This window comes from Peribacillus acanthi, assembly GCF_003073175.1.
GTDB lineage: Bacteria > Bacillota > Bacilli > Bacillales > DSM-1321 > Bacillus_BN > Bacillus_BN acanthi.
The window spans coordinates 115,343-173,013 of the sequence record NZ_QBBX01000007.1 but is presented as its reverse complement, the minus strand read 5'-3'; the positions used below and the strand labels follow the sequence as shown (position 1 = coordinate 173,013).

Below are 57,671 nucleotides of genomic sequence, written 5' to 3'. Positions count from 1 at the left end.
AAAGGCTGGAATTGAAGTGGTTTTCGGGGTTTGTGAAGCTGAAGCCAAAGAATTGAATAGAGGTTTTTTTACTTCCATTACAAAACAAAGACCCTATATTACCCTGAAAGCCGCATTAAGCTTAGATGGAAAAATGTCTACCGCTTTAGGTGATAGTAAATGGATTACTGGTGAAGACGCTAGAAGAAAGGTACATGAAGAACGATCACAACACGATGCTATTCTAGTAGGCATAGGAACGATTTTACAGGATGATCCTTCCTTAACTGTTCGATTGTCCCATGTAGCTAAGCAGCCTATACCAGTAATCTTAGATTCTAAGTTACGTACTCCTATTGAAGCGAATGTCATTAAAAAACATAAAGGAAAAGTGATCATTTTTGTAGGAAGCGAATGTCAAGAAAGTGAATGGGCTCCTTATATTGAAAAAGGCATACAGATTATTCCTACTGGGACTGCCAAAGTTTCCGTGAATGAAGTAGTAAAAATCCTCGGTTCTAGAGGCATTCAATCGTTATACGTAGAAGGTGGAAGTACGGTCCACTCTTCATTTATTGAACAAAACTTATTTGATGAAATGATTTTATACTATGCTCCTAAATTAATCGGTGGAGCACATAATGGCGTATTTTTAAATGGATATACGATAAGTAAAATGAATGAAGCTCGGACTCTACAATTGAAGTCATTAGAACAAATCGGTAATGATTTCCGTGTTGTCATTAGAAATGAGGTAGTCACATGTTCACTGGAATCGTAGAGGAACTAGGAACAACAAGAAGTATCGTTTCAAACGGCAGAAGCTTAGTTCTGACAATTGGCGCATCCCATATACTCGAAGATGTAACACTAGGTGATAGCATTGCAGTTAATGGGGTCTGTCTAACAGTAACAAAATTTACAAGTGACTTTTTCACTGCTGATGTGATGCCAGAAACTTTTAATGCTACTAATCTAAGATTCTTAAAATCTGGTTCAACTGTCAATCTTGAAAGAGCGATGAAGGCTAATAATCGTTTTGGTGGCCATTTTGTCTCTGGCCATGTAGATGGAATTGGCGAAATTATCCGTGTCACTCCTAGTGAAAATGCAAAGTTATATCATATAAAAATCCCAGCTGATGGTCGTAAATATTGTTATGTGAAAGGAAGTATCACCATTGATGGTACGAGTTTAACGATATTTCAGGTTCAGAATGATATCGTGACCCTATCGCTGATTCCACATACTCGGACTAATACAGTGTTAGGCAATAAAAGTATAGGTGATAAGGTCAATGTCGAATTTGATTTACTTGGAAAGCATGTGGAGCGACTACTAAATTTTCAAAGGACTGATCAAAAGGTAACATCACAATTTTTAGCCGACAACGGTTTTCTATAAGGGAGGTAAAATAAATGTTTTCAACCATAGAGGATGCCTTACAAGATTTAGTCCAAGGTAAGATCATTATTATTTGTGATGATGAAGATCGTGAAAATGAAGGTGACTTCTTTGTTTTAGGTGAACATGCGACACCTGAAAACATTAACTTCATGGCAACCTGGGGACGTGGATTAATATGCGTTCCGGTTTCTGAAAAGATTGCTAGAAAATTAGACTTACCTCTTATGGTTACTGATAATACGGATAAACACGGAACTGCCTTCACAGTTAGTATCGACCACCAAGATTCAACAACTGGGATTTCTGCTTATGAACGTTCTCATACCATCCTTCAAATGTTGAATCCTGATAGCGATGGCTCACATTTCCGTAGACCTGGACATATTTTTCCTTTAGTCGCGAAGAATGGCGGGGTTCTACAACGGGCTGGTCATACAGAAGCAGCGCTTGATTTCTCCCGACTAACGAAAAGCGAAGAAATTGGTGTCATCTGTGAAATTATGAATGAGGACGGCACGATGGCTCGTGTGCCCCATTTAGTTGAAATCGCTAAGCAACATCAGTTAAAGATGGTTACGATTCAAGATTTAATCTCGTACCGTCGTAAAGTGGAAAAATTAGTTCAACGAGAGGTGTCCATCAAGCTTCCTTCTGATTTTGGAGAGTTTCAAATGGTTGGATATACAAGCACGGTAGATGGAAAAGAGCATGTAGCTTTTGTGAAAGGTAAAGTAAATACTGAAGAACCTGTACTCGTACGTGTCCATTCGGAGTGTTTAACTGGAGATGTATTCGGGTCTTCAAGGTGTGATTGTGGGCCACAGCTTCATGCAGCTTTAACTCAAATCGAACAGGAAGGCCGTGGTGTACTTATTTACATGAGGCAAGAAGGACGCGGTATTGGATTAATTAATAAGCTAAAGGCGTATAAGCTTCAAGAACAAGGCTTTGATACTGTTGAAGCCAATCATCACCTCGGATTTGGAGCTGATTTACGTGAATACGGCATTGGCGCTCAAATGCTACAAGATTTAGGTGTTAAAAAGATGCGTCTATTAACCAATAATCCAAGAAAAATTGCCGCTTTGAACGGATATGATTTAGAAGTTATAGAACGAGTACCTTTACAGCTTGAAACAAGAAAAGAAAACGAGAACTATTTAAAAACGAAAAAAGCTAAACTAGGTCATTTACTACAATTTTAGGGGGAACTCATCATGAAATTTGAAGGAAAATTAGTTGGAACAGGATTACGCGTTGGAATCGTTGTAGGAAGATTTAATGAGTTCATTACGAGTAAATTATTGGGCGGAGCAATGGATGCATTGGTCCGTCATGGAGTGGACGAATCCGATATCGATGTGGCTTGGGTACCAGGTGCATTTGAAATTCCTTTAGTAGCAAAGAAAATGGCTACGGGTAAATACGATGCTATCATCACTCTCGGTACAGTAATTCGTGGTGCTACTACACATTATGATTACGTATGTAACGAAGTAGCCAAAGGTGTTGCTTCTGTTTCACTCCAAAGTAACATACCGGTGATTTTCGGTGTACTTACAACAGAAACTATTGAACAGGCTATTGAACGTGCAGGAACAAAGGCCGGCAACAAAGGCTGGGAGTCTGCGGTTGCCGCAATAGAAATGGCGAACTTATTACGAGAGTTTAAATAAAATATTCGATAATGAGGGTGGCCCAAGCTAATGGAGCCCCCTCATTTTTTAAGAAATTGAATTGTCTTGATTTTTCTTTTCATATATCTCTAGCAGAGCATCAACCATTTCAATCTGTATCTCATATTGCTTAAAAATATTCTGGAAGGTTACTTCGGTAATCTCATCAATCTTCATGACCGATCTTTTTACTTCAATCCCACTTTTATGTGCAGCTAGTTCTGTTTCTAACATGATTCTCTGAGCTTGTAAGCCAGCCACTACTTTTTCGGATTCCAATTGTTGAATAAAGCTTAAGGCTGTGTATAAATTACTCGGAAGAGAAACAGAATTTACTTTTAAAGATTCTTCTAATAATATTAGAAACTCCTGCTCTCCTTTTTCGGTAATTTTATAGATAGCTTTGATTCGATGACCTGTTTGTTCGACTGTTTCAACCTCAACTAGCTCTTCTTTCTCCATCTTCTTCAACGCATGATAGATTGAGCCAGGCAGAATCCCTGCCCAGCGATCGGCTTGAGTCACTTGGAGAATTTGCTGTATTTCATATCCTGACATAGGCTTCATCTTTAATAATCCTAGTACCATTAATCTTGTCATATCCACTCTCCTCAACACGAAATAGTCAATGTTGAATATGATTGTATCATACCCTACAATGATTGAGAATATTAGGAAGCATACTTTCTTGTTTTCTTTTCAAATGTGTTCTGTTTGGCTTCCCATTTAAAAGTCGGCACTGACAGGATTAGTGATCCAATCATATATGCAAGCGACACCAGTATACCCATTATCAATGACCGTTCATCACCCATGATACTTCCACTTAAGCCTTTTACATAATGTTCAAACGGCAATAGCTTCCCTATCATTTGGACCCATTGAGGTGCGTTTGTTAGTGGATAGAAAGCTTCACTCATAAAGATCATTGGCAATTGTAGTAAGTTTGATAACATGTTAATTTGAGCTTCATTGTTAGCAAAGTTTGCAATCAAAAATCCAATGCTTGTAAAACAAAGTGTTCCAATCAACACCAGTAACAGAGTGGAGATACTAGACATCATCGAAATGTCAATTTTCAGGAACAATACACCAATAAACCAAACTGTCATATTCAAGACTACTCCAATAACCGTTCTTGCTAAAGTCATAATGAAAACGAAGGAGAAAATGGGCATCGGTGTTAACTTCAACAGTTTATATACACCTTTGTTTCGTTGATAATGAACTTGAAACGCTATCCCTTGCATACCCCAAAAAATGGTACTGATAGCAGTCACCCCCGTAAGGATTCTGACATGCATTAATCCTTCATCAAAATATAAACCTAATCCAACCAGTAATACAATGGGAAACACCAACGCATATCCGACACTAATTCTATCTCTTAAAGATGTTACAATCATGGAACGGAAAATTACATTTAACATTATAATTCCTCCTTTGTAGTCAAATTCAAATATAGTTGTTCAAGGTCTGTCACATTGTGTTCCAAACATAATTGCATTGGTTCACCTTCTGCAATAATTCGTCCCTGGTCAATCATGATAACCCTTTGTGCTAACTTAAGAACTTCATCCATATCATGGGATGTAAAAACCACTGTCTTTCCTTCTGTGAAAAGTTGTTTTATAAGCTGGTGGATTTCTTGTCTGGCTCGCGGATCTAATGCTGCTGTAGGTTCATCTAAGAAAACTAATTCAGGATCATGAACGAGCGCTGCTGCAATAGCCAACCTCTTCTGTTGACCACCAGAAAGCTTTGAAGCCTCCGTGTCCTTACTATCAATTAGCCCCCATTTCTTTAATATCTGCTCCAAATAGCCATTTGAAAAAACCTGTTTATAAAACGCTGCAAACAATTTCAAATTCTCTAAAGCTGATAAGCCTGGAAAGAAAGGCACTGATTGCAATTGAACACCAATATTAGCCTTATACTTTTCTAACCAGTAATGGATCTTCCCTTGGTCTGCATTCCGGAGACCAACCAGCATTTCCAAAGTAGTTGATTTTCCTGCTCCATTGGGTCCAATCACTGCTAAAATTTCATTCTGGTGAATATCTATATCCACTTCTCTTACAATTTTTCGTGTTCCATAAATCTTTTGCAGTCCAGTTGCTTGGATATAATTCATCTTTCATCCTCCTAATAATTTAATATTGTTTACTCAACGTTGAGTATTTATATTTAACCATAATATATTACGTCGCCATTAAAAAGTAAACATTTTCCTTTAAAGAAATTTCGACAAACACTGCATTTGTAACCTAAAGGAATCCAGCTTCATATAGATAAGTATCATGAATTTCCTAATGATCCTGTGCAAAGGAGGTCTATTTCATGGAAAATTCTAGTCCTTCCCAGTATGACCGGTATAGTGAAGTGATGCTTAAACAAAAAATCATTCACCTTAGCTCTGAGCTGTCCAAATATAAATCGCAAGTGAAGGATTTCCGAGAAAGTTACCAATTCAGTAGAGTCGAGAAATTGATTGAAGAAAATAAAAAACTATCTGAAATGGTCCACAAATATGAACATCAAGCTGCGGCAGTGGTAACCGAAAACGTGATTGCACAACACGTAGAGATTGAGAAAATCCCAGTCTATGAAGAGATAGAAGAAATCCAAGAGGAAGAAAATCACTCGTTACTTACACATTATCAAGAAAAAATTGCCCAATACGAAAAGAAAGAAAAACAATGGAAGAAAGCCTTAAAAAAGTTTAAATCGCTTCAAGAAGAAAATGACCGATTAAATCGCTTAAAGGAAGAGTTAGAAGATAAATTAGCTAATGAAGAAGAGTATTATCATAATCTGTTAGTGCGAGTTAGCAGATTGAACTCAGACTTATATAATGCTAATCAACGCGAACAACAACTGCAGAACCAGTTAAGTACACTTCAAGATCAACTCGAATATTTGCAAGCTAATTCGACTAAAAATGAATAAAAAAAAGGGAGCATCCTATTGTATTACTAACTGGATGCTCCTATTTTCTTATTCATTTCATTTTATCCAGGCTAACATCAAAAATAACTGATAAAAAGCCGATAAATATCGTTGAAAGTAATAATGCTAATACCGGTTTTTTATAATGGATTCTAATAATTGTAAACATGACTACATTAAACCACGCTGACCAAACTAGACTCCACCCGTTATGATAGGTAATCGAGCCTAATAGAACAGACACATGCTCAAGAACTACAAAAATACAGACAAACAAGAGAATATATAACGCCTGCCTTAATTTGGTATGGGTGTCAGGATAATGGGATAAAAAAACAAACACTGATAGTGGCATACCAACGAGCGAAAGTAGGAGGATCGGGATAGTTTGATTGGGCAGTCCATTGGGTTCCATAGCCCACATTGGATAGTTAAAGCAAATGACTTCATATAACAAATTACCAACAATAGCAAAAAGCATAGTCGGATAATATTCCTTCCAATTTTCCAAGTCGCCCCACTTCCATACTGCTAATAACCAAAGAATTGAGTATGCCACTGCAACCATTTAGTAACGTCCCCTTTTTTACTGTCTTAAAATAGGATTCGTTATTATTGATTTTGTAATACATATAAACACAAGAAGAAAAAAATTATTCTTCAATAACTTAGATGATATATTAGGAATCGTTCATTAGGATTGTTTGCGTATTTTCCTGGAAGTTTGACCTCCAATTTTAATTCAAAAAGAGTTTGGTTCTCCAAATAGAAAATATAATCTTCTGATGGATAATACAAAACTATTTCAACATCTCTCTTTTCTTCCTCTATCGATAATAAGATTTTGTTAATTATATTCATAAACACTTGAATAGAAAAAGGATTAAAAAAATAAAATCGATTGTCTGACGGATTAATTTCATACTCTTCTGCATAGCACAAAAGAAAATGGACTTTATCTAAATTCTTTTTTGTTTTCTTTAAGTAATTCATTCTATTTTCCATCGCTTGCTGATATAATGGCTCATTCATTTCAATCCCAACTACTGAGGCATTAAAATGATGATTGATATAAAAAACTAAACGTCCTTTTCCACAACCAAAATCGACTACGAAATCATGATTTTTCAGTTCATAGTGCTGGAATAATAAGTCTAGGGCTTGGTATGGAGTAGGTTCATAACGATGATAATGTAAGGACGTATTAAAACCCTTTTGGTTCTCCGCTGTTCTTATGTTCAATAATGTATCATAATACTCTTCGTTCATTTTCTCTCTCCTAAACTTTAATCCTCTGGTTGACACTTATTCACCTTACTTCGTTCTTTAAGAAAAAGCAAAAAGCAGAAGAAGGGGATTTACCCTTACTTCCGCTTTCAATTCATAAATAATATTAAGACAACTACTACCTTAAAATCATATTCTAAAAAATAGGTATTACTTTATATTAGCTTTTGCTTCTATTTCATTTAAAGCTAATTCCTGATAGGCCTTAAATAATGCACTACAAAAAGTATCCCATTCTGTTGCAGCTTCCATAGAAGCTTCATTTACTATTCCAAGGACTGGTTTTTGTAATAGATTTTCAAGTTGTAAAGAGAACTCATGGATTGTTTCTATTGCTGCACCGTGAAGAACACCACCTACGAATTCTGATGGAGATAACCATTCTGTTACTCTTTGAATATCCCTATAGATTTGTGTAAGCAATAAATTACGCGGCCCCTCCCACTGTTCATTGACCACTACATCACGGAATATTCGAGGAAGGGAAGAAAATTCCTCCATTACTCCATGTCCTGCAAAGATTGACATCGCTTCATTAAGGACTTTTACGCCCTCATTAGTCGTACTAATTTTTTGAAGAAGTACTAATTCGCGGAAGATGAAGAGTTGCTTTCTTACTTCCATAGGTAAATCAGAGTCTAACCCTGGATTCAACGGTCTTTCTAAACGTAAGAATGTATCATATATTTTAAATGCTCCTGCAGTCGTTCTTTGAGCAGCATTTTCAATGTATTTTAACTTACAGGCTGCAAGCGGATAATCCTTTACCTTTTTGCCGAAAACTGTACGGAAATCACTGTATAGATTCGCTTCACGAGATGCACGGAGCATAAATGCCGCACAAGCAATCCCAATCTCCAAACGAGATAATGTTAGTACAATTCCAGCTGCAACAGCAATCCCTTTATCCTTTGGACCTACTGGGTATGCAAGTGCTCCTTTATAATTTATTTCTCCTGTCGGTAGCTCGGCTGTTCCAAGCTTCCATTTAATCCGATTTATTTCATACCCATTTCTTTTTTCCTTCATTTTATCCCCTGGAAGCCATGATGGGACGATAAAAGTAGAAACCTTATTCGAACCTGATATTTTTGCGGTTACTACTGAATAATCTGCATGTGCTACAGAGCAGAAAAACTTGTTACCATATAAACGATAATTCCCCCCATCCGGAACTGCCTCAAGCAAATTAGCAGGTAAATCAGAACCTCCTTGGATTTCCGTCATGAACTGTGCTCCAATTGCAAATTCTCCATTCAAACCTTCTTTAGTGTGTTTTAATATCTCTTCTAGTTCGGGAATATTTTCGTTTGGAAATTGTTCAATAATTCCAATAAGCCCATGTGTACAAGTTAAAGGACACGCTACCCCTGCTTCACCTAATTGATGAATCAACAACCGTTTTACAAAGCTTTCCCAAGGTGCCATTTTATTAGAAAATAATCCTTCTCCGAATATTTCCTTCTCTAATTGATGAGCTTCCATAGGACGGACAATTCGATCAATCCGATGATTAAAAGCGTCATAGTGAAGCATAAACGGACGTACTTCTGGCCTAGCCATTCTTTCTGCAAGTTGGTTCCATTTTAAAGAAACAGTCGGTGAAAAAGTAAGGATTCTTTCGTTGATTTTTCCATAGTCTAAACCGATAAAATGTTCTGCTGACTTTTGTAAGAAAAGATCATCACGATACCAATCTAGACTTTCGCGCTTACTACAAAATTCATCGAACGAATATACATTCTCCCCTCTAATTTCACTATCGTTGGAAACTAGGTTCATTGAAGGACCCCCTTAATCTTTTTGTTCGTTAAATTTTTCATGGTGATTTACTCTCCAAAATCAGTTCTTTATATTTCAAAAATATTCTAAATTATCTAATATAAAGTATAAAGTATGATATATTTCCTGTCACTCTTTGAAACCTACTATTTCCATTACCTAACGAAAAAGCCCATTTCCAATAGGAAATGGGCTTTTTCGTTATTTTAGCATTAGTTTCACAACTGCTTCCACGTGGCTCGTCTGAGGGAACATGTCAACAGGCTGAATGTATTGTATTTTGTATAGCTTACTTAATCGTTGATAATCCTTTGCCAATGTGGATGGATTACAGGATACATACACTACGGTCTTTGGTTTTGCTTTCACAATAGTAGCTAGAAGTTGCTCATCACAGCCGCTTCTTGGTGGATCTACAACCAAAACATCTGGTTTCCATCCTTTATTAATCCAGGTTGGCAAAACGTTCTCTGCTTTTCCTGTTTCAAAATGGGTATTTGTTTTGCCGTGACGTTTCGCGTTCATCCTTGCGTCTTTGATAGACTCTTTAATAACGTCCATTCCACGTACTTCTTTTGCTTCGTCGGATAACCATAACCCAATCGTACCTACACCACAATAGGCATCCACTACATTTTCCTTGCCCGTTAAACTAGCAGCTTTTTTAGCTTCGTCATATAATTTTACCGTTTGAATCGGATTTAACTGAAAGAATGTACGTGCAGATAGCTCATAAGAAAGATCTCCTAGAGTCTCTTTTATTACATTTTCTCCGGAAAGATGAATGGATTTTTCTCCAAAAACTAGGGAGGTTTCTTGATCATTGACGTTTTGAACTACCGACTTTACCTGTGGGAGTTTTTGTTGGATAAGATCAATTAGCTGGTCCTTTTTAGGCAATTCCCTAGTGGCCGTGACAATAACCACCTGTACTTCACCAGACTGGAATCCAACACGAACCATAATCGTACGTACTGATCCTCTTCGTTTCTTCTCATCGTATATAGAAATGTTCAACTCATCCAACATTTTTTTTATTTCATCTGTCACTTTGTTACATTCAGGATGTTGGACAATACAGACAGGTATGTCAATTAGATTGTGAGAGTTCAATCCATATAATCCTGCAATCACTTTACCATTGCGAATGCCTGTTTGGAATTGGCTTTTATTTCGGTAACTCCAAGGGTCTTCCATACCTATCGTTTCTCGGATATCTAGTTTTACCGTTTCATTACCAAGATATCTTTCAAAGGCCTGTCTTACGATGTCACGCTTTTCCTTTAATTGTCCCTCGTAGGAAAGGTGCTGAAGCTGGCATCCTCCACATTGATCATATACCGGACAAGGTGGGTTTACTCTATCTCCAGACTTTTTGCGAATTTTTTTCACTTTCGCTTCTGCAAATTTCGGATGGACCTTTGTCGCTTCAGCTACCACTTCTTCGCCTGGTAATGCTCCTTGTACGAAAACAACGCCTCTTTTAAAATAACCAACACCTTCTCCGTTGATTCCAAGCCTCTTAATCGTCAGGGGAAAAGTTTGTCCCACTTGAAGAGCCATTGCTGTTTGTGTTCTATTACTTTCATGTTGCTTTTTCATGATTTTACACTCCGCTTTTCAATGCTGCGCCACAGATAAAGGGATGCATAGCTTAAATATGGTGACCATTCTGTTGATAAGTCGTCCATAACCTCTATGGATGGCTTTTCTGGTAGCTGCAGTAATTTTTTTAACGCATTTTGTATGCCAATATCTGCTTTAGGAAATAGATTCGGTCTACCAAGACCAAAAAGCAGGAAATTTTCTGCTGTCCAATTGCCGATACCTCTTAACTTGACCAGTGTATTTATTACATCTAAGTCTGATTTTTCTTTTAAGGCAGCCAGGTCTAGGTTACCTTCTGAAATTTCTTTACCTAATCCGATCACATATTCCGCTTTTCTTGTACTGAATTGAAGCTCTCTCAATTCTTCTACCGTAATGGCAGCTACACGATCCGGTGACGGATAAAACCAGGTTCCATCTTTCTCAAAACCATAAGTATGGACGAATCTTTCTGTTAAGGTATGGGCAAATGAAAGATTTAGTTGTTGATGGATAATACATTTTACAAGACAACTGAAATAATCAAAATCTAATATCAGTGCAGTACCCTTATGTTCCTCAAAGATATCACTAAGTTTTGTCTCAGCAAAATGTTGATGTATGCTTTCTAATGGTAGGTGCCAGTGAAAAATTTCTTTAATTCGAGAAAAAGCCTTTTCCTTGGTAGAAACATCTTCCCCAGAAACAAAGAATTCTGGATAGTCCGTTGTTCCAACTGCCTGAATCGTTACTACCTCAGGGATTCCTTCAATATATAGTGGAACCTTAACCCTTCTACTATCCGTTTCCACACACTGCAAAGGATCTAGGGCTAAACGTTCTAATACTAGCTCAAAATTATATGGTCCTTGGATTGAAATAGTTTCATTCCACACAGTCTTTCCCCCATTGTACATTTTCCGTATTATATCATTTTAGGGATGACTTTGTTAGCTTTGAAATATTAAAGAAAACCCCCCGTTATTACGGAAGGCTTTCTAAGTATTACCTTTTTAATATTTTTTCTCCCATTTCTTTCTTCATATACAGGTCATCAAGGCTTTTGAATGTATATCCTTGTCTCTTCAACTCCAAGATAATTCTCTCAAGTGCTTCTGCATTATCCTTTGAAATGGTATGCAATAGAATGATGGCTCCAGGATGTATTTGAGCCATCACCTGCTGATATGCATATTCAGGACCTTGCTGGGCATTCACATTCCAATCTTTAAAAGCTAATGACCAAAATACATGAACATATCCAGCCTCTTTTGCTGCAGCCATAGTACGCTCACTAAATATCCCTCGTGGTGGACGTAAATATTGCATACCTTTTTTCCCTGTAATTTCTTCGGTCTTCTTTTTGACTTGATATAACTCTTTAAACAGCCTTTCATTTGTAACCTGAGTCATATCTGGATGGTGCCAGGAATGGTTCCCAATAATATGACCTTCTTTTGACATTCGTTTTACCAAGTCCTCAGCAGATAGTAAATAATGTCCTGTAACAAAAAAAGCGGCAGGTACATGGTGTTTCTTTAGCACATCTAAAATTTCATCGGTATAACCATTTTCATAGCCATTATCAAAAGTTAGATATATCGTTTTCTTTTTCGAATCATCCTTATAGACAGCATCGTATTTTGCAATCATTTCTTCATACTTCGCTCCAGCATCCGCAGGTACTCCATTTTTACTTTTATTAAATCCCCAGTGATATGGAGAATTTGGTATATACGCGATAGTACTATATGTAACAAATACAAATAATAATGAAGTAATAAATGTTACTTTTTTAATCAAACGTCTTCCCTCCTGTATTCCTGTACATTTTTCTTATTTTTCCAGAAAGTATCGGAAACATTACAGGGAAAATATTGCAAAAGAAGGTTAATGTTATAAGATATAAGATCTTATTTTTATCTATAAATAATAAATCCGTCCGAAAAACCCGGACGGACAGCACTAGTAGGAGAAAACTTTCAATTATCTATCGATTTAATAATTGTCTTAATGCTTTATAAACAAGAGCAAGTGAAAAAACACCGACAGTGAAATATCCTACAGTTGTAAGGATTGGAGCAAGTGATGAAACAAACGTTAATGATTCAGTAAGAGTAGGAAGATAAATTAAAGCAAAACCAGCTAAAACCGTTAAGAATAATGATTTTAAGTCCATTATAAATCCCTCCTTTCCATAACAATGTATGTCCGATTTTCATCACGGTGTGGGCATTTGAGAGCGTTTTCATAAATATAGTAATAAAGTCCTTTTACAGTTGTGAATGAGGGAAAGGTATACTTCATAAAACCTTCCAAAAAAATCAAAAGAAGCTTGGATTCCCAAGCTTCTTTGTTTGTCTTATTTAAAGACAGTTTCTTTAAACTGTGCTAATTTTTCAAGTGAGCTCATTGCTACATCTTTATGAAGGCTATTTCCGTGTGAATCCATCGTGACTACTGCTTTAAATCCTTCTACTTTTAAATGCCACATTGCTTCAGGTATACCAAACTGCATTAAGTCTACGCCTTCAACCGATTTGATGCAATCAGCATAATACTGAGCTGCTCCCCCAATTGCATTCAAGTAAACTCCTCCATGCTCTTGTAGGGCAGCTAACGTTTTAGGTCCCATTCCACCTTTTCCGATAACAGCACGAATACCGAAGCGTTTCATAATATCACCTTGGTATGGCTCCTCACGAATACTTGTAGTTGGACCTGCAGCTTTTACATGCCACTTTCCTTCTTCATCCTTTAACATAACTGGACCACAGTGATAAATTACCTGACCATTTAAATCAACTGGTGAATCATTGTCAGATAAGTATTTATGGATTGCATCACGGCCTGTGTACATCATACCGTAGATTTTCACAACATCTCCAACCTTAAGCTTACGAATTTGTTCTTCTGTAATTGGAGCTTGAAGGATGATTTCACTGCTTTCTGTTTCTACAGCAGCTGCAGTTTCCAGTTCTGCTTCTTGAGAGAAATCAATCTTATCTCCCTCTTGATACATCCACTCTGAGATTTCTCCTGTTTCAGGGTTCACTTGAATACCTAAACGACGGAATGCCCAACAATTATATGCTACTGAAACGAAGAAACTTGCTGGGATTCTGTCCATAACTCCGATTTTGCAACCTAACAAAGTCGTTTCGCCACCAAAGCCCATTGTACCGATACCAAGCTTGTTGGCATTTTCCATCACATACTCTTCTAGCTTACGAAGGTCTTCATGTGGATTAACATCATCGTTGCTTCTAAATAACTGCTCTTTTGCAAGATCATATCCAGAAGAACGATCACCTCCAATACCTACTCCAATAAAGCCAGCACTACAACCTTGACCCTGTGCTTGGTAAACGGAATGCATGATACATTTACGGATTCCATCTAAATCACGTCCAGCTTTTCCAAGTCCCTCAAGTTCGCAAGGCAGACTATATTGGATGTTTTTATTTTCACATCCTCCACCTTTAAGGATAAGACGAACATCGATATAATCTTTTTCCCATTGGTCGAATTTCATGACTGGAACACCTTGACCAAGATTGTCACCACTATTATCACCTGTTAAGGAATCTACGGAGTTTGGACGTAGCTTTCCGTTCTTTGTAGCTAAAGCAATTGCCGCTTTTATCGCTTCTTTAATTTGGATTTGATTTACTCCAACAGGTGTTTTAATTTTAAAAGTTGGTAAGCCTGTATCTTGGCAAATTGGAGAAATATTTTCATCTGCCATCGTAATGTTTTGTGTGATTGTTGCCAAGCTCATTGCGGAACGAGTGCCTTCACTCTCTTTTAACTTAGCTGCTTTAATCGCTCTACGAACATCCTTTGGAAGATTAGTAGATGTTTCTACAATTAACTGGTACATGCTTTCTTGGAATTTTTCCATGTTCATGCTTATTTCTCCCCCTCTATATACTCCCTTTGTCATTCCATTTTTATATAAATAAATTATTCTTTTAAAAATTACGTTTCCTATTATACTCCTATCTCATACGTTCGAAAAGACTCAGGTGCAAACGATTACATGTAAAAATTATGTAATCTACAAAAATAGGTACCAAGAAGCCAAGTATTTTTATAAAAGGAAAGGTCGTAAACTTGGCTTTTTTTCGGTAAAAGCCAGATTTACGACCCTTTAATTTATCTAGTCTTGAATTGATCAATTTTTGTCTCTAGTTCATCAATGATTCCGATCAATCGATCGATATCTTCTAATTCAGTATGTTCAGGATCAATGTTTTCCAACACCTCTAAGAACATAGAGAGCCTTTGTTTTAAGTAATTCATTTGGTCGTCTTTGTTTGTAATCGCTTTTCCCATGTTATGTCCCTCCCTTTTCGCTTAATTAATCCTACATAATAATGAATAAAAGTTCAATTGATGTCATTGACTTTATTAAGTCATTTTTTCATAATGATACAGTGCCATTACATTCCTTGTAAGGAGCTTAAATGAATATGATAACTACAACTACTTCGCGTCTACAACCTATTACCCCACAGTATGATCCGTGGGAAGCATATATGGACATAGAACAATACGGCAAGATGACATTGACGAATATTGAATTCACTACAACAACACTGTGCAACATGCGCTGCGAGCATTGCGCTGTCGGATATACATTGCAACCAAAGGACCCTAATGCCCTGCCAATAGAACTTTTACTACAAAGATTGGATGAAGTAAAAGAGCTAAGATCATTGAGCATTACAGGTGGCGAACCAATGCTGTCTAAAAAATCCGTAAAAAATTATGTAGTCCCGCTTTTAAAGTATGCCCATGAAAGAGGCGTACGTACACAAATTAATTCTAATTTAACGCTTGATCTTGAACGTTATGAGGATATCATTCCTTATCTTGATGTACTCCATATTTCTCATAATTGGGGAACCATTGATCATTTTATTGATCATGGTTTTGCCATGATGGAGCGAAAACCTACAAGAGAACAAAGAGCTGTGCTTTTCCAAAAAATGATTGACAACAGTCAAGCTTTGACAAAAGCAGGAGTCATTGTTTCAGCAGAAACCATGCTGAACAATCGAACGCTTCCGTACTTAGAAAGCATTCATAAACAGATAACAGAGGAAATGGGTTGCCAACGCCATGAAGTCCATCCAATGTATCCAAGTGACTTCGCTTCCACTCTAGAGGCTATTTCTTTAGATGAAATGCGCCAAGCTATTTCACATTTATTAGACATTCGTAATCAGGATGTTTGGATGTTATTCGGAACTCTGCCATTCTATCCATGTAGCTCTAGTCAAGAGGATTTAAATCTCCTGCAAAAACTATATAGCGCTAAAAATGTTACTGTACGTAATGATCCAGATGGACGCTCTCGTTTAAATGCAAATATCTTTACCGGTGACGTAATCGTAACAGATTTTGGTGATGCCCCATCTCTTGGAAATATCCAAACACACAGCTTTCATGAATCCTATCAAAAATGGATGGATTCTAAGCTAGCTAAATCATTAAATTGCCATTGTCCAGCCGTCCAATGTCTTGGACCAAACGTTTTAGTGAAAAACGCTTACTACCCAACAGAAGATTTCACACTGAAAAAATCTAACATCTCTAGATGATTACTCAATTCACTATCATAATTAACCACAAAAAAAGAGTGCGTAAGTCGCACTCTTTCAGACTGTAGACAAACTCTAAGAATTAAGAGTTTGTCTACAGTCTTTTTCAATTAAAATAATTTATATACTAGATAATCCGTTGATTTCCGTTCCTGGCGAACGCTTTCCGCGGGGTGTGACTTGAGCCTCCTCAGTCGCTATGCTCCTTGCGGGGTCTCAAGCTTCACACTCCTCCCGCAGGAGCGTTAGCGACGAGGAAGCTCACCGCCTACCCCCCGGAAAGCAAGTGCCTGGAGCGGAAATCAACGTATTTTAACCGCAATCCTATCCAAAAATGACAAAAGACATCGAGAGGGAGGCCTCTCGATGTCTTTTGTCGACAATCTGAAAGAGTGCGTAAGTCGCACTTTTTTTCTATCTTGGTCTTTCTGTAGCTAGGAAACCAAACGCTAAATGATCTTGAACTGGAATCCAAGCCCCAATTCCTTGTTGGGTTACGTTTTTAACTACAATTGATTTTTTATTGCCCTTTAGAACAAGAAACACTTCACCGTAAGTTACTTTTCCTTTTTCATTTACAGCGGAAGCATAAGCATATAAATATCCAAGTCTTTTCGGAGGGATATTGTATACTTGGTCTTTTTTCGTTCCTCCACCAACAACAGTATCGAATGAAAGTGGAAGATTTGTTTTCTTTGCAGCTTTGATAATCATCATCTTTTGTACGTCATCTGCTGCAGGAATTTTGGCTGTTAGTCCACCTTTTACAATCTTCTGTGCTTCTTGGACATAATGGATTTGGTAGTTTTTTGTACCGCCTCTATTATCAAAATAATTTGTATTAATTTTTTGGTATTCCCAATTCGGTGCAGTTTCCGTCGACTCGTAATTAAGAGCCCAATGTCCTAAATAAATGGTAGCTCTATAGCCAAATGCCAACGGTGCTTTCGAGACTGTAGATTCGTTTAACATATGAATCAGTTCTGGGTTTTCGATTTTCACTTTTGAAGAATCGATTAATTTTTGAGTGAGTTCACTAGGCTGAAGATACGGTAAATCCTGTGTTGAGTTTGGATAAGTATTCTCCTTAGCGATATTCAAAACCGAAGACGGGATAGGTATAGGACCTGATGGCTTACCACCCACCTCAATGGAAGTGGCAAAAACATTAGCCCCGATAAAAAGCTGTAAAGATAGTACAAATCCAACTGTTAAAAATGCTAATCGTTTCATATGTGCACTCCTTCTGAGCAAAAAATCATTTGCTTCTATTGTTAGCTCAAAAAGAATTTACTATGCACATACTTCTAGGAAGTTGGTTCACCCAACCACCTTTCAACCACAGGGAAAAACAACTGTACCAGTGGCCCAATTAAGAAAGTAATGATTAATGTTCCAACACCAATAGGACCCCCAATTAGAAATGCAAGTATGAGTCCAAATAATTCCCCAATGGTCTTCGCAGCCATCAAGTTGACCTTGAAGCGTTGGTGGATAGCCAACATAAGTATATCCATCGGTCCAGGTGGAAACTTCGGTAATAAATAAATGGCTACACCAATTGAAATTACTGCAATACCGCTTAACAATGTTGTTAGTTTCCAGATAGGAGTAACAGGTGCCCAATCTTTTAAAACAATGATCATCCAAAAATCAACAAACATCCCGATTACAAATATCGTTCCTAGTGAAAGAACACGAGGCTTCTCTCTTAACAGATACGCATTAACAAACATTAAAAACACACCACTTAAGAAAACCCAATTCCCAATCGTCAATCCTACTTTTTTAGAAAGACCTACGTTCAAAGCGTCCCAGGCACCAGTCCCGATATTAGCCTTAATTGTCATACTTATTCCTAGTGTGAGGATTAAGATTCCTCCCACAAATAATGCTATTCTCTTCGACAGCTTCAATATGAATCCCCTTTTCTTTTAAAACTTAAATTGTAATGTTTTTGTAAAATTTAGAATATTTACTTTTCTCTAAATGAACGATATAATAACCTTACCCTTTAAAAAGGAGGCGATTTTTACATCTTAGTCCACAAATAAAGGGAGGTTGTCTATCGAGAATATATTCAACAAAAAAGATTTTCAGTCTAAAAATAAACAATAAGGTTGGTGAGCATCCGAGAAAGTTATCTACGATCGTTCGACATGAATACCCCTGCTTGTTGTGTAGGAAGTTGCATTCTTTCGAAGAATCAAGATAGTCTGGATTGTATTATGTACTTAACAGAAATTATGACCATATAAAAAGGACTCTGCAAATTGTATCATACATGCAGAGTCTTTTTTATTCTTATTTTTTTATAGTAAGAAAAATCCAATTCCCATGATTAAATAGGCTGCTAATAGCGTTACTCCCTCAAACCAGTTTGTTTCTCCGTCATTGGAAATCACAATCATCAAGAATACTGATGTTACCATTGCGATCAATTCCGGCATGGAGAATACTAACGGCATCGCTGTTGGGAACATTAATGATATTAATACAAGTACTGGTGCAACGAACATCGCAATTTGTAATGTCGATCCGACTGCAATTTCTACTGCAATATCCATCTTATTCTTATAGGCAAAGATGATAGCGGATGCATGCTCTGCCGCATTACCGACAATCGCAACGATGATAACCCCAATGAATAGTTCTGTCCAACCAAATGATTCAGCCACCACTTCAAATGTATGAACAAGATTTTCAGAGACATAAGCAACAGCCACAGTAGCTAAAAGTAAAATAAGCATTGCCTTTCCCTTACTCCATTCAGGTGTTTCTTCCTCATGATGACTACCATTTTCCCCATGCTGGTATACCCCACGATGAGTAACAAGCTTGAAGAAAAGAGCAGCTAAATATAAAAGAATCAAGATTATGGAAATACCTACGCTTAATGAAATAGTTTTTGTCTCATTCATTGTTTGCGCGAACACTTCAGGAATTACAAACGCAACCACTACGGCAAAAACCAATAAGCCCGCATTGTGTCTAGCATCAAAAACATTGAAGGTTTGTCTTTTAAACTTTAATCCCCCCACAAAGAATGAAAGCCCCGCTACTAGTAGTAAGTTACCAAGAACTGAACCTGTTAAGGATGCTAGTACCACACCAACTAATCCGGCTTTTAAAGCAAAAATTGAAATGATTAACTCGACCGCATTACCAAAAGTGGCATTTAACAATCCACCTATTCTAGGCCCCATTACAACCGCTAAACTTTCGGTTGCTCTCCCCATAAAACTTGCCAATGCAATAATTGTTAAACAGTACACGCCAAACATGATAACACTTGGCCAATGCATGAGTGAGCCAGCTACGGATAACGGTACACCAGCAAGTACAAGAATTAAAAATATTTTATTCGCCATATAGTTTCCTCGCTATCTGAAATATACATCAAATAAGTTCAAAGCTTTCATTAATATCAATACTTCCCTTAACCGATTGAACCATTGGGCAATTTTTATTGGCTAAATGAACTGCCTTCTCAATCTTATTTAGGTCTGCATTTGGTACGCGTAGTACAAAGTGAAGGTGAATTTTCTCAACTCGATTAGCTTCCTCAGCGTTCCGTTCAACCTCTGTTTTGACTGAGATATCCTCGACTTCCATTCTCATTTTTTCCAATATGGACTTTAGGACTCCCCCACTACATACAGCAATCGAAGAAACTAGAAGTTGGTATGGGCGAAACCCATATTCCTCATTCCCTGAAACATGAAGGTCTCCGTATGGTAACTCTGTTATGAAGCCTTTCTCTTTCATTTTGAACTCCAATCAAAATCCCCCTCCCATAAATTTGCTAATAAATAAGGAATATTATACCTTTTTAAATAAACTTTCTAAAGACTTTCTCCGATTCATTACCTCAAATTAGTATTGCCTAATCCACTATTACTAAGTAACATGAAATTTGTTATGAAAGGAGCCATTATGGATACATCTATGAAGCGATTGTGGATTTTAGTTACCATTGTTGGTATATCTGGTTTTTCTCAAGGTATGTTATTGCCTTTAATTGCCATTATTTTCGAAAACGATGGGGTAAGTTCTTCAATGAACGGTTTTCATGCTACAGGCTTATATTTAGGAATCCTCTTAGTTTCCCCATTAATGGAGGGTCCTTTAAGAAGATTTGGGTATAAACCGATTATTATTGTTGGAGGAGCAGCGGTATTTCTTGCATTGGCGCTTTTTCCTTTATGGAAATCTTTCTGGTTCTGGTTCTTTCTTCGATTAATGATTGGGATTGGAGACCATATGCTGCACTTTTCCACTCAGACGTGGATCACAGCCTCTTCCCCTGAAAATCGAAGAGGTAGAAATATATCGATTTACGGAATCTTCTTTGGACTTGGTTTTGCTATTGGGCCATTGATGACACGTTTAATTGAAATCAGTGAGGCTTTACCTTTTATCATATCTTCACTAATCAGTCTAATTGCTTGGACTACAGTCTTTTTCTTACAAAATGAAAAGCCAGATCAAGGGGTAGAAACGTCTAATTTTCTTGGAACGCTACAAAGATTTGGGAAGGTTTGCAAATATGCTTGGGTGGCATTTTTACCTCCGTTCGGTTATGGATTTCTCGAATCAACCATGAATGGGAATTTTCCAGTATACGCTCTTCGTATAGGTATGGATATTAAGGATGTATCCATTTTATTGCCTGCTTTTGCTGTAGGAGCAATCCTGTTTCAATTCCCATTGGGCTATGTGAGTGATAAGTACGGAAGAAAGAATGTTTTATTAATTGTTATGATGTCTGGATTTCTGTGCTTTACTGTAGCTGGTCTATTTCAACATTCAGGGGTCATTCTTTTTATTTGTTTCCTGCTTGCTGGTATGATGACAGGCTCGACTTTTTCATTAGGGATTACGTACATGGCAGATTTACTCCCTAAAAATCTTCTGCCGGCCGGTAATCTAATGTGTGGGATTCTCTTTAGCGTTGGTAGTATTTCAGGTCCTTTTTTAGGAGGAATTGTCATTCAATACTTTAATAATGCCTTTTTCTTCGTCATTAGTGTTATGTTGTTCACTATTTTTATTGCATTATTACTGTTCAGACCAAAGGAAATAGAAACTACAGTACATTCTGTTACGTAAAAGATAAAAGCACTGGCCACTATTATGGCAAGTGCTTTTATCTTCTTTGAATTTAGAAGTCAACTTCTTCTGGTTTATTTGATTTTTCTCCACGATTAACTATCACAATTCCTGCTGTAACTAATAATAAACCGAGAAATACAAATGAACTTAACGATTCGTTCAAGATTACTGATGAAAGAAACACTCCAAAGACAGGCATTAAGAATAGGTAAACCGAGATTTTCCCCACTTGATTATATTTCATCACATTATTCCATAATATATATCCTGCCGCTGACAAGAATGATAGATATAGTAACAATCCTGCCGCTTCCCATGTAAATGAAAATGGAAATAGTCCCACTCCTGGTATTGCAAGCATGATAAGACCTAGAGCACCAAAAATCATTTCATAACTTGTGATGTAACCCACTTCCATATGTTTGCTGGCATTTCGGGCTAAGATATTCCCGTATCCACCAGAAGCCATTGCGATTAATAATAGAACCTCTCCTAAGCCAAAATCCATCGTTAGATCACCTTTACTGATATTGACGGCAATGACCCCACCAAACCCTAGTAAAAGTCCCCACCCCTTTCTCATACTTAATTTGTCATTATGATATAAAAAATGGGCAAATAAAATTTGGAAGAATGTCGTTGTTCCCGCAATGATCGATCCTTGGACACCACTTGAATAACTTAAACCAATATAAAAGAGAACATATTGAATGAAAGTCTGAAATACACCAATTTTAACTAGTGGCTTGATATGAGTTTTTTGAAGTAGAATTTGTTGCTTTGTAATTACTAAAAAAATAAAAATCAAAAATGCAGCCAAGATAAATCGATAGCCTGCAAATAATAGCATTTCACTACTCTCATGTGGCTGGATATCTAACAGCCCATAGCTTAGTTTTATAGCCGGAAATGCACTTCCCCATAGAAAAGCCGCGCTTCCTGCTGAGAGAATGATTCCAACTGGATGTGTAAAAAAACGTTCCGCCTTAAACATGTGTTACCTGCCTCTAAATTTAATAATTAGAATAAGTACAAATTAATTTCTTTTTGCATATCCTTTATGGTAGGATAAATGTAACCAAATATCTATTTATTTTTTCATTTTGTGCTGTCATCTCTTCAGATGACAGCTTTCGTGTTTTTTAAGGGTATTGACGATGAATATCTTTCTCATTCAATCAAATGATTAAGTTAAGGAGGAGAAAAAGATGGGCTCAAATGCAAATGCTTTAAATCATACCACTGAACAAAATGATTCAAAAGAATCCGTATGGAAAAAGATTCTTCCCCATATTGAATTAGTTGCTGCTGGAGTATGCGGGCTATTAATTGCTTTAGGATGGTTTTTTTCAAATGAGGGGCAAGAAACAGCTTCCATAGTTGCTTATGTCCTCGCATTCATAATCGGTGGGTTTGCAAAAGCGAAAGAAGGAATCGAAGAAACTATTGAGAACAAAGAGCTTAATGTTGAGATGTTGATGATTTTCGCAGCCATTGGTTCTGCTATCATTGGTTATTGGACAGAAGGGGCCATATTAATTTTCATATTTGCAGTTAGTGGGGCGCTAGAAACCTACACTATGAACAAAAGCCATAAAGAAATTTCATCATTAATGGAGCTTCAACCTGAAGAGGCACTTAGAATCTCTCCTACTGGGAAGGAAGAAAAAGTTCACGTTTCCCAACTGATTATCGGAGATAAAATTCTTGTGAAAGCTGGAGAACGTGTTCCATCCGACGGAGTCATCTCAGAAGGGCAAACACATATTGATGAAGCTGCTATTACTGGAGAGTCATTACCCGTCAACAAGAAAGTCGATGATGAGGTCTTTGCGGGAACTGTAAACCTACGTGGAACCATTACGGTAACGATTACAAAATTGAACCAAGATACATTATTTCAAAAAATCATTCAACTCGTTCAATCTGCTCAAAGTGAAAAATCACCTTCCCAACTTTTCATCGAGAAGTTTGAAGGGACTTATGTGAAGGTTGTTTTAGCTACGGTACTTGTCATGATGGTTCTCCCCCATTTCCTATTAGGATGGAGTTGGACTGAAACTTTTTATCGATCTATGATTTTGTTAGTTGTTGCTTCTCCTTGTGCGTTAGTGGCTTCCATTATGCCTGCTACCCTTTCCGCTATCTCTAATGGCGCCAAAAAAGGAATTCTTTTTAAAGGAGGCATCCACTTAGAGAATTTAGGGAACTTGAGAGCTATTGCCTTTGATAAAACTGGGACATTAACAAAAGGAAGACCAGAAGTTACGGATGTGTTGTTTCGCGAAGACTATACAAGAGAATCATTCCTATACAATGTTGGCTCGATAGAACAATACTCTAATCATCCACTGGCACAATCAATAACTAAATATGTAAAACAAATTAATTCTCAACCATTAAATAAGCCTGATCAAATGGAAGATATAAGTGGATGGGGCGTACAAGCAAATCTAGAAGGCGTTAAATGGAAAATCGGTAAAGTGGATTTCATTGGAAAAGAAGCAGCAGAAGCTTTTCAGGATGGAATTTATCAGAAACTAGCTGCAGAAGGTAAGACGATTGTTTTTGCAAGTGATGGGCAAGGAATTGCAGGACTTTTAGCATTGAAGGATGTCGTTAGGGAAGAAACGAGTAAAGCAATTGAAACGTTGCGTTCTCAAGGAATCCATACTGTCATGTTGACGGGGGACAGTGAAAAAACTGCCCAAGTTATCGCTTCAGAAAGCCATATTGATGCGTTTGTGGCGGAATGCCTACCAGAAACAAAAGTTGATGAAGTTAAGCTTTTAAAAGAAAAATACCATACTGTTGCCATGGTTGGAGATGGAATCAATGACGCACCCGCATTGGCAAGCGCATCCGTGGGAATAGCAATGGGAGAAGGAACGGACGTAGCATTAGAAACAGCCGATATTGTATTAATGAAAAACGACTTACCTAAAATTGCTGAAGCGATTGCTCTTTCAAGAAAGATGAACCGAATCATCAAACAAAACGTTATTTTCTCTATTACGGTCATCATGTTCTTAATTTCTTCGAATTTTCTTCAGGTTCTCGATCTCCCATATGGTGTGATTGGACATGAAGGAAGTACAATTTTAGTAATTTTAAATAGCCTAAGACTTTTACGATCATAAAGATACCGGCTAATTTATAGATCTTCAATTATTGCCATAAGCTTAAGTTATTTGTTAATTCCATCGAGTTAATTATGTAAGGCTTGCCCACTTATGGGCAAGCCTTTTTACTTAGTGATAGCCGTTTTGACCGTTGGCAGAACCAGACGTTTTGCCTTTAGGTTTTTGTGTTTTGTTTTGCTTTGTGCCACCGTCTTTTTTCGTCTTCTTAGTCATCCTTGTTCTCTCCTTCAAAAAAGAAAAATGGACACCTTTTTGGTATCCATTGTAGTTTGTGTAGTGAACAAAGTTTTATGAAGGGTAATATTGTCATCCGCAGGTTGGGTCTTTCTTTTCACTCACCATCGCATTAATTTCTCCACCTAAAATGATGATGTGAGCCGTTAAATAAAACCAAATCATGAGGACGATAATTCCCCCTATACTCCCGTATGTAGATGTGTAGTTACCGAAATTCGATACATAATAAGAAAATGCATAAGATACCAGAATCCACCCTATTGTAGCAAATAAAGTTCCTGGAACGACACTCAAACATTTTAATTTTATATTTGGTGCAATCCAATATAGGACTAAAAATACGATAAATAATATGATAGAGCTTAATAGCCATCTAATGGTTCCCCATATTTGAAGAAATTCATCTGAAAATCCAAATTGAGCAAAAATTAAACTACCGATTTGTTTTCCAAACACCGGTAGTAGTAATGCGATAACAAAAACGAAAATCATACCAATTGTCAAAACAATACTTAACCCTCTTGAGACAATAAAGGAACGATTTTCTTTCACATCATAGGCTCTGTTAAATGCTTTAATGATGGAGTTAATTCCATTCGAAGCTGTCCACAATGTTGCAATAACCCCAAAAGAAAGAAGCCTTCCATTTTGTTTCATAATTTCAGCAACGTTCGTTTCAATAAGTTTCATCGATTCTTCTGGGGCATAGTCTCTAATAAAAGAAAGTATATCCTCTTGGTGGATAGGTAAATAGGGCAATAAAGTTACTAAAAAGATAAGAAGTGGAAATATGGATAATAGAAAGAAAAAGGCTAGTTGGGCCGCCCAGCCTGAAACATCATCACCTTTAATCCTTTCATACAGTTCAAAAACAAAGGATTTGGTCATCCATTCTTTCTTTACACCCATACTGCCACCTCGAAACAATTAAATAGATTTATGATTTTAAGACTGTATTTCTATAATGGTGTGCTTGATTTTGTCTTGTTTCAATCCTGTCCAAGTCATTGTCATCATGTGATGTAAAAGCTTCTTTGGTTTCTTTTACCATACTCGCTACTTGAGGAGGAACATCTTTCATTTCTTCTACTTTTTGAGAAATAAAAGCTACATCATCCGAAATTTGTTGAATCGTTTTTCTGATGGTTCCAGATGTTTCCTTTATACGATCAAAAAAGTCATTCGGATTTTTAATAAATGCTTGAATATCTTTCGAATATTGTTTTGTACCCGTTACAACCGAAGTCCGAGTATCTCGACTCATTAGGCTCATTGCAGCACCTGCCAAAGCTCCGAGCATAATTCCTTGAAACAATCTATTTTTTCTTGTCCCCATGTGTTGATATGAATATTCTCCACGATATTGATTCATGACAATTTCCTCCTCATTAATATGCTTGTTTGTATGTATGATTCCCTTTTTGCATTTCCATGAAACATAGCTTTTACTTAATGACTTCAAACTATGATGACCTAGAACTTAAGTGGGAATTTTTTATAATCTTTTAAAAGTTACTTTCATCATTTATAAAATCATGTTATATTTTCAGAATATTCTTTTATGCAGCTTTGAATTTTCATAAATACATAATCATCCAAGGGGGCATAGGTATGAATTTCCAAGAGTTTTTAGCAACAGTAAGTGCTTGGGTTTGGGGTCCACCAGTTCTCATCTTAATCGTAGGTGCAGGCCTTTTCTTAACCATTCGAATTGGCTTTTTACAATTCCGATTACTTCCATATTCCTTGAAACTTGCTTTTAGTAAGAGCCAGGATAAATCATCTGAAGGCGATATCTCTCATTTTCAAGCATTAATGACTGCACTAGCTGCGACGGTTGGTACTGGTAATATTGCTGGAGTTGCCACTGCTGTAGTGATGGGGGGACCTGGAGCAGTTTTTTGGATGTGGATTACTGCCTTGGTAGGGATGGCAACTAAATATGCAGAGGCTGTACTTGCAGTTAAGTATCGTGTAGTCAATGAAAAAGGCGAGATGTCTGGCGGTCCCATGTATTACTTAGAAAAAGGGCTTGGTCAAAAGTGGCTCGGAGTTCTATTCGCACTTTTTGGTTCCATCGCAGCCTTTGGAATAGGTAACATGGTTCAATCAAACTCGGTTGCTGAGGTCGTTGAAGTAACTTTTTCGATACCGACTTGGATTACAGGGATTATTTTAACCATTTTCACCGCTCTTGTACTTTTGGGTGGTATTAAAAGCATAGGAAAAGTAACTTCATTCTTTGTTCCAATCATGGCATTATTTTATTTAATTGCCGGCCTTATTGTGATGGTTATGAATGCTGGTTTAATACCAGATGCAATTGCCTTAATCTTAAGTGATGCTTTCACCGGTGAAGCAGTTGCGGGAGGAGCTATTGGAGCAGTGATTCGTTATGGAGTGGCAAGAGGAGTATTTTCCAACGAGGCTGGTTTGGGATCAGCGCCAATTGCAGCTGCTGCAGCTAAAACGGATTTACCTGGTAGACAAGCTCTTGTTTCCATGACACAAGTATTTATAGATACTATTATTATTTGCTCGATTACAGGTATAACGCTTGTCATGGGTGGTTTATACGACAGTGGTTTAAAAGGTGCTGAGTTAACGTCAGAAACTTTTACAAAATTTTTAGGATCAAGTGGATCGTACGTTGTAGCCATTGGATTACTATTTTTCGCTTCTTCTACTATCATCGGTTGGTCTTATTATGGAGAGAAGTGTTTTACGTATTTGTTTAAAGAAAAAAGCGCCATTTTTTACCGTATCGTATTTGTCGCTTTCGTATTCGTAGGGGCTATCAGTAGCTTACAAACCGTATGGAACATTGCTGATATTATGAATGCATTAATGGCTATACCAAACCTTATAGGTTTATTAGGTCTATCGGGTGTTGTAGCTTTAGAAACAAGGAAGATCATAGAAAAGATTCGCGAAGAAAAGGAACAGGGTTTAGAGAGAGATATCGGGATGTAAGATGGAAAGAGGTAGTTACCATGATTGACAAGAAAATGAGTCCTATGAAATGATAGCAATATCATAAGGAAAGAAGGCTGATCATGGATTTAACAAAGAACACTCCAGAAAATGTAGAATATATGGTAAATGCGATTAAGGACAAGCTTCGCATGATGAATATTGGTGCGGTAAAATCTTCACACTTTAATGTGGAAATGTATGAGGATTTGAAGTTTCTTTATGATTTAGTCATGAAGAAAAATAGCTTTAGCCCAAGTGAAATGGAAGCAATCGCTGAAGAATTAGGTAATTTGAAGAAGTAAAAAATAGAGGGCGTTGGCCCTCTATTTTTCTTTTTTTTCCTCTAAATATTTTTCCTCATCAACTAGAACTTCTGAAACTAATAAAGTTGGATGATCGGCCAATGAGAGATTCACTTGTGAACCCACTATTCGTATATCAGGTCGTTGTGGATTTTTATGAACTTTTGTGACAATCGCTTGTTCCCCTGTATTCAATCTAATTTGTGTACCAGGTGGATACAATGGTACTTCCCTAACAAAAAGTTGCACCAAATCCTCTCTAAAATAAGATCCGGATTTTGTCATGATATATTCGATAACTTCATGTGGAGCATACCCTTGGTTTGAAATCATATTTTCGAAAGCATCAGCTATGGCACAAATTTGAGCATATTCTTGAATTTGAGCTCCATTGATTCCCCTAGGATAGCCACTGCCATCTACTCTTTCATGATGTTGATAAGCAACATGAGCAGATAAAAGGCTCACTTCCCTAATTTTTCTCAATATCTCAAAGCCAGCTTGAGCATGTCCTTCACCTTCAGTCTCTACCTTTCCAACATCATGAAGTAAAGCTCCAAGAGCTAAATCCTTCACTTGTAGTTGGTTTAAACCCTTTTTCTTTCCTAATTGGGTAGATAGTAATGCCACATTTACAGCATGTGCATAATCTCTTAATTCTTCAGCTAGAAAAGTGGTAGGAACGAGTACGACTGCCCCACGATTGTAAACTTCTAAGACAAGTTTCTTCACAGTCTCTTGCAACTCTCTAAAAGGAAGAGCACTCTTCTTTTTTGCCGCTTCGAAAGTTTGTTGCACAATCTGGATTGCTTCCATCCATGTAGGCATATCTATCATTTCTTCCATAGTAATTCCCTTTGAAATGGCATCTTCTACGAATAAATATCGAATATCCATCTGTCCTAATCGTTTTAAAAACGTTGGATGAATAGATCGACCTTCCGCTAGTAATACTCTTTTATACTTATCGAATATCGGTCTAGCAAGTTCCATCGTCTGTGGGCGATATTCATCTAAGCTAATCAACCTCATGTTATTACTCCTTTTTAGCTGTTCAAATTGTCAAGTTTTCAAGAATAAAGTGTAAATTCTTAAAAATTACAATTAGTTCTCGTTTGTCATTGGAATTGAATATATAGTTTTATTTGTAGTTAGAATTACATAGTTTATTTTACCACACATAATAAATCCCAGAATCGGGTAATCTTGTTATTTTCTGAAACAAATTTATTTATATATAAGTAAAGGCAGCCAGTAATTCCTGGCTGCCTACCTCAATCTATATCATTAACCATTTTCTTCGTTTTTGTCATCTTGCTCATCATTTACTTCACCGTCGTCGACACCATTATCCTGGTCAACTCCGTCACCACAACCTGCCAAACCTGCTACTGTTAAACCTACTGCAAATCCACTAGCCATTAATTTCTTTTTCCATGATTTCATAATTTGTTCCTCCTCGTAGTTAAGAAAAATATGATTTATTTCGATGTTGTGTTGATCAACTTGTTCTATAAATACCCGCGAGGAACAAATGCAAACCAAAAAAGAAACAAAATGACGCAAATGAGCCGAAAGACCTAACTATTCAACTGTTCCCTATTGATCTGTTAAGATTATAGTTCCTTCTTTCGTTATGGCAATCGTATGTTCATATTGAGCAGAATACTTACCATCAGCTGTTCTAGCAGTCCAACCATTGTTATCACGTTTTGACTGGTACACTCCTACATTCACCATAGGTTCAATCGTAAACACCATACCTTCTTTTAATCTTGTGCCACGATTTGGTAATCCATAATGAGGAACATCAGGCTTTTCATGAATACTAGCACCAATTCCATGACCAATAAAGTCTCTTACAACTGAAAAACCTTCACTTTCTACATAACTTTGGATAGCATAGCCAATGTCACCAATTCGATTTCCAGCTTTGGCCTGTTCTATACCTCGATATAAGGATTCTTTTGTTACGGCCAATAGTTTCTCCGTCTGTCTAGTCACCTCACCTACCGCATACGACCAAGCTGAATCAGCCAAAGCTCCATTATAATTAACTACCATGTCAATAGTGACAATATCTCCATCCTTTAATGGAGTTTTTCTAGGGAAACCGTGACAGATTTCATCGTTGATACTAGCACATGTGGCATATTCGTATCCTTTATAGCCTTTTTGCTCAGGTTTTGCATCATGTTTTCTCAAAAATTCATCAACAAATACCTCAATATCCCATGAGGATACACCAGGACGAATCAGATTTGCTATTTCTCTATGACAAGCAGCTAGAATTTTTCCTGCTTCATGCATCGATTTTATTTCACGTTCTGATTTTAATACGATCATTTCTCCACCCTTTTCTTAACTTCAATTAATAATCATTGTACTCAAAAACCCCTACGATTAGAAATAAAACAATATTTTCATTATGTACTTTAGAAAATGTAATGAAATCATCCTCCCTGTCTAGAAGGAAAAGTATGTAGAATAAGTGAATAGAAGTTCTAAACCCATATAAAAAAGCCCTAACAAAGGGCTTTTTACTAATCATTATTTACTTAACAGTTTTAATGATTCTCTGTTAAACGCTGGAATATCCTTAGGCTGTCTACTAGTAACAAGCTGATTGCCGCAAACCATTACTTCTTTATCTTGAAATTTGGCACCAGCATATTCCATGTCTACCTTGATGGATTTGTAACCAGTGGCATCGCGACCTTCTAAGGTTTTTGCAGTGATTAATAATTGTGGTCCATGGCATATTGCAAAAACTGGCTTCTTATCATCCATAAAGGTTTTCGCGAATGCTACAAAACGATCATCTTCTCTTAATAAGTCTGGTGAAAACCCTCCTGGAATAAACAACGCATCAAAATCTTCAGGTTTAACGTCATTAATACTTTCGTCTATTGTAACCTTAGCTTTACCTTGTTTACCTTGTACAGATTTTCCTTTTTCATTTTCAATTGTTACTACAGTATGACCTGCCTCTGTAAAAGCATTTGATGGTTCCGTGAACTCTACATCTTCAAACATAGAAGTAATTAAACATGCAATTTTTTTTCCCATAACAACATCTCCTTACCTAAATAGTTTACGTTTCTAATAGTTCCCTTCTGAATAGAAACTAAACTAGATGTTGAGAGTAGTTACATAACTTAGATAAGTTAATCAAACGTTTGATTAACTATTTTATTGATCCTTGTAATAAAATAGTGTTGTAGAAGGGGGATTTTCACAATGGATCATATTGTTCTGTTTGATGGTGATTGTGTAGTTTGCAATCGTAGTATTCAATTTATACTTCGACATGAAAAGGGAAATGTATTTTCTTTTGCATCGATTGACAGTCCGATTGGCAAACATCTTATGGAATACTATGGAATACCCTCAAATTTAGACAGTGTTTTATTAATAGAGCACGGAAAATTTCATAGTAAATCTACTGCTGCTTTAAGAATTTGTAAATATCTTAAACAGCCTTGGACTCTATTATTTTTATTTTCTATCATTCCTAAGACCATTCGAGACATATTTTATTCCTTCATCGCAAAAAATCGGTATAAATGGTTTGGAAAAAATGACTCTTGTCTATGGATTACCCCTGAACTAAGAAAGAAGTTTTTACATGATTTATGAAAAAATTTTGAACATTTCATGACAATTCATTGAACTATCGTCATATAATATCCTTATATTAAAGAAATAAATCGAAATTTCATTTTTTTAGGGGGTTAGTAATATGACGGTGCTTCATATTATAAATTATGTACTTCCGATTGGCTGTATGGTCGCTTTAGGGTTCTGGTTAGATCATCTCTGTAAACCGAATAAAGAACCAATTGAGCAGCAGACCGATTAAATTCTATTACTATCAATTAATTTTAATTTTCCCAACAAAAAAACGGTGACTTTTAAAATAAGCCACCGTTTTTAAATTTATTTATTGATAATTTCTGCTCTAGGCATAATTAATATCTCAACACGACGATTTTTTGCTTTTCCAGAGGGTGTATTGTTGGAAGCTACTGGACTAAACTCCCCATATCCCTTTGCGCTAAACCATTCTGGCTCGAGCTTCGGATTTTCCAATAATATCTTCATAAAGTTAACTGCACGCATGACGCTCAAATCCCAGTTTGAATCATATCTAGCCGTATTAATTGGAACATTGTCTGTATGCCCACTAATCACAATACTTCTAGGAGGGTCCATTACAAGCAATTCAGCAATTTCTAGTGCCACCGCTTTATCCCTACTCCTTACGTCTGCACTTCCAGATTCAAATAATACGTTGTCACGAATGGTGACAAGTAGTCCTTCACCACTTAATTTTGTACCAAGTTTTGTTGTTAAATTATTTTTTTCGATATATTCATTTACTCTCTTTTGGACTTCGGCTAACTCTTGTCGTTCTTCTTCACCTAGCCCGCCTGTTCCATTGTCATCCCCTATCAAACCTTTTTGCTCTCTGGTAGTGGACGTAGGATCTCCTTCAGGATTAGGACTTGGAAATTCGAATACACCAGTCCCACCTGAAAAAATATCATTAAATGCTTTAGAAAGCTGTTGAAATTTCACTGCATCTACTGAACTCATTGCAAACAACACAATAAATAATGCAAGTAATAGCGTCAATAAGTCCGCATAGGGAATTAGCCAAGATTCATCCATATGTTCTTCATGATCTTTATGCTTCTTTCGTCGTCTACTCATCCTGCTTCAAGCCACCTTCAAGCCATAATTTTCGCTCTTCTGCAGGAAGATAGGATGTGAGCTTTTGTTCAATGGTTCTTGGGGCTTCTCCTTCAATAATGGAAAGGATGCCTTCAATCATCATATTTTTAATTCGTACCTCTTGCTTTGATTTTCGTTTAAGTTTATTTGCAAATGGATGCCATAAAACGTAACCCGAATAAATCCCCAGCAAAGTAGCAATGAATGCAGCAGAAATTGCTTTTCCTAGTTCAGTGGTATTGTCCATATTATTAAGTGCTGCAATCAAACCAATTACAGCTCCTAATACCCCTAACGTTGGTGCATACGTACCTGCTTGGGTAAATATTGCAGCACCAGATTGATGTCTTTCCTCCATAGCATCAATTTCTTCCGATAATATATCACGGATGTAATCGGCACTTTGTCCCTCTACTGCTAAATTCAGACCATTTCTTAAAAATGGATCTTCCACTTTTTCCGAAATGCTTTCTAACGCTAATAGACCTTCTTTCCGAGCAGTAACCGCCCATTCTGAAAACGTCTTAATTAGCTCTTCCGGCTTCACTAATTGGCGCTCTGTGAAGATAATTTTAAATAGCTTTGGGACTCTTTTAATTTCTGAAGTAGGAAATGCGGTAACTACTGCTGCTACGGTTCCTACAAGAATTATCAAAATTGCGGCAGGGTTAATTAAATTAACCGGGCTTACTCCTTTAAACCACATCCCGATGCCTACTGCAAGGAATCCTAATATCAATCCTATCAATGATGTTCTATCCACAAAAGTCACCTATCTTTACTTAATATACTGCTTTTTATATCGACATTTGTGAATGAAAATGAATGACTTTTTTCATATTTATATCAGAAAACTTACAAACTCCTGGCATAAGCGTTGGCGCTTGCCTAGTTCCACTTATACTTTAATGCCAAGATCGGCCACGGCGTCACTTTACACTTTGCTCCAAATTAATATTTTAGTCTAGCAATCTATCCTGAAGTTTCTTTTCATACTGTTTGAAAACAGCAGAATTCTCGTTCTTCCTTTTATCGATAAATTGATGGAATTGTAATAGCTTTTCGTTTAGCTTATTTTTAAGATTTTCCTTTTCTTTTGCATCTTTCGTTTTCTCGATTAAATCCTCTATCTGCAAAAGTTCATTCCTTGCGAATTTCTCATCCATCATTCCTGCATTCTTCATGATTTTATAAGCCATCCTCAACTCTGGAGGAATGGAAGAGAGATCTTCTAGATTCAAAGGCTTTCCTTTACCAGGTAAGTTATCAAACTCCCCCTCATTCATCGCCCTTTTTATTTTATCCTCAGCTACAAGATGAAATATATCCATAAATCATCACTCCTTTTTAAAATATCAAGTTATTTCTATATTAAATATGACCCATTCATTTTCCTTTTTAATAGATTGTTTCATTATGAAAGATTTATGAAAAAATGACTTAACTCCCATATAAATAAAAAAATTATCCATAACTAAAGGCCTGTTTTATCTCTTTTTTGTTACATTACAATTCAGACTTCGACAATTTTTGTAATATTCATGTAACAATTCTTAATAGACTTGTAACCAAAAATAGGTTTAGAGTTTGATATAGTAGATTTATCAAATGAAAGTTCTCTTTCAAGCTGCTGGAGGATCCAATGAAAAAAGTATTATTGGCAACTGTGTTAATGCTAACAATTTTAATAGGTTTTATGGCTCCTTCTAACATCGCTGAAGCAGCTTATTCACCAGATAAAATAGTTAGTGAAGGAAAAAAATACATAGGAACTAAATACAAATTTGGTGGAACTACTCCAAAAGGCTTCGATTGCTCTGGATTCCTTGGTTATACTTTCAAAAAAGCTACAGGAAAAACTCTTCCACGTACTGCTGCAGGAATTTACACAAAAGGTAAAGCAGTATCTAAATCAAAACTACAAAAAGGCGATTTAGTCTTTTTCACTACATATAAAAAAGGTGCTTCTCACGCAGGCATCTATATTGGCAATAATCAGTTCATCCATGCTTCTTCTTCAAAAGGAGTAAGCATTGCATCTTTAAATAACTCTTACTGGAAACCAAGATTCATTGGTGCTAAAAGATTATAAATAAAACATTGAACAGACAGTTGATATAACTGTCTGTTTTTATTTGTCTAAAAATTGATCCTTCATATACATATTATTCCCTGCATGAAAAAAAAGATTAAAGAAAAAATAGGATTAATGCATGTAAAGGAGTGAAAATATGGGACGCGGTAAACATTTCGACCATAAGAAAAAAAGCCATCCTGGAAACTTACCTGAAAACAGTACAGTAGATGGCAAAGAACATAACAGACAATACGAACAAGTAGAAGACATCGTCACACACGAAGCATTCAAAAACCGTGTAAAAGAAGACAGTATGCCATAGGAAAAGAAGTAGTGTCTTCAGTCTTCACTTAACACTGCAAAATGTGATGTGAAAAAGGGTGACTAATAGCTCCTGCTTATGAATCACCCTTTCCTACTTATTCCTCTTTAAAAACCTTATATACAGCATGCTTCAAAAGCTTAGGAGCAACTTCGAATGAGTAAGGTACATGGAGTCTTTCTGTCCTCTTATGCGCGTCCTTCCCAAACGGCCCAAGGTTAATGGTTGGAATGTCTAATGCTTTTATTTTATCTAAAGGCAATAAATATTTTCTGCCATACAGTGGCATTTCATTCTCTAACGTAGTAATGTCTCCTTCTCCTCCAACCAGTCTGCAGTAGCTGACATCTGACAAACCAGCAAAATAGTTCAGTTGTTTTAGGTCTTCGTTGAATTCGTTTCGAGCATATTGGATGACCGACTGAGATAAATCTTTAATTTTGTCTTCTCTTCGGTCTCCCTTAGATAGTGAAACATGCGGATAATAAGGTGGAGCTAACATTACTAAATAGAAAGGAGCTAGGTCGTTGAAATAATGGCTAACTCCTTCCGCAATTGAAACAGTCAGTCTTCGTAAATCAAATTGTGGATCAGTTTCTTTTTCTAAGATGGCATTTATTTCAGACACAAATTGATCGCCGTAACGTTCCACCCCTATCGCATATAACTCTGAATAGGTAAATACTTTAGGTTTTAACGCCGAAAAATCTCTTTTACTGAGATTTCCCGTTTTTATATATGCCTTTTGTATTCGTTGATGAATGAGATTACTGCTATTTTCAGCTACTTTTTTAATTTTTTCTAGTATTTCCTCTGGAGAGTGCGTCAAAGTTAACACGTTATATAAAACATAAGCACTCGTAGGTGTTTGTACATTATAAAGTTGCTTTAAATCTTCTAGCTTTAAACAAGTCGGCAAAGGTACTTTTTCACCATATTTTTCTTCGATAAACAACTCATTTAATTCCATTTCATTAGTGAAAGATGAGGCCATCCACGAAGCATTTACACCTTCTAATGGTTCCCCAACGTGCGTTTCTTTTCCTTTACAATATACAAGTGGAAGCAACTTTCCTACTGATCCCAAATATACATACTTATTTCTGTCACCTGGATAGCTGGCAAAGTTGGGTTCTGAACAAATACAAACTTCATAATCCAACCTATGCTTCTCTTTCAATGAAGTCAATAATTCCACACCGGCAAACATCCCCTCAGAGTTCCGTTCCTCATCAGGAACAGCTAACAGGACGATATTCCCTTCCCAACCAGCCGAGCACGCTTCTGAAATTAATCCGATATGTAAGGCAAGACCCGCTTTCATATCCATTATGCCTCTGGCAAATACCCAATCATCTGATAATAGATCTTCTTTAGCATCCATTGGGATTTCTTCAGATTTTAATAATTGCGTGTATTCATCAGGTAAAAATGCGAATTCTTTCAAATGACCATAATCTTCAACATCTACGACATCGAAATGACTCAATAACACTATGGTCTTGTCTGTTTTATTTGATGACTTATAGAGAGCTGCGATAGCACTTCTTCCCAAAGTATCTCCTTTAATTTTTTCCTCTATAATAGAATCAGGTTTTTCTGAAAAGTAAGGGATATCCGTTATAATGTTTCTTATTTCCTTAACCATTTGATTTTCCCCTACTGTCCCGGAAATGCTAGCTACTTTTACAAGCCTCTTTACTATTGAAAGTAAATCTTGTTTGTTATTCCAATGTTTCATATTCATACTCCTGTTACTAGGTGTTACCTATAGTGTGAAGACTCTATGATATTTTTTCAATATTTTTTTTTTAAGAGTGAAAACTAGGTGATTTATATATGTATGAGCTTTAACTTACCTTGTTTTACACCAAAATATCTCATAGTATGACAAAAAAACTTTAACATATTTTCAATCAATCGTTTGATTGAAAATATAATTTACATTGAATCCTTAAGCTTTGAGCCCTCATTACTAGCGCAAAAAAAATCGAATATTGTCCGGGAAATGTCGATAATTAAACTTATATTTATACAATACAGAACCCAAATCTAAACCAATTCAACACTCTCCAAAATAATTATTTCATTGTTCTAATAATAAAAATAATTGTATGATGAAAATTAAGTCCATGTAATGGTTAGGAGAATCACTTATGAAATTACGTAACTGGGATCGAAATTTAAAAATCCGTTTAGGTGGCGAAGCCCTGGTCAATATAACTTTTTGGATGTTCTTTCCTTTTTTAACGATTTTTTTCTCGGAAGCCTTCGGAAAAACAACAGCAGGTCTCCTACTTATTTTTTCACAAATCTTTTCAGTAATTGCTAACCTACTAGGGGGATATTGCGCGGATAGATATGGAAGAAAAAAAATGATGGTCCTTTCCTCTACAGGTCAGGGCTTGGCTTTTTTCGTTTTCGCTTACGCTTCCTCACCGTGGATGGATTCACCCACTCTCGCATTCATTTGTTTTAGTCTTGTAAGCGTCTGTGGGTCATTATACTGGCCAGCAAGCCAAGCAATGGTTGCGGATGTTGTAGATGAAAAAGATCGAAGCAGCGTTTTTGCAGTATTCTATACCAGCATTAATATTGCAGTGGTCGTCGGTCCGATCATAGGAGGATTATTTTATGCAGAACACCGTTTTGAACTCTTGTTTCTAGCAGGTATTATGAATGCTATATTAGCGTTGATTTTGCAGAAGAAAATTGAAGAAACGGCACCACAGTTAGTTGGAAATCAAATGTCCGAAGGAAGCTCAAAAACTGGGATGGAATTTCTGTTCGATCAAATGAAAACATATAAAATCATTATTCAAGATAAGGTGTTTTTATTGTTTATCCTGGCTGGAATCATTGGCGGAATGACTTTTATGCAATTAGATTTGTTATTCCCAGTCTATACTAAAGAGGTTATCCATAACCAGACACTAATTTCTATAGGCAACTGGGAGATGAAAATAGGTGGTGAACAGGCATTTGGATTATTAATATCCGAAAATGGATTGCTAGTTGCCATCTTTACAATCGCCGTTACTAAATGGATGAGTGTATACAAGGAAAGGAATGTGTTTATAGTTTCGTCTATTATTTATGGTTTTTCTATGCTTGTGGCTGCTGCTTCTCAATGGATTTGGGGTCTAATTCTCGCAATGGCTTTATTTACATTAGGAGAATTGATGACAGTGGGTATCCAGCAAGGATTCATCTCTAAAATCGCTCCTGAGCATATGAGAGGGCAATATTTCGCGGCAGCGAGTCTTCGTTTTACTATCGGTAGAATGATTGCGCCGATTGCCATCCCGATGAGTGCTTGGTTTGGGAATAGCGCCACTTTTATCATATTATTTCTATTCTGTATAATTAGTGCTTTGCTTTACTATTTAATGTACTCCATTCACGAGAAAAGGAATTATTCAGCCTCTATTTCTCCATGATTCTTATATAGCCAATCTTTGGATTTGACACAAGCCCAATATTTACCACTAATTACGACCCCCACAAAACGTTCTTTTTGTGTAGAATGCTCTTATGGGGGTCAAACCGATTGAAGGGGTGACTATTAATGTTTTCAAATACAGAGATAGGTATTGATTTAGGAACTGCAAATACATTAGTATATAGCAAAAATAAAGGAATAGTTCTAAATGAGCCATCCGTTGTGGCTATTGATACCGAAACAAAGAATGTTCTTGCCGTTGGTCAAGAGGCAAAGGATATGATAGGAAAAACACCAGGAAAAATTGTGGCAGTCCGTCCACTAAAAGATGGCGTAATTGCCGATTTCGATATTACTACACAAATGCTGAAACACATAATGAAGAAGGCAGGTAAAAAAATTGGCCTTTCCATCAGAAAACCAGTAGTAGTCGTTTGTACACCGTCGGGTTCCACTTCTGTTGAAAGAAGGGCTATCCATGATTCAGTAAAAAATTGTGGTGCTAAGCACGTCCATTTAATTGAGGAACCAGTAGCAGCTGCGATTGGTTCTGACTTGCCAGTGGACGAGCCAATTGCGAATGTTATAGTTGATATTGGTGGCGGAACTACAGAAGTAGCCATCATTTCGTTCGGTGGTATCGTTTCTTGTAATTCGATCCGAATTGGTGGAGACCAGTTGGATGAAGATATCATTCAATATGTGAGAAAAAAATACAACCTCCTTATTGGAGAAAGAACTTCCGAACAAATCAAAATGGAGATTGGTCACGCTCCAATTGCACATGAAGAAAGAACTATGGCTGTACGTGGCCGTGACCTTGTATCTGGATTACCAAAAACGGTTGAAATAAAATCGACAGAAATTCAGGATGCTATCAAAGAATCGTTGATGCATATCCTAGAAGCTATCCGTGCAACACTTGAAAATTGCCCACCGGAACTTAGCGGTGATATTGTAGACCAAGGTGTTATCTTGACTGGTGGAGGATCGCTCTTAAATGGGTTACAAGAATGGCTGAGCGAAGTAATCGTTGTTCCTGTTCATATTGCACCTAACCCACTAGAGTCAGTTGCTATAGGAACTGGACGCTCACTAGAGGTTATTCATAAGTTACAAAAGGCAGCAAAATAATTGACTTAAAAAAGGGGGCAGGCTCCTATTCAAATGAATAGGAATCTACTCCCTCTTTTAATGCTTTTTTATCAATTTTTCCTACATGGATTCTCGGTAATTCTGATAAGGGGAGGCGTCATAATCGCCCTTTTATAAAGCCAATCTATCTCTAGCATACGCGTCCCTCCTCACTTCAATAGTTAGTTATACTATAAAAAGCGATAGTTACAGGTGAGTAACAGGTAATTATTCACGTAGATTGCTGTATAGAATTTGTCCGTCGATTTCCCCTTCACCATTTTAGGGCCATCCATGCTTCATATTCCTTATAAGGTAATGAAATTCTATTAATAAAGCTTGAATTTCCCAAATAGAAAAACGCTTAAGTAAGTTCTTAAGCGTCAAAAATTCTACATCATAATTCCACCATCTACATGTAGCACCGTGCCATTCACATAGTTTGATTCATCAGAAGATAAGAATAAATAAGCATTGGCGATATCCTCTGGTTTACCTAACCTTTGAAGAGGAATTGTGCTAGTGAGCTGGTGTATGACTTTTTCCGGTACCGTCTCTACCATCCCCGTTGCTACGAATCCTGGAGCAACCGCATTTACATTGATTCCTTTACGTCCCAGTTCTTTAGCCCATGTTTTTGTCATACCAATCAAGCCAGCTTTTGCCGCAGCATAATTTGTTTGACCGACATTTCCATAAACTCCTGAAACGGAAGAAGTATTGATGATTTTTCCTCTTCCTTGATCAATCATTGCTGGAACTACTGCCTGTGTACAATGAAATACACCTGTTAAATTGACATCCAATACTTTTTGGAAATCATCAACGCTTAGCTTTGTCAGCATGGCATCGCGGGTAATCCCCGCATTATTTATCAAAATGTCAATTTTACCAAACCTTTGTAAAACCCTCTCAACCATGCTATCGACACTTGCACGGTCTGCTACATTCACTTGAAAAAAAGCTACGTTCTTTCTATATTCCTGCAATGATGAAAGTCTTTCAGATCCATTTGCTTCGTCAAAATCTGCTATTGCTACGGAAGCACCTTCACGAAGGAATACTTGAACCGCTTCCCAGCCAATCCCATTCGCTCCCCCTGTTATGATTGCTACTTTATCATTTAATCTCATAGTACTTGTTCTCCGTTTCTTGTAAAAAATTTGTGATTGAAGTTACTAATTGTACAAAGGTCGAGTTACAGAGTAGTTACAAAATATCTAGCAATATAAAAAGGTGACTTAAAAGGTCATATTAACGATCTTCAAAGTCACCCATTTATGTAAGAAAAGATTCCTATAATTCAACGGTTTTAAACACTAATTTCTGTTGATTGTTTTTTGGTGGATTATAGACTTTTTTCTTTTCGATTTTATAGCCCACACCCCATACAGTAGAGATTGTGACATCCTGAGTATAGACTTGCATTTTCTTTCGGATTCTATTCAAATGCGTATCAATCATTCTATCATCATGAAGTGTATCATAACCCCAAATTGTCATCATTAATTCTCTACGAGTAACAACTTCTCCGACTTTCTTCAATAATATCCACAATATTGCGAATTCTTTCCTTGTAAATAACACTTCTTCCGAATCGATATATACTTTATAACTGGATTTATTCATTGTGATATTACCAAAGGTATACACGTTTTCCTCTTCTTTGAATTCATCAGAATTCCTGTTTTTCCGTAGATGAATCGTGATTCTGTACATTAATTCACGGAAGCTCATTGGTTTTTGAATAATGTCATCGGCTCCTGCTTCAAAACAATTCACTTTTTCATCTTCGTCGAGATTTTGATACGTGATAAATATCGGCGAACTTGAACTGGGACGAATTTGTTTACATATTTCTAATGCATGCAATTTAGGTATTTCATAACTAATAATTATTATATCCACTTTTTCTTGAATAGCCTTTACCATACCACTTATACCATCTCTACTGTCTAAAACTTCAAAAGAAGTAGAAAAAAACTGATGGTACTGGTCAATAATTAAAGCATTATCCTCTATCACAAGCATTTTCTTGACCATGTAAATCCTCCACTTAACCGAAATTACCTATTAGATATATTCGTGACATAAGGACTATTCACCTTCCAAAAGTCCCGAATATGATAAATTTTTTTAATTAAGTGTGAAATGGCATGCGGCAAAGTGACCTTCACTATGTTCCTTGAATTCTGGTTCAACTTCTTTGCACAATGGTTGAGCCATCGGACATCTAGTATGGAATCGACAACCAGAAGGAGGATTGATCGGGCTTGGTACATCACCTTCAAGAACAATACGATTCTTTTGGTCTCTTAAACTAGGATTAACAATTGGATTTGCTGACATTAGTGCCATAGTATATGGATGCTTTGGATTTTCAAACAACTCATCTACTTCTGCTAACTCCACAAGTTTTCCTAAATACATAACACCCACACGTTTACTAATATGTCTTACAATGTTCAATCCGTGGGATACGAACAAATATGTAAGATTCATTTCTTCTTGAAGTTCTTCTAGAAGGTTGACAATCTGTGCTTGAATCGATACATCAAGTGCAGATACCGCTTCATCCAATACCAAGAATTTAGGATTTAACGCAAGTGCTCTAGCAATTCCTATCCTTTGTCTTTGCCCACCACTGAATTCATGTGGATATCTTCTAATATGATAAGGACTTAGTCCAACAGTTTCCAATAATTCTTGAACACGTTTTTCCCTAGCAGAAGCATCCTTCATTCCGTGAATTTTAAGAACTCTACCTATGATATCGCCAACACTTAATCTAGGATTTAGTGAAGAGTATGGATCTTGGAAAATCAACTGCATATCTTTACGCGTTTGCCTCATTTTTTCATCTGATAGGTCGAAAATATTCTGCCCTTCAAATTCTACAGATCCACTTGTAGCTTCAAGTAAATTCAGCATTACGCGTCCAATAGTGGATTTACCACACCCACTCTCACCAACCAGTCCTAATGTTTCCCCACGATATATATCCAAGTTAACGCCGTCTACTGCTTTAACGTACCCTTGTACACGACCAAGTAAGCCACCTTTAATTGGAAAATGTTTTGTAACATCTCTAGCACTTAATATAACTGAAGACTTCTTTTCAATATCTATTTGAGGCTCTAACATAGTATCCAGCATATCTCTTATGCCTCCCAACGATTAGTATATTTCCAGCAGCGTACTTCTTCTTCATCTGAGATTTTGATAGTCTCAGGCATTTCTCTATGACAAAGTTCTGTTGCATATTCACAACGTGGCGCGAATCGACAGCCTAGTGGTAAATGTAATGGATTTGGAACAACACCCTCAATGGCATATAACTTGCCTTGTTTCTTCTCAGGTGTTGGCATTGATTTTAATAATCCCTCAGTATAAGGATGTCTAGGATTCTCAAATATCGTATATACATCTGCCTGCTCAACAATTTGACCGGAATACATGACTACCACTCGATCAGCCATTTCTGCTACGACTCCTAAGTCGTGGGTAATGAGCATAATAGAAGTATCAAGTTTAGTCTTTAAATCCTTCATTAACTCTAGGATTTGATTCTGGATTGTAACGTCCAACGCAGTAGTAGGTTCGTCTGCAATCAGCAATTCTGGGTTACACGCAAGTGCGATGGCGATCATCACACGCTGTCTCATACCACCACTCAACTCATGAGGAAAGGCGTGAACTCGACGTTCAGCTTCTGGAATCCCTACTAGTTTTAAAAGTTTTATAGATTGTTCTAAAGCTTCTTTCGCATTTAATCCTTGATGAAGAATTAATGATTCAGAGATTTGATCACCAACACGAAACACGGGATTAAGTGATGTCATAGGCTCTTGGAAAATCATCGAGATTTTATTTCCGCGAATTTTTCGCATTTCGTTATCCGACTTCTCTAAAAGGTTTTCACCATCATAATTGATTTCACCATCCACAATTTTTCCTGGAGGTGAAGGAATCAATCTCATGATTGATAAGGAGGTTTGGCTTTTACCACTACCAGATTCCCCAACAATCGCTAACGTTTCACCTTTTTTTATTTTAAAATCTACTCCATCTACTGCAGGCACAACGCCTTCTTCTGTGAAGTAATGAGTTTTTAAATTCTTTACATGTAATAATGTTTTTTTCTCCGTTAATGTTTGGCTCATGGGTCGTCCTCCTCCCTAGTTTTTATTACGTGGATCTAACGCATCACGTAAACCATCACCGATAAAGTTAACTGATAATACAGCAATTAAGATAAATAGACCTGGGAAAATAGCAACCCATGGGTACATCATCAGTGTAGGTAACTCTTGAGCTTGAGTTAGCATATTCCCCCAGCTTGGCGTTGGAGCTTGAATACCCAAACCTAGGAAGCTTAATCCAGCTTCAGCTAGAATGTTACCAGCGATATCTAAAGTTGCGATAACGGTAATGGGAGCGATAGCATTTGGTAAAATATGATAGAAAATAATACTCGGTTTATATTCACCAGTTGCACGTGCTGCTTCAACGAAGTCCCGCTGTTTTAATGTTAAAATCTCACCACGAACGATACGCGACATCCCGGTCCAACCGACAATACTTAAAACAAATACAGTTGTCCAAACAGATGGGATAACTAGAGATGCAATAATTAGTAGCAAGAATAAGGATGGAATGGATTGTATAGCATCTACGATACGCATCATAATGTTATCAACAATTCCTCCAAAATACCCTGCAACTGCTCCGTAAGTTATACCTATTAATAATGTAAAGACCATGGCTGCTAATGCAACTGTTAAGGATACCCTAGTACCTTGTATTACACGACTGAATACGTCCCCACCTAAACTATCTGTTCCAAAGGGATGTTCCAGACTTGGTGGTAAGTTTGAATCCTCAAGAACAAATTCAAACGGATCATGTGGCGTTATTAAAGGAGCAAAAATAGCTAATAAAATTAACATTGAAAAGGTTATAAGTCCAGCTACCGCTAACTTATTCTTTCTGAACCTTTTCCAGACAGCAGCCGATCTTGTTTCAATTTTTCCTTGTTCCTGCCATTGAGTGCTAATGGCATTTTCTTGGTTAGTTACCGTATTTGGAAGACTCATTCTCATTCACCTCTCTAGTTCTTACCATATTGGATTCGTGGATCAACAATTGCATAAAGAATGTCGGCAATTAGGTTTCCAAGTACAACCATCACTCCGGCAAACATTGTAGTTCCCATAATTACTTGATAATCACGAACGAAAATTGCGTTAATTGCTAGACGTCCCATTCCTGGCCATGCAAAGATTTGCTCGATGAAAAGTGCTCCTGCAAATAAACCAGGTAATGATAATCCTAAGATAGTAATAATAGGTAATAATGCATTACGAAGTGCGTGTTTATAAATGACTGTATTTTCAGGAACACCCTTCGCTCTCGCTGTTCTTACATAGTCCTGTTTAATAACTTCAAGCATGCTTGAACGCATAAAACGTGAGTTCGAAGCAATTAATCCAAATGCAAGTACTGATGCTGGTAATACTAAATGTTTAATACGATCCATTAATTCAAATTCATCATAGTTTGACATCATGTCACTAGGAGGGAACCAATCCAGTTTTAATGAGAATACTAGAATTGCCATTAGAGCTAAATAGAAGGAAGGAACCGCAATTCCTATATAGGTAAATGATGTTAAAAAGTTATCAAACCAAGAATATTTTTTAACAGCTGAATATACTCCAATTGGGATAGCAATTAAGAAAGAAAAACCAATTGCTACGCCCATCAAAAGCATTGTGGCTGGAACTCTCTCAAGGATTTTTTCCATAACTGGACGACCATCTTCAAATGAATAACCTAAGTTCCCATCAAGAACAAGTAACTTTAACCAATTAAAGTATTGTATATATAGAGGTTTGTCCAAACCAAGTTTTTCTTCAATAGCAGAAGTATCTACAGCTTCTGCACCTTCACTGCTTCGGTACATATCCAACGGATCACCTGGAGCTATTGTAATTAATAAAAATGAAATGATTGAGATGATTATTAATAGAGGAATGGCTTGAATTGTTCGTCGAATAATATATTTCCACATTGTTTTTCCCCCGCTTTCAAATACAAATATTTTTTCTCTTTTTATAATAAAGAGCCGTAGGGACCAGACGGTCCCTACGGCTAGTTACAAAGTCAGGTCATTTTTTAAGTAATATTCTTGTTAGTTATTAGGCGCTGAATTTGAGGGTCATTCATTACTATTATTTTCTTTTCTTAGCATCTTTCCAGTACCAGTCAATTACATTGAACCAACGGCTGTAAAGTGAGAACTCAACTCCAGCTAAGTCTTTATCCATACCTGCAAAGCCTTTTGGATGGTGAGTCCATAAGCTGTATGCATTTTCGTTAAGGATTTTGTGAAGCTCTTTGTATAAAGCATCACGTTTTGCTTGATTAGGCTCTTTACGGAATGCTTCCATAATTTGGTCCACACGCTTATCTTTAATACGTTGGTTGTTGTTAGCCGGGATTTGGCTTGAATGCCATAATCCGTATTTATCTGGGTTTGTTCCTAAAGTCCAAGCAAGGATGTAAGCATCAATTTCACCAGAATCAATCTTTTCTAGCATGATTGAGAAATCCCAAGAACGAGGTGTAGCTTTCACACCAATTTTCTTCCAATCTTGTTGAGCAACTTTCGAGATTGCTTCACGAACTTTATTACCATTGTTGTAAGAAATTTCAAACTCTAATACTTTACCATTCTTTTCACGGTATCCACTCTTGCCCATTTTCCAGCCAGCATCATCTAATAAAGCATTTGCTTTTTTCACATCGTAAGCGTAAGGCTTAACTGCATGGTTATATGGTGACTCTAATGGATGAATCGGACCACTAGCTACTTTACCATTTTTTAACATGATACGGTCAACAATCGCTTGACGGTTCAGACCGTATTGAAGCGCTTGGCGAACTCTCTTATCAGAGAACTTAGGATCTTCAGTGTTTAATCCGATGAAATCGTAACGACCAGTGTCGTACTTTGTAACTTTTGCATCTTTGTTTTTCGTTACTTGAGCAACCATTTTAGGCTCAACAGACTCAACGAAGTCAACTTGACCTTTTAATAGGTTTACAACCTCTACGTTTGCATCAGGTAAGATTTTCATTGTAATTTCATCTAAGTATGGGCGACCATCCCAGTATTTTGTGTTAGCTTTTACTACGATACGTTGAGCTGTTTTCCACTCTTTGAAAATGAATGGTCCAGAACCTACAGGATTACGGTGGAATTTAGAATCATTGAAATCTTTCACTCCGCCAGGGAATTTGTGCTTTGGTAAGATTGCAGGTCCAGCAGCATATAAGAATAGTGGTGAAGGATCTTTTAAATCAAACACTACAGTATAGTTATCTTTTGCTGTTACTGTGTTAATCATTGAATAAGTACCCTTGTATGGGTTGATAGATTTTGGATCTGTTAACATTTTGAACGTAAACACGACGTCATGAGCTGTTAAAGGCTTGCCATCATGGAACTTTACATCTTTACGAAGATTGAAAATGTATCTTTTTGTGTTGTTCTCAATTTTCCAGCTTGTTGCAAGACTTGGAATAATCTTGTTTTGTTTGTCAGTTGATACTAGACCATCAAACAAGAAACCTTGAATACGGTTAGATACCGCATCACTTGTAGTACCTGGAGTTAAACGAGTAGCGTCCGCGAAACTACTGAATACCATTTTACCTCCAACTTTTTTTGCATCGAATCCTTTACGGTATGCTGCTTCCGCTGGCGATCCAAAGCTAGAAAACATTAGTGCAAAAGCAATCGCAGTTATGAGAAAAACTTTAATCTTCTTAAACAATTTTATTCCCCCTTAATTATTTAGTAGCAGGTGCTGGAGTTGTGTATTTAATAGCTGTAACGTTTCCATTTGCATCAGCTTCGATTGTAGCCGTAACTGCTTCTCCTGGTTTTAATGCATTGAATTCTTGAACCGTTGCTACTTTTCCATCAATAGTAATAGCTACTGTTTCACTTACAGTAAACGTTTCGCTTAATGTAGCGGATAGAGCTACTGTTACTGACGTTCCAGTTGCACTTAATTTTACAGACTTATTTTCAACCTTAGAGATATAAGGATATAGTGCTGTCACTTCATCATTATTAGTGAAAAACACTTGGCCAGAGAATTGTGCTCCAGCTTTTCCAAGCGTATCTAATAATTTAATCGTGAACTCTTCTTTCGGCTTGTTTGGAAGAGCATGAACATAAGCTTCTAAGTTTACTTCCTTAACTAAAGTTCCTATTGTCCACTTAGCGTTACTTAACTTGATTGTGTTTTCCTCTGCATCAAGCAATTCTCCACCATAATAAGCAACAGTACCCTTTTTATTAAGTATTACTGTAGTCGGGCTACCAATCTGAACATCTTCAGTAGTAGCACTTTGCCCACTAATTAGTACAGAAACATTTGGAGCATATCTGTAAGTTTTATATTCAGAACCATTGTTGATTGTAAATCCTGTTTTTGATACAGCAACTACAATCCCACTATCTGTTCTGTAAATACCTTTTGCAGTTATATACTTGTCGAAAGCGATTGCAGCTTGCTCTCTAGTAACTACTGCATCTAGGTCTGTATCAATGTCTAGCACGTCTTTTCTCACTAGATAGAATAAGTAGTCAATTGGACGGTTTGTCCATGATTTCTTAAGACCTAATCCTTGTGCTAAGAACTTACCCATTTCTGCATTCGTTACACCTTTAGATAATTTCACAGAACCTTTATCTAGAGTTAGATAACCATGGTTCACCATTTTCAGGGCGTTAGTGTATGCAGCATTCTTTTGAGACAAGTCCTTAAATACAATTTTTTTATTCCCGGTGTTTAGCGCCATGACCTGATTTACCATGTAAGTAAATTCAGCTCTAGTTAATTCACCTTCTGGATCAAACATATCTCCAGGGTTTTTCATTACACCTAATGCAACCAGCTTATTGATGGCTGACTCACTAGATAAACCAGTGGTGTCCATAAACTCTACTGCAAACGCAGGGGTAGCACTAACGGCACCAAAGGCTAGAGAGCAAGATAAAGCTCCTGCTACAAGAAACTTACGAAATTTCATTTTTTGTTTCCCCTCTCTTGATTAACTTCATTTTTAAAGACTGATGTGGATTAAAATTTTTTTGTATGTATCTGCTCTGCCCCCCTAAAAATTCACTTTCATTCGAAAATTTTAGAAAAGATAAAACTTTCGAAATGTTTAAATTACATATTCTAATTTCTATGTTTTTTCACCTTCTCTCAATTCTTGCGAAATAGTAACAAATTGTTAAAAAAAGATTCAATTTTCAAATTAGCGCAAATATTTTGTTAGAAATTTACTATTTCTCCATGGATTTCGAGTCTAAACCTAGTAATTTATATCCAAAATCGACAAATTTCCACACAATCCTTTTTTCCTAGAAAAAATTTAAAAATAAAAAAGTGGTGTAAAAATTGTCATGATATGACGATTTTTGCACCACTTTTCTTATTGCCTAAATGCTCCTATTTCAACTGCTTCCATAATCATTTTGTACATTTCTTTCGTAGCTTCTAAAGGTTCTACTCCCATTTCTTCCTGCAAAGTTTCACAGCATTTTTGGTACCATTTCAAGCTTTGGGGACGATTGTTCTTTAAATAATAGCTGTACATGAGAAGTCTGTATGCTTCTTCCCATGTTCGGTCTTTTTCTAGTATTTTTTCACACCAATATATGGCACTGTTCATATCCTTTGTAGCGATAGAGGCTTGAGCCATTTTTTCTGCTCCACGTAAAAAGATGACTAGTAATCTCTCTCTTTCATTTATGCACCAATCTTCAAATCTTCTTTCTGGTAAATAGTCACCTTCATAAAGGCGCAGTCCTTTTTCTAAATAGGCCTTTGAATGTGATGGTTTTTTTTCTTCTAGACCAGCCAAAACCCATTCCTCAAAATTTTTCGTATCTAAAATATAGCCAGCGTTTGGATTTAAGCCATATCCATTGCCGGTACGTTTGATAAAGAATGGTTGTGACCTAGCCTTTCTATTAGGTTCCAGTGCATTGTTCAAAGCATTCAATGCTACCTTGAAGTCACGGTCTGCCGATTTTTCTTCTTGATTCGCCCAAAGTAAATCTAGGATTTGTTGTTTTTGGAAAAATTCTTTTTTATAAGTGATGAATAACTCAAAAAGCTCTCTTGCCTTTCCTCGCTGCCAATCTTTTTCTTTCACTTCCCTATTACCTAAAAACACCTTAAAAGCACCTAGTGTTTGTATTCTTAGTGTAAAACCAGGATGAAGTTCCACATCGGATTGGCCTAGGTCTATAAGCAATCTTGAAATATATGGATCTTGAATATGTCTCTTTTGCGCTTCTAAAAGTAAAGGAATCATTTGCTGTATATCGACAGGTCCAAAAATTGTTCTTGATTTAAAAATAAAATCAAATTGTCCAAATTGAACGCGTTGCAGAAGTTTTAAACATTCTTTTTCAAAAGTTTCCCAATCCATTTCAATATACGAACTGTATGTTTTCCATAGACTTGTAACCGTAAGTCCATAAGAATCTTCACATTCCGAAAATAGATTTTCTGTCTCTTCTAAGTAGCCCTTTGCTTCTTCCAAACGATTGCAATGGATAGCAGCAATCGAAATTCCAAGCTTAATATAGGCAGATAACCACATATCATGTACTCGCTCTGTTTCATGTAAGGCAAGATTTCCGTATTCCCATGCTTTTTCAAAATCTTCATTACCAGCATAGTAGATACATAACCCCATATAGGGTTCCGCTTTCCCTCTGGAATTGCGTAAATCATCCATAATTTGCAAAGAAGTTTCATAGCATTGGATTGCAAGCTGAGATTTATAGGAAGTCACCATTTGAACAGCGTGTCCCATACGAATCCATCCACAAGCTTCAATATAAGGAGATTTCAGTTGTATCCCTTGTTGTATAGCTTCCTGCGCATATTTTTTACTTTCTTCTCCTTCACCCATAAAGGCAGAAATTAGGGAGAGTAACAAATCGGTTTCTCGATGATACTGTGGGATATGATTATCTTCTAAAAATGGATTCTCTTTTTTCCGATCAAGCAAAATGGACTTCGCTTGCTTTAATCTGCCTGTACGCAAGTTAAGCCTAGCCAATAAGTTTCCGTCATCCAAGATTAATTCAAGGTTTCTTCCTCGTTCTAACCATTTTTCTGCTTTACTTACTTTACCACTATTGATTAAATTTTCGGCCATGAGGTGATACAAACTTACTTTATCATCGTTAGAGAAATCATCATTTCTTTCACGACTCTCAATCGCAAGTTGGAGATAACGCTCTGCCTTTCCAGGCTGGATTGTATCAAGAAAAATCTTTGCCATTCCTTCATATGCAAGGCTAGAAGTCCTCAAATCCCCTCTTTTCTGACTATGGTGGATAGCCAATTCATAGCAAAGTTCAGCCTGGTCGAATTTCGATTGTAACCTCTCTACTTCAGCTTCGAAAAACCAGAGCAAGTAAAATGTATCCTTTGCTGAATGCTCTATCGCCTTAATCCGATCATTTAAGGTTTGAAGCTTACCTTCCTTTAACAATTGAAATCCATAATCTTGTAGGATTTCAGCTACAGCCGTCCAACGTCCGCTTTTTTCAAGATGGTATAAGCTAGCCTCGGTCATTCCCTTTCTTTCAAAATATCTTGCCGCACGATCATTTAGCTGGCGATATTCATAAGGCTGATTTTCTAAAAATCGTTTCTCCAGTAATTCCTTAAATAATGCATGATATCGATAAAGTCCTTCGCCAATAGACTGAATAAATATATTCTTGTCGGAAAGCCCTTCCAAAACAGAAGCTGCTCCATCTAAATCTAAAATATAGCTACATGAATCTATCGAAATCTCCTCTAAAATACTAGTTTGCTCTAAAAATGTCTGCACCATCGGAGATTGCTTCAACAATACTTCTAGAGCAATATATTGAAATAAATCTTCAAGAGATCGGGTCCGGTTCTGAATAAGTTTTGATACATTTTTCTCGATTTGGAGCTGCTGACCAATAAATCCGAGGGCAATCACCCAACCTTCAGTTAATTTGCAAACAGCTTCGACTTCTTCTTCCGATAACGAAACTCCGTATGTATCCAATAACAAAAGCTCTACTTCATCCTTCAATAAGGTTAAATCGAATTGGTTAACCTCTAATAATTGCCCTCTTACCTTTAAACGTGTCAACCCTCGCCACCTTGGCCTACTTCTACTGGATATCACGAGATGAAAGTTTGGCGGACAATGTTCCAAGATGTTCTCCATAAATTCCTCTATGACAATGGATTTTTCAACATGATGGAAATCATCCAACACTAAAGTTACTTCTTCTTCCATGGTAAGCATTTCATTAATAAAAAGCGTCCCTAGCATTCGTACTTCTTCTTCACGGAAAAATTGACTTCCTTTTGCAATCTCGTCCAGCAAATCATGCCCAAACTTAGGGTGTTTGGATTGAATACTGTGGACCACATACATAAAAAAAGGTAAAAAATCATCATCCCTTGAAGATATGCTGTACCAACATGCTTCGCTCTTTACATCATGTATATAAAGGGATAATGCTGTACTCTTCCCGTAGCCTGCTCCTGAATAAATTAACGTTACTGGGTACTCCTCGATCTTCCTAAATTTCTGGAACAGTTTGGCCCTTCGGAGCATGGAATCCTTGATGCCAGGAGGGATTAATTTCGTTTTTATAATTCCAAATGGGTTCATAATACACCTCCTATAACTTCTGAATTTTCTAATATTTTATCACACAATAGTTCACGGTGTTATTAAAAACCATAAGGATTCAAACCTAAAAAAAGCCTTACCAAGACATAAATGCTCCTTATGTTTTGGTAAGGCTTAAAGTAAAAAGTATGGATGCTATTTCAAGTCATTTATTACAATCCGTAAAAGTTAACCGTATTCCTGTAAATGATATCTGAAAGTTTTTGTAATGGTACGTTCTTAATTTCCGCTATCTTGGCAATAGATTGAGTCAGCATATTAGGATGTGTCATCCTTCCTTCAAACGGGCCTTCAAAAAGCCATGGTCCATCCGTTTCAAGCATTAAAAGCTCTATAGGATAGCGCCGTACAAGATTTTGGATTTCTTGTTCATAGCAAACATCGGGAGTAACGGACACATGAAAGCCATTATTAATCATTCTATCAATGGTCTTTGAATCACCTTTAAACCAATGAAAATGAGCCTTGGCAATTGAATGCTTTTCTAAAAGACTACAAGCTATTGGAGCAACTTCGTATACCGCATGGAGAATGATTGGCTTATCGAGCTTTTTAGACAATAATATAAATTGCTCGAGCAACTCGATGTACTTATGCATTTCAACCGTATTCCCTTCCAACCTCCGATAATAGGGAAGGCCAACTTCACCTACGGCCACCATTTCATCTTCATACTGCTCTATCCAAGTTAATAACTGTTCAATTTCAAATTCTGTTGGAAGGTCTTGTTCAGGATGGAAACCGAATGCAGGCTTAATTCTTGAATCAACTTTCGAAAGAGCCTTGTTCTGAAGACAAGATTCTAATTCCATTGAAACAGAGATTAGAGCGTCCACACCTGAATATTCCATCTCACCTAAGATTAACCTTTGTTGATTACTATCATATTTATCAAAATGAATATGGCTGTCAATAAATCTCATTTATTTCCCCTTGTTTATTAGTCTCCAATAGTGCATAAAGCTCCCGTTTTAAGTCTAGACACTCCTTACTAAGTAGCAATTCCTTAGAACGTGGTCTTGAAAAATTCAAATTCATTTCATGAATCACCTTAGCTGGTTTATTAGACAAAACAAGTATTCTATCTGACAAAAAAATCGCCTCTTCCATACTGTGGGTAATAAATAATACAGATCGTCTATCTTTTTCCCATATGGACAACAACCATTGCTGCATCTCTAACCTTGTTAATTCATCCAATGCCGAAAATGGTTCATCTAAGCACATGAATGATTGAGGACTTAACAATGTTCGTAAAAATGCTACCCTCTGCTTCATTCCACCTGATAATTGATGTGGAAAATCTTGCTTGTATTTGCCGAAGCCAGCACGTCCTAGCATAGATATAGCTTTTTCCCTATCAACCTGCCCGGAGATATCAGCACCTAAAAGTACGTTATCCAATATGTTACGCCATGGAAGTAATGCAGGCTGTTGTGGCATATAACTAATATGTCCCCTTGCGCCTATTAAACTTTTACCTTGTAATGAAATCGACCCTCGATCGGGTTTTAACATACCACCAATTAATTGAAACAAAGTACTCTTCCCACTGCCTGATGGTCCAAGAATTGAAACAAATTCGCCTTCTTTCACTTCAAGATTTAAATTCTCAAGAATCTTTTCTTTTCCATCAAATGAATAACTTAATGAATCAATTGTTAACACGAGATATATCCTCCTTTCGATTCCAGGAGACAATCATTCTTTCCATAAACGTGATTACAGCAAAGAATAGTAGGCTTAGTGACATGATAATAAATATGGCTACGAAAACTCGATCGGTTCGGAATGAAGAAGATGCCAGTGTCATATAAACACCAATTCCAGTTTTAGCGCCAAGCCATTCAGAAATTACCGCTCCCATGACGCTGTATGTCGCTGAAATCTTTAAACCTGAAAAAATAAAAGGAAGGGAATTAGGCAGTTCTAACTTCCAAAATTGTTGTTTTTTTGTTGCGCCCATCATCTCAAAATAATGCTTCCATTCGTATGGTGTTTGCCGGAAACCATCTAAGGAAGCGACCACCACAGGAAAAAAGCAAACCAAGGCTATCACGATAAGTTTTGGCAATAAACCAAAACCAAACCAAATCACAAGTAAAGGAGCAAGGACAATTATCGGGACGTTTTGGGATAAAATTAGCAAAGGATATACCGTCTCTTTTACCAAAGGAAATAGATGAAGAATAACCGCCATTCCCCAACCCAATAAGCTTCCTATTGCAAGTCCCAAAACCGCTAAACGTACTGTAGCCCATAAATGCCCCTGTAATCCACCAAACGCTAAAAAACCTTCTTTAAAAACGGCAGTTGGTGATGGTAGCAGCCAAGCTTCGATAGAAAAGACCTTAACTGCTACTTCCCAAACAAGCAACAAAACAACGAAAAGGAAGAAGGATAGTCCCTTCTTCCAACCCTTTTTCCTAATCATGCCCTATATTTCTCCGTTAATGTTCCCATGGTAATGCCGGTTGGTTGATACAAGATTTTCACTTGAGTAATGACATTTGGAGAACCTAGCTCTATCATTCTTTGATTCATTTTCTCCAAAATCGCGAGTAAATCTGAAAGCTCACCCTCCATTGTCGTTTCAAGCGGATGTACCTCATATTTCACGCCTGATTCGTGAATAATTGTAATCGCCTCATCTACTAAAGGAATGACGTTTTCCGCTTTCGGTATGATTTGTACACTCATTAAAGTACTAGCCATTTCTTTTCCCCTCCTATTTCGGTAAAAATTCGTTCGTAAATGCTTTTTCTGGATCAAACTCCCCTTCAAGAAGCTGGTTCTCAGTCATCCATTCGGCATAATTTTTCCATACATCAAGCTTTTGCTCTCCCCAACGTGATGCATCATCTTGATACTTTGGCGCTAACCATTCCTGGCTCTTCTTAACTAAATCTGCATCTAAATCTGGTGCACTCTTCAATAAAATATCTGCTGCTTCTGAAGGATTTTCAATTGCAAACTGATATCCTTTTGAGGCCGCATGGACGAAAGCTTCTACTGTGTCTGGATTATCTTTAATCATTTTTTCATTCGTTGCTAGCACAGGTGTATAGTAATCTAGCTTATCTGAATAATCGGTAAGATAAACCATATTGATTTTTTCGTTTCGGAGCTCAGCTTCAACCCCTGTCCAACCGTAATAAATCCATGCAAAGTCTATATCTCTTTTAACAGAAGTAAAGAAATCACTGTCTCCGGTACTAACGATATCTACTTTATTGACGTCAGCATTTTCCGTTTTCATGATGGATTCAATGACTGCCTTTTCAACTGGAGATCCCCATCCACCATATGTCTTACCTTCAAAATCCTTAGGAGATGCAATGTTTTTGGCAACAGGAGAAGCAAAACCAGAAGTGTTATGCTGAATAACTGCTGCTACAGAGACAAGGGGAACTCCTTGCACTCGTGCCTGTGTAATACTCTCTTGATAGCTTACACCGAACTGAGACTTCCCAGATGCAACGAGTTGATCGGCACCCGCCTCTCCTGGCATAATAATCTCAACATCCAATCCTTCCTCTTCAAAAAATCCCTTTTCCTTTGCCACGTATAATCCTGTGTGATTCGTATTTGGAGTCCAGTCTAGGACAACCGATACCTTTTCTAAATCCTTAATATCCTTATCTTCCTTTTCTTTACTTGCCATGTTTCCACTACAGCCTGTTAACAAGCTAGCAGTTAGGACAAGCGCTAACCATTTCTTCATGTCTATTCCTCCCTATGTATAATGGAAGTTCATAGTAATGCAAGAACCGTTCGTCATCGGGTCTGTTTTTCTAGTTTAAAACTCTACTAAATACAAAAAACGCCCGATGGCAGAATCGGACGTTAACATACAAAAAAGCGTAATCATATGTTCCCTCCGCTGGCATCAACCAGATCAGGTTCAAAGAGTCAGCGTCTTATGGACGCTATCTCAGCCGACAACATCGGCCCCCCTACATGTTTGTTACTTATGAACTTTTCACTAGTATTATAGCAGAAAGTTTTAAAAATCAATTATTTTTTTTATTATTGAATTGAATTCGTTTGAAAAGACCACACTCATAAAAGCATGTTATGATGACAAAAGGAGGGATATCATGAGCAATTTACATGTTTGGTTTGAGAAAGGTGTTTCGCATGAAGAATATATCGCTAGTATGACTGTACATAAAGAAAACCTACAAAAAGTCGCGGATGAATTTTCGGTATCAGATGAAAGTAAATTAATGCTTTCAGAATTGAAGGATCAGAATATTTCTGCTATCGTCCTGACAGCTGACTGGTGTGGAGATGCAATGGTTAACGTGCCTATCTTCAAAAAGCTGGCAGATTTAGCGGGGATTGAACCACGTTACTTAATCCGAGATGAGAATCTTGAGCTGATGGATCAATACTTAACGAACGGAACTGCTCGTTCGATTCCCATTTTTATTTTCATTGATGACAAAGGAAATGAAATCGGGAAATGGGGCCCTCGTGCTCCAGAAGTACAATCTGTTGTTGAAGACATCAAACGAGGTATGCCCGACAAAGATGACCCAGCATACAAAGATGCATTTAAAGCTTTTGTAGAAAAAATATCTACCCGTTTTACTACAGATAAAGCGTTATGGAGGATAATAGAGAAAGACATGGTTCACATTTTGAATGGAATGAAATAAAGTGCCCATATCTGTAACATCAAATTGTGAGGACCTTATGTAAATGTAAATTTGAGAGACCAACTTCAATGTAAAGTTGGTCTCTTTTATGGTTTTACTTTGTTAAATCTGCATACTCTCCCTTGATTACCTTAACAAGAGCTTCTACTTTCATTTCAACCTGGACGCCGATATTCCCACCACTAACAATAATAGTATCCAGTGTTTTTGCCCGTTCATCAATGAATGTTGGAAATAATTTTTTCATCCCGATTGGCGAGCAACCACCACGTATATAGCCCGTAACTTTTAACAAATCCTTAACGAGAATCATTTCGACTTTCTTTTCGCCAACAGCTTTTGCCGCTTTTTTCATATCTAACTCTGCTTCAACTGGAATGATAAATACGTAGTAGCTTTTACTTGACCCTTGGGAAACAAGAGTTTTGTAAACAACCTCTTCTACTCTTCCTATTTT

At 37.0% G+C, this 57,671-nt stretch carries 58 protein-coding genes and 1 riboswitch (2 of these 59 running past the window's edge); of the genes, 16 read left to right on the top strand and 42 right to left on the bottom strand.

The features are described 5' to 3' along the window. The 4 genes in view from ribD to ribH are tightly spaced (at most 14 nt apart) and all read left to right on the top strand, a layout consistent with a single transcriptional unit that may run on beyond the window. Positions 1 to 760: the 3' portion of a bifunctional diaminohydroxyphosphoribosylaminopyrimidine deaminase/5-amino-6-(5-phosphoribosylamino)uracil reductase RibD gene (gene ribD, locus DBX25_RS09350; protein ID WP_108670515.1), read on the top strand. It extends 344 nt beyond the left edge of the window; 760 of the gene's 1,104 nt are visible here — the last part of the coding sequence; its start codon lies off the left edge, out of view; the stop codon is at positions 758 to 760. After that, on the top strand, positions 742 to 1,383 hold the full coding sequence (ribE, locus tag DBX25_RS09345) for a riboflavin synthase (RefSeq protein WP_108670514.1): 642 nt from the start codon (positions 742 to 744) through the stop codon (positions 1,381 to 1,383). Before ribD ends, ribE begins: the two co-directional genes overlap by 19 nt. A gap of 14 nt (positions 1,384 to 1,397) precedes the next feature. Further along, positions 1,398 to 2,591, top strand: a complete 1,194-nt coding sequence (locus DBX25_RS09340; RefSeq protein WP_108670513.1) for a bifunctional 3,4-dihydroxy-2-butanone-4-phosphate synthase/GTP cyclohydrolase II — start codon at positions 1,398 to 1,400, stop codon at positions 2,589 to 2,591. 12 nt (positions 2,592 to 2,603) lie between these two features. Further along, entirely contained in the window at positions 2,604 to 3,062 is a 459-nt protein-coding gene (gene ribH, locus DBX25_RS09335; RefSeq protein WP_108670512.1) for a 6,7-dimethyl-8-ribityllumazine synthase, read from the top strand. 48 nt (positions 3,063 to 3,110) lie between these two features. Here ribH and DBX25_RS09330 read toward each other — a convergent pair whose 3' ends face one another. From DBX25_RS09330 to DBX25_RS09320, 3 genes are all read right to left on the bottom strand, one after another. Further along, positions 3,111 to 3,662 carry a PadR family transcriptional regulator gene (locus DBX25_RS09330; RefSeq protein ID WP_108670511.1) on the bottom strand — a complete coding sequence of 184 codons (552 nt, stop codon included), beginning with the start codon at positions 3,660 to 3,662 and terminating at the stop codon, positions 3,111 to 3,113. 71 nt (positions 3,663 to 3,733) lie between these two features. Next, positions 3,734 to 4,492: an ABC transporter permease gene (locus DBX25_RS09325; RefSeq protein WP_108670510.1), complete on the bottom strand. Its 759-nt coding sequence runs from the start codon at positions 4,490 to 4,492 to the stop codon at positions 3,734 to 3,736. Then, a complete protein-coding gene (locus DBX25_RS09320) occupies positions 4,492 to 5,196 on the bottom strand; it encodes an ABC transporter ATP-binding protein (protein WP_108670509.1) in 705 nt (234 codons plus the stop codon). The genes DBX25_RS09325 and DBX25_RS09320 overlap by 1 nt, the downstream gene beginning before the upstream one ends. A 206-nt stretch (positions 5,197 to 5,402) precedes the next feature. Between DBX25_RS09320 and DBX25_RS09315 the strand changes: the two genes are divergently transcribed. Continuing rightward, on the top strand, positions 5,403 to 6,011 hold the full coding sequence (locus DBX25_RS09315; protein WP_108670508.1) for a hypothetical protein: 609 nt from the start codon (positions 5,403 to 5,405) through the stop codon (positions 6,009 to 6,011). A 52-nt stretch (positions 6,012 to 6,063) separates the two neighbouring features. Here the strand turns inward: DBX25_RS09315 and DBX25_RS09310 are convergent, their stop codons facing one another. The 9 genes from DBX25_RS09310 to DBX25_RS09270 all read right to left on the bottom strand — a co-directional run bounded on the left by DBX25_RS09310 (position 6,064) and on the right by DBX25_RS09270 (position 15,005). Beyond that, positions 6,064 to 6,579 carry a CBO0543 family protein gene (locus tag DBX25_RS09310; RefSeq protein ID WP_108670507.1) on the bottom strand — a complete coding sequence of 172 codons (516 nt, stop codon included), beginning with the start codon at positions 6,577 to 6,579 and terminating at the stop codon, positions 6,064 to 6,066. Between the two features lie 92 nt (positions 6,580 to 6,671). Then, positions 6,672 to 7,280, bottom strand: coding sequence for a methyltransferase domain-containing protein (locus tag DBX25_RS09305; RefSeq protein WP_108670506.1), 609 nt, complete (start codon positions 7,278 to 7,280; stop codon positions 6,672 to 6,674). 168 nt (positions 7,281 to 7,448) lie between these two features. After that, a complete protein-coding gene (locus tag DBX25_RS09300) occupies positions 7,449 to 9,080 on the bottom strand; it encodes an acyl-CoA dehydrogenase family protein (RefSeq protein WP_108670505.1) in 1,632 nt (543 codons plus the stop codon). 201 nt (positions 9,081 to 9,281) lie between these two features. Next, entirely contained in the window at positions 9,282 to 10,682 is a 1,401-nt protein-coding gene (gene rlmD, locus DBX25_RS09295) for a 23S rRNA (uracil(1939)-C(5))-methyltransferase RlmD (RefSeq protein WP_108670504.1), read from the bottom strand. Then, complete coding sequence (locus DBX25_RS09290; RefSeq protein WP_108670503.1) at positions 10,679 to 11,563, bottom strand: DNA-3-methyladenine glycosylase family protein; 885 nt, start codon at positions 11,561 to 11,563, stop codon at positions 10,679 to 10,681. Before DBX25_RS09290 ends, rlmD begins: the two co-directional genes overlap by 4 nt. 109 nt (positions 11,564 to 11,672) lie before the next feature. Further along, the gene (pdaA, locus tag DBX25_RS09285) at positions 11,673 to 12,467 is read right to left on the bottom strand and encodes a delta-lactam-biosynthetic de-N-acetylase (RefSeq protein WP_108670581.1); all 795 of its coding nucleotides are present in this window, start codon (positions 12,465 to 12,467) and stop codon (positions 11,673 to 11,675) included. Positions 12,468 to 12,657: 190 nt separating this feature from the next. Further along, complete coding sequence (locus tag DBX25_RS09280) at positions 12,658 to 12,846, bottom strand: hypothetical protein (RefSeq protein ID WP_108670502.1); 189 nt, start codon at positions 12,844 to 12,846, stop codon at positions 12,658 to 12,660. A 183-nt stretch (positions 12,847 to 13,029) separates the two neighbouring features. Next, the gene (locus DBX25_RS09275; RefSeq protein ID WP_108670501.1) at positions 13,030 to 14,577 is read right to left on the bottom strand and encodes a fumarate hydratase; all 1,548 of its coding nucleotides are present in this window, start codon (positions 14,575 to 14,577) and stop codon (positions 13,030 to 13,032) included. Positions 14,578 to 14,825: 248 nt separating this feature from the next. Beyond that, positions 14,826 to 15,005, bottom strand: a complete 180-nt coding sequence (locus DBX25_RS09270) for an SE1561 family protein (RefSeq protein ID WP_108670500.1) — start codon at positions 15,003 to 15,005, stop codon at positions 14,826 to 14,828. A gap of 137 nt (positions 15,006 to 15,142) precedes the next feature. On the opposite strand from DBX25_RS09270, the gene yfkAB reads away from it, so the two are divergent. Next, on the top strand, positions 15,143 to 16,276 hold the full coding sequence (gene yfkAB / locus DBX25_RS09265) for a radical SAM/CxCxxxxC motif protein YfkAB (RefSeq protein ID WP_108670499.1): 1,134 nt from the start codon (positions 15,143 to 15,145) through the stop codon (positions 16,274 to 16,276). 414 nt (positions 16,277 to 16,690) lie between these two features. Here the strand turns inward: yfkAB and DBX25_RS09260 are convergent, their stop codons facing one another. The 4 genes from DBX25_RS09260 to DBX25_RS09245 all read right to left on the bottom strand — a co-directional run bounded on the left by DBX25_RS09260 (position 16,691) and on the right by DBX25_RS09245 (position 20,056). Further along, positions 16,691 to 17,509, bottom strand: coding sequence for a YfkD famly protein (locus tag DBX25_RS09260; protein ID WP_108670498.1), 819 nt, complete (start codon positions 17,507 to 17,509; stop codon positions 16,691 to 16,693). A 74-nt stretch (positions 17,510 to 17,583) separates the two neighbouring features. Continuing rightward, positions 17,584 to 18,192 (bottom strand): YczE/YyaS/YitT family protein, encoded by a 609-nt coding sequence (locus tag DBX25_RS09255; protein WP_108670497.1) that lies wholly within the window; start codon positions 18,190 to 18,192, stop codon positions 17,584 to 17,586. Between the two features lie 396 nt (positions 18,193 to 18,588). Next, positions 18,589 to 19,647 carry a calcium/proton exchanger gene (gene cax, locus DBX25_RS09250; RefSeq protein ID WP_108670496.1) on the bottom strand — a complete coding sequence of 353 codons (1,059 nt, stop codon included), beginning with the start codon at positions 19,645 to 19,647 and terminating at the stop codon, positions 18,589 to 18,591. A gap of 28 nt (positions 19,648 to 19,675) precedes the next feature. Then, positions 19,676 to 20,056 carry an OsmC family protein gene (locus DBX25_RS09245; protein ID WP_108670495.1) on the bottom strand — a complete coding sequence of 127 codons (381 nt, stop codon included), beginning with the start codon at positions 20,054 to 20,056 and terminating at the stop codon, positions 19,676 to 19,678. A 156-nt stretch (positions 20,057 to 20,212) separates the two neighbouring features. Here DBX25_RS09245 and DBX25_RS09240 point away from each other — a divergent pair, with 156 nt between their 5' ends. Then, complete coding sequence (locus tag DBX25_RS09240; protein WP_240620227.1) at positions 20,213 to 21,388, top strand: MFS transporter; 1,176 nt, start codon at positions 20,213 to 20,215, stop codon at positions 21,386 to 21,388. A gap of 52 nt (positions 21,389 to 21,440) precedes the next feature. Here the strand turns inward: DBX25_RS09240 and DBX25_RS09235 are convergent, their stop codons facing one another. Beyond that, positions 21,441 to 22,385, bottom strand: a complete 945-nt coding sequence (locus tag DBX25_RS09235) for a DMT family transporter (protein WP_108670494.1) — start codon at positions 22,383 to 22,385, stop codon at positions 21,441 to 21,443. 214 nt (positions 22,386 to 22,599) lie between these two features. Between DBX25_RS09235 and DBX25_RS09230 the strand changes: the two genes are divergently transcribed. Beyond that, entirely contained in the window at positions 22,600 to 24,531 is a 1,932-nt protein-coding gene (locus DBX25_RS09230; RefSeq protein WP_108670493.1) for a heavy metal translocating P-type ATPase, read from the top strand. A 309-nt stretch (positions 24,532 to 24,840) separates the two neighbouring features. On the opposite strand, the gene DBX25_RS09225 is transcribed toward DBX25_RS09230, so the two are convergent. Both DBX25_RS09225 and DBX25_RS09220 read right to left on the bottom strand, forming a co-directional pair. Then, entirely contained in the window at positions 24,841 to 25,680 is an 840-nt protein-coding gene (locus DBX25_RS09225) for a YihY/virulence factor BrkB family protein (RefSeq protein ID WP_240620226.1), read from the bottom strand. A 28-nt stretch (positions 25,681 to 25,708) separates the two neighbouring features. Then, positions 25,709 to 26,143, bottom strand: a complete 435-nt coding sequence (locus DBX25_RS09220; protein WP_108670492.1) for a hypothetical protein — start codon at positions 26,141 to 26,143, stop codon at positions 25,709 to 25,711. A 239-nt stretch (positions 26,144 to 26,382) separates the two neighbouring features. Here DBX25_RS09220 and DBX25_RS09215 point away from each other — a divergent pair, with 239 nt between their 5' ends. Beyond that, positions 26,383 to 27,744, top strand: a complete 1,362-nt coding sequence (locus DBX25_RS09215; protein ID WP_205685199.1) for an alanine/glycine:cation symporter family protein — start codon at positions 26,383 to 26,385, stop codon at positions 27,742 to 27,744. A gap of 83 nt (positions 27,745 to 27,827) precedes the next feature. Beyond that, on the top strand, positions 27,828 to 28,049 hold the full coding sequence (locus DBX25_RS09210; RefSeq protein ID WP_108670491.1) for a DUF1128 domain-containing protein: 222 nt from the start codon (positions 27,828 to 27,830) through the stop codon (positions 28,047 to 28,049). Positions 28,050 to 28,070: 21 nt separating this feature from the next. On the opposite strand, the gene DBX25_RS09205 is transcribed toward DBX25_RS09210, so the two are convergent. The 4 genes from DBX25_RS09205 to DBX25_RS09190 form a co-directional block, all read right to left on the bottom strand. Then, on the bottom strand, positions 28,071 to 29,081 hold the full coding sequence (locus DBX25_RS09205) for an HD-GYP domain-containing protein (protein WP_108670490.1): 1,011 nt from the start codon (positions 29,079 to 29,081) through the stop codon (positions 28,071 to 28,073). 255 nt (positions 29,082 to 29,336) lie between these two features. Beyond that, on the bottom strand, positions 29,337 to 29,495 hold the full coding sequence (locus DBX25_RS20830) for a hypothetical protein (protein ID WP_170110126.1): 159 nt from the start codon (positions 29,493 to 29,495) through the stop codon (positions 29,337 to 29,339). 153 nt (positions 29,496 to 29,648) lie between these two features. Next, positions 29,649 to 30,395 carry a type I methionyl aminopeptidase gene (gene map, locus DBX25_RS09195; RefSeq protein ID WP_108670488.1) on the bottom strand — a complete coding sequence of 249 codons (747 nt, stop codon included), beginning with the start codon at positions 30,393 to 30,395 and terminating at the stop codon, positions 29,649 to 29,651. Positions 30,396 to 30,599: 204 nt separating this feature from the next. Continuing rightward, on the bottom strand, positions 30,600 to 31,118 hold the full coding sequence (locus DBX25_RS09190; protein WP_108670487.1) for a type 1 glutamine amidotransferase domain-containing protein: 519 nt from the start codon (positions 31,116 to 31,118) through the stop codon (positions 30,600 to 30,602). Between the two features lie 171 nt (positions 31,119 to 31,289). Between DBX25_RS09190 and DBX25_RS09185 the strand changes: the two genes are divergently transcribed. Next, positions 31,290 to 31,688 (top strand): thiol-disulfide oxidoreductase DCC family protein, encoded by a 399-nt coding sequence (locus DBX25_RS09185; protein WP_108670486.1) that lies wholly within the window; start codon positions 31,290 to 31,292, stop codon positions 31,686 to 31,688. Positions 31,689 to 31,988: 300 nt separating this feature from the next. Here DBX25_RS09185 and motB read toward each other — a convergent pair whose 3' ends face one another. The 3 genes from motB to DBX25_RS09170 form a co-directional block, all read right to left on the bottom strand. Then, positions 31,989 to 32,765: a flagellar motor protein MotB gene (gene motB, locus DBX25_RS09180; RefSeq protein WP_108670485.1), complete on the bottom strand. Its 777-nt coding sequence runs from the start codon at positions 32,763 to 32,765 to the stop codon at positions 31,989 to 31,991. Further along, complete coding sequence (gene motA / locus DBX25_RS09175; protein ID WP_108670484.1) at positions 32,758 to 33,549, bottom strand: flagellar motor stator protein MotA; 792 nt, start codon at positions 33,547 to 33,549, stop codon at positions 32,758 to 32,760. The genes motB and motA overlap by 8 nt, the downstream gene beginning before the upstream one ends. Before the next feature lie 196 nt (positions 33,550 to 33,745). Continuing rightward, a complete protein-coding gene (locus tag DBX25_RS09170; protein ID WP_108670483.1) occupies positions 33,746 to 34,117 on the bottom strand; it encodes a DnaJ family domain-containing protein in 372 nt (123 codons plus the stop codon). A 311-nt stretch (positions 34,118 to 34,428) separates the two neighbouring features. On the opposite strand from DBX25_RS09170, the gene DBX25_RS09165 reads away from it, so the two are divergent. Together DBX25_RS09165 and DBX25_RS20825 are read left to right on the top strand one after the other, a co-directional pair. Further along, positions 34,429 to 34,878 (top strand): C40 family peptidase, encoded by a 450-nt coding sequence (locus DBX25_RS09165; RefSeq protein ID WP_108670482.1) that lies wholly within the window; start codon positions 34,429 to 34,431, stop codon positions 34,876 to 34,878. Positions 34,879 to 35,017: 139 nt separating this feature from the next. Next, a complete protein-coding gene (locus DBX25_RS20825) occupies positions 35,018 to 35,185 on the top strand; it encodes a hypothetical protein (protein ID WP_170110125.1) in 168 nt (55 codons plus the stop codon). Positions 35,186 to 35,282: 97 nt separating this feature from the next. Here DBX25_RS20825 and DBX25_RS09160 read toward each other — a convergent pair whose 3' ends face one another. Then, positions 35,283 to 36,926 carry a M20/M25/M40 family metallo-hydrolase gene (locus DBX25_RS09160; RefSeq protein WP_157950927.1) on the bottom strand — a complete coding sequence of 548 codons (1,644 nt, stop codon included), beginning with the start codon at positions 36,924 to 36,926 and terminating at the stop codon, positions 35,283 to 35,285. 415 nt (positions 36,927 to 37,341) lie between these two features. On the opposite strand from DBX25_RS09160, the gene DBX25_RS09155 reads away from it, so the two are divergent. Then, positions 37,342 to 38,625, top strand: coding sequence for an MDR family MFS transporter (locus DBX25_RS09155; RefSeq protein ID WP_108670480.1), 1,284 nt, complete (start codon positions 37,342 to 37,344; stop codon positions 38,623 to 38,625). 128 nt (positions 38,626 to 38,753) lie between these two features. Next, positions 38,754 to 39,761 carry a rod-share determining protein MreBH gene (mreBH, locus tag DBX25_RS09150; RefSeq protein WP_108670479.1) on the top strand — a complete coding sequence of 336 codons (1,008 nt, stop codon included), beginning with the start codon at positions 38,754 to 38,756 and terminating at the stop codon, positions 39,759 to 39,761. A gap of 392 nt (positions 39,762 to 40,153) precedes the next feature. Here the strand turns inward: mreBH and fabG are convergent, their stop codons facing one another. The 14 genes from fabG to DBX25_RS09080 form a co-directional block, all read right to left on the bottom strand. Next, a complete protein-coding gene (fabG, locus tag DBX25_RS09145; RefSeq protein ID WP_108670478.1) occupies positions 40,154 to 40,894 on the bottom strand; it encodes a 3-oxoacyl-ACP reductase FabG in 741 nt (246 codons plus the stop codon). A gap of 163 nt (positions 40,895 to 41,057) precedes the next feature. Further along, the gene (locus DBX25_RS09140) at positions 41,058 to 41,804 is read right to left on the bottom strand and encodes a response regulator transcription factor (protein ID WP_108670477.1); all 747 of its coding nucleotides are present in this window, start codon (positions 41,802 to 41,804) and stop codon (positions 41,058 to 41,060) included. 93 nt (positions 41,805 to 41,897) lie between these two features. Beyond that, a complete protein-coding gene (locus DBX25_RS09135) occupies positions 41,898 to 42,917 on the bottom strand; it encodes an ABC transporter ATP-binding protein (RefSeq protein WP_240620225.1) in 1,020 nt (339 codons plus the stop codon). A 5-nt stretch (positions 42,918 to 42,922) separates the two neighbouring features. Further along, positions 42,923 to 43,924: an ABC transporter ATP-binding protein gene (locus DBX25_RS09130; protein ID WP_108670476.1), complete on the bottom strand. Its 1,002-nt coding sequence runs from the start codon at positions 43,922 to 43,924 to the stop codon at positions 42,923 to 42,925. A gap of 15 nt (positions 43,925 to 43,939) precedes the next feature. Continuing rightward, positions 43,940 to 44,857 (bottom strand): oligopeptide ABC transporter permease, encoded by a 918-nt coding sequence (gene opp4C, locus DBX25_RS09125; RefSeq protein ID WP_108670475.1) that lies wholly within the window; start codon positions 44,855 to 44,857, stop codon positions 43,940 to 43,942. A 14-nt stretch (positions 44,858 to 44,871) separates the two neighbouring features. Next, entirely contained in the window at positions 44,872 to 45,834 is a 963-nt protein-coding gene (locus DBX25_RS09120; protein ID WP_108670474.1) for an ABC transporter permease, read from the bottom strand. A gap of 160 nt (positions 45,835 to 45,994) precedes the next feature. After that, positions 45,995 to 47,602: a peptide-binding protein gene (locus DBX25_RS09115; RefSeq protein WP_108670473.1), complete on the bottom strand. Its 1,608-nt coding sequence runs from the start codon at positions 47,600 to 47,602 to the stop codon at positions 45,995 to 45,997. A 16-nt stretch (positions 47,603 to 47,618) separates the two neighbouring features. After that, complete coding sequence (locus tag DBX25_RS09110; protein ID WP_108670472.1) at positions 47,619 to 48,869, bottom strand: S-layer homology domain-containing protein; 1,251 nt, start codon at positions 48,867 to 48,869, stop codon at positions 47,619 to 47,621. 408 nt (positions 48,870 to 49,277) lie between these two features. Beyond that, positions 49,278 to 52,529, bottom strand: coding sequence for a winged helix-turn-helix domain-containing protein (locus DBX25_RS09105; RefSeq protein WP_108670471.1), 3,252 nt, complete (start codon positions 52,527 to 52,529; stop codon positions 49,278 to 49,280). A 173-nt stretch (positions 52,530 to 52,702) separates the two neighbouring features. Further along, entirely contained in the window at positions 52,703 to 53,473 is a 771-nt protein-coding gene (locus DBX25_RS09100) for a TatD family hydrolase (protein WP_108670470.1), read from the bottom strand. Beyond that, positions 53,460 to 54,218, bottom strand: a complete 759-nt coding sequence (locus tag DBX25_RS09095; protein WP_240620224.1) for an ABC transporter ATP-binding protein — start codon at positions 54,216 to 54,218, stop codon at positions 53,460 to 53,462. The genes DBX25_RS09100 and DBX25_RS09095 overlap by 14 nt, the downstream gene beginning before the upstream one ends. Beyond that, positions 54,205 to 54,984, bottom strand: a complete 780-nt coding sequence (locus DBX25_RS09090; protein WP_108670469.1) for an ABC transporter permease — start codon at positions 54,982 to 54,984, stop codon at positions 54,205 to 54,207. The genes DBX25_RS09095 and DBX25_RS09090 overlap by 14 nt, the downstream gene beginning before the upstream one ends. Continuing rightward, positions 54,981 to 55,265 (bottom strand): thiamine-binding protein, encoded by a 285-nt coding sequence (locus DBX25_RS09085; RefSeq protein ID WP_108670468.1) that lies wholly within the window; start codon positions 55,263 to 55,265, stop codon positions 54,981 to 54,983. The genes DBX25_RS09090 and DBX25_RS09085 overlap by 4 nt, the downstream gene beginning before the upstream one ends. 13 nt (positions 55,266 to 55,278) lie before the next feature. Further along, positions 55,279 to 56,274: an ABC transporter substrate-binding protein gene (locus tag DBX25_RS09080; RefSeq protein WP_108670467.1), complete on the bottom strand. Its 996-nt coding sequence runs from the start codon at positions 56,272 to 56,274 to the stop codon at positions 55,279 to 55,281. 134 nt (positions 56,275 to 56,408) lie between these two features. Further along, positions 56,409 to 56,518, bottom strand: a riboswitch (TPP riboswitch). A gap of 132 nt (positions 56,519 to 56,650) precedes the next feature. Here DBX25_RS09080 and DBX25_RS09075 point away from each other — a divergent pair. Further along, positions 56,651 to 57,214, top strand: coding sequence for a thioredoxin family protein (locus DBX25_RS09075; RefSeq protein WP_108670466.1), 564 nt, complete (start codon positions 56,651 to 56,653; stop codon positions 57,212 to 57,214). A gap of 94 nt (positions 57,215 to 57,308) precedes the next feature. On the opposite strand, the gene ybaK is transcribed toward DBX25_RS09075, so the two are convergent. Beyond that, positions 57,309 to 57,671: the 3' portion of a Cys-tRNA(Pro) deacylase gene (gene ybaK / locus DBX25_RS09070; protein ID WP_108670465.1), read on the bottom strand. The gene runs 114 nt beyond the window's last position; the window shows 363 of its 477 coding nt (coding positions 115-477); its start codon lies beyond the right edge, outside the window; the stop codon is at positions 57,309 to 57,311.

What these genes read in the sequence shown, in the direction of transcription:
- ribE (WP_108670514.1), top strand. Translation starts at nt 742, where the DNA reads ATGTTCACTGGAATCGTAGAGGAACTAGGAACAACAAGAAGTATCGTT.
- DBX25_RS09340 (WP_108670513.1), top strand. Translation starts at nt 1,398, where the DNA reads ATGTTTTCAACCATAGAGGATGCCTTACAAGATTTAGTCCAAGGTAAG.
- ribH (WP_108670512.1), top strand. Translation starts at nt 2,604, where the DNA reads ATGAAATTTGAAGGAAAATTAGTTGGAACAGGATTACGCGTTGGAATC.
- DBX25_RS09330 (WP_108670511.1), bottom strand. Translation starts at nt 3,662, where the DNA reads ATGACAAGATTAATGGTACTAGGATTATTAAAGATGAAGCCTATGTCA.
- DBX25_RS09325 (WP_108670510.1), bottom strand. Translation starts at nt 4,492, where the DNA reads ATGTTAAATGTAATTTTCCGTTCCATGATTGTAACATCTTTAAGAGAT.
- DBX25_RS09320 (WP_108670509.1), bottom strand. Translation starts at nt 5,196, where the DNA reads ATGAATTATATCCAAGCAACTGGACTGCAAAAGATTTATGGAACACGA.
- DBX25_RS09315 (WP_108670508.1), top strand. Translation starts at nt 5,403, where the DNA reads ATGGAAAATTCTAGTCCTTCCCAGTATGACCGGTATAGTGAAGTGATG.
- DBX25_RS09310 (WP_108670507.1), bottom strand. Translation starts at nt 6,579, where the DNA reads ATGGTTGCAGTGGCATACTCAATTCTTTGGTTATTAGCAGTATGGAAG.
- DBX25_RS09305 (WP_108670506.1), bottom strand. Translation starts at nt 7,280, where the DNA reads ATGAACGAAGAGTATTATGATACATTATTGAACATAAGAACAGCGGAG.
- DBX25_RS09300 (WP_108670505.1), bottom strand. Translation starts at nt 9,080, where the DNA reads ATGAACCTAGTTTCCAACGATAGTGAAATTAGAGGGGAGAATGTATAT.
- rlmD (WP_108670504.1), bottom strand. Translation starts at nt 10,682, where the DNA reads ATGAAAAAGCAACATGAAAGTAATAGAACACAAACAGCAATGGCTCTT.
- DBX25_RS09280 (WP_108670502.1), bottom strand. Translation starts at nt 12,846, where the DNA reads ATGGACTTAAAATCATTATTCTTAACGGTTTTAGCTGGTTTTGCTTTA.
- DBX25_RS09275 (WP_108670501.1), bottom strand. Translation starts at nt 14,577, where the DNA reads ATGAACATGGAAAAATTCCAAGAAAGCATGTACCAGTTAATTGTAGAA.
- DBX25_RS09270 (WP_108670500.1), bottom strand. Translation starts at nt 15,005, where the DNA reads ATGGGAAAAGCGATTACAAACAAAGACGACCAAATGAATTACTTAAAA.
- yfkAB (WP_108670499.1), top strand. Translation starts at nt 15,143, where the DNA reads ATGATAACTACAACTACTTCGCGTCTACAACCTATTACCCCACAGTAT.
- DBX25_RS09260 (WP_108670498.1), bottom strand. Translation starts at nt 17,509, where the DNA reads ATGAAACGATTAGCATTTTTAACAGTTGGATTTGTACTATCTTTACAG.
- cax (WP_108670496.1), bottom strand. Translation starts at nt 19,647, where the DNA reads ATGGCGAATAAAATATTTTTAATTCTTGTACTTGCTGGTGTACCGTTA.
- DBX25_RS09240 (WP_240620227.1), top strand. Translation starts at nt 20,213, where the DNA reads ATGGATACATCTATGAAGCGATTGTGGATTTTAGTTACCATTGTTGGT.
- DBX25_RS09235 (WP_108670494.1), bottom strand. Translation starts at nt 22,385, where the DNA reads ATGTTTAAGGCGGAACGTTTTTTTACACATCCAGTTGGAATCATTCTC.
- DBX25_RS09230 (WP_108670493.1), top strand. Translation starts at nt 22,600, where the DNA reads ATGGGCTCAAATGCAAATGCTTTAAATCATACCACTGAACAAAATGAT.
- DBX25_RS09225 (WP_240620226.1), bottom strand. Translation starts at nt 25,680, where the DNA reads ATGGGTGTAAAGAAAGAATGGATGACCAAATCCTTTGTTTTTGAACTG.
- DBX25_RS09220 (WP_108670492.1), bottom strand. Translation starts at nt 26,143, where the DNA reads ATGAATCAATATCGTGGAGAATATTCATATCAACACATGGGGACAAGA.
- DBX25_RS09215 (WP_205685199.1), top strand. Translation starts at nt 26,383, where the DNA reads ATGAATTTCCAAGAGTTTTTAGCAACAGTAAGTGCTTGGGTTTGGGGT.
- DBX25_RS09210 (WP_108670491.1), top strand. Translation starts at nt 27,828, where the DNA reads ATGGATTTAACAAAGAACACTCCAGAAAATGTAGAATATATGGTAAAT.
- DBX25_RS09205 (WP_108670490.1), bottom strand. Translation starts at nt 29,081, where the DNA reads ATGAGGTTGATTAGCTTAGATGAATATCGCCCACAGACGATGGAACTT.
- DBX25_RS20830 (WP_170110126.1), bottom strand. Translation starts at nt 29,495, where the DNA reads ATGAAATCATGGAAAAAGAAATTAATGGCTAGTGGATTTGCAGTAGGT.
- map (WP_108670488.1), bottom strand. Translation starts at nt 30,395, where the DNA reads ATGATCGTATTAAAATCAGAACGTGAAATAAAATCGATGCATGAAGCA.
- DBX25_RS09190 (WP_108670487.1), bottom strand. Translation starts at nt 31,118, where the DNA reads ATGGGAAAAAAAATTGCATGTTTAATTACTTCTATGTTTGAAGATGTA.
- DBX25_RS09185 (WP_108670486.1), top strand. Translation starts at nt 31,290, where the DNA reads ATGGATCATATTGTTCTGTTTGATGGTGATTGTGTAGTTTGCAATCGT.
- motB (WP_108670485.1), bottom strand. Translation starts at nt 32,765, where the DNA reads ATGAGTAGACGACGAAAGAAGCATAAAGATCATGAAGAACATATGGAT.
- DBX25_RS09170 (WP_108670483.1), bottom strand. Translation starts at nt 34,117, where the DNA reads ATGGATATATTTCATCTTGTAGCTGAGGATAAAATAAAAAGGGCGATG.
- DBX25_RS09165 (WP_108670482.1), top strand. Translation starts at nt 34,429, where the DNA reads ATGAAAAAAGTATTATTGGCAACTGTGTTAATGCTAACAATTTTAATA.
- DBX25_RS20825 (WP_170110125.1), top strand. Translation starts at nt 35,018, where the DNA reads ATGGGACGCGGTAAACATTTCGACCATAAGAAAAAAAGCCATCCTGGA.
- DBX25_RS09160 (WP_157950927.1), bottom strand. Translation starts at nt 36,926, where the DNA reads ATGAAACATTGGAATAACAAACAAGATTTACTTTCAATAGTAAAGAGG.
- DBX25_RS09155 (WP_108670480.1), top strand. Translation starts at nt 37,342, where the DNA reads ATGAAATTACGTAACTGGGATCGAAATTTAAAAATCCGTTTAGGTGGC.
- mreBH (WP_108670479.1), top strand. Translation starts at nt 38,754, where the DNA reads ATGTTTTCAAATACAGAGATAGGTATTGATTTAGGAACTGCAAATACA.
- fabG (WP_108670478.1), bottom strand. Translation starts at nt 40,894, where the DNA reads ATGAGATTAAATGATAAAGTAGCAATCATAACAGGGGGAGCGAATGGG.
- DBX25_RS09140 (WP_108670477.1), bottom strand. Translation starts at nt 41,804, where the DNA reads ATGGTCAAGAAAATGCTTGTGATAGAGGATAATGCTTTAATTATTGAC.
- DBX25_RS09135 (WP_240620225.1), bottom strand. Translation starts at nt 42,917, where the DNA reads ATGCTGGATACTATGTTAGAGCCTCAAATAGATATTGAAAAGAAGTCT.
- DBX25_RS09130 (WP_108670476.1), bottom strand. Translation starts at nt 43,924, where the DNA reads ATGAGCCAAACATTAACGGAGAAAAAAACATTATTACATGTAAAGAAT.
- opp4C (WP_108670475.1), bottom strand. Translation starts at nt 44,857, where the DNA reads ATGAGTCTTCCAAATACGGTAACTAACCAAGAAAATGCCATTAGCACT.
- DBX25_RS09120 (WP_108670474.1), bottom strand. Translation starts at nt 45,834, where the DNA reads ATGTGGAAATATATTATTCGACGAACAATTCAAGCCATTCCTCTATTA.
- DBX25_RS09110 (WP_108670472.1), bottom strand. Translation starts at nt 48,869, where the DNA reads ATGAAATTTCGTAAGTTTCTTGTAGCAGGAGCTTTATCTTGCTCTCTA.
- DBX25_RS09105 (WP_108670471.1), bottom strand. Translation starts at nt 52,529, where the DNA reads ATGAACCCATTTGGAATTATAAAAACGAAATTAATCCCTCCTGGCATC.
- DBX25_RS09100 (WP_108670470.1), bottom strand. Translation starts at nt 53,473, where the DNA reads ATGAGATTTATTGACAGCCATATTCATTTTGATAAATATGATAGTAAT.
- DBX25_RS09090 (WP_108670469.1), bottom strand. Translation starts at nt 54,984, where the DNA reads ATGATTAGGAAAAAGGGTTGGAAGAAGGGACTATCCTTCTTCCTTTTC.
- DBX25_RS09085 (WP_108670468.1), bottom strand. Translation starts at nt 55,265, where the DNA reads ATGGCTAGTACTTTAATGAGTGTACAAATCATACCGAAAGCGGAAAAC.
- DBX25_RS09080 (WP_108670467.1), bottom strand. Translation starts at nt 56,274, where the DNA reads ATGAAGAAATGGTTAGCGCTTGTCCTAACTGCTAGCTTGTTAACAGGC.
- DBX25_RS09075 (WP_108670466.1), top strand. Translation starts at nt 56,651, where the DNA reads ATGAGCAATTTACATGTTTGGTTTGAGAAAGGTGTTTCGCATGAAGAA.